Source organism: Bradyrhizobium sp. AT1 (assembly GCF_001590795.1).
Lineage (GTDB): Bacteria > Pseudomonadota > Alphaproteobacteria > Rhizobiales > Xanthobacteraceae > Bradyrhizobium.
The window spans coordinates 4,982,423-5,035,227 of the sequence record NZ_JXDL01000001.1 but is presented as its reverse complement, the minus strand read 5'-3'; the positions used below and the strand labels follow the sequence as shown (position 1 = coordinate 5,035,227).

Here is a 52,805-nt window from a genome sequence, read left to right as displayed (position 1 = left end):
CAGGTGCAAAAATACCGCGCTGCCACGGCCGGCGATCCGTGGCCTCGTATTGTGGTCGATTTCGATGATGAAGTCATAGAGATGGTCGGTGCGCTTCAGCCGGTCACCGCCCTGCCCCTCGCCGAGCCGGATGCCCTGATTGTAGTGGCGGTCTCTGGGATCCTCGCACCAGGCGTCGGCTGCGGTGATGGTCCGGGCCGGCAAGAAGCTCTGCGGCCGGCTGTGGCGGTCGCCCCGCCACCACAACCGTCTGGGATGGAAGCTGCCCCTGGGGGTGCCGCCGTCGCCCTCGCGTTTATTGGCCAGGATGCCGCCCCGCCCCAGCGCGACCGGGATGGTCAGCGACCCCGCCGTCAGCCAGCCTCTGCGCGGATTCCCGGCCGCAGGCTTAACGCGGATCGCGGAAAGTGGGCCGGCGCTTCGATTCATGGTGTAACCAACTGAAGCTGCTTTGTTTTTCATGTGAACGTGCAATGTCGAATTCATTACAGGACATTCATCAAAACGCCCTGCTATTCTGAGTTAGAGTGGTTCCGGCTTGTGAATCGGTGACCGCCCACTACTTCAACACGAACAACAATAACAACAGCGACCCCCTAAACTTCCCTCACGGCTGGGTGCAGCATGGATGCGCGCCGAGTCGGACCCCAAAAGGATGACCCCCTATGGCCAATGCCCGCAAGATCCTGATCGTGGATGACGATACCGATCTTCGCGACACGTTGGTGGAGCAATTATCGCTACACGAAGAGTTCGAAGCCTCCGCCGTCGATACCGGCGCCAAGGGTGCGAGCGCCGCCAAGGCCAATGCCCCCGATCTCGTTCTGATGGATGTCGGTCTGCCCGACACCGACGGCCGCGAAGTGGTCCGCTCGTTGCGCAAAGGCGGATTCAAGGCCCCGATCATCATGCTGACCGGGCACGACACCGATTCCGACACGATTTTGGGGCTGGAATCCGGTGCCAACGACTATGTGGCCAAGCCCTTCCGCTTCGCCGTCCTGCTGGCCCGCATCCGCGCCCAGCTCCGCCAGCACGAAGCCAGCGAGGACGCGGTGTTCTCGGTCGGCCCCTATTCCTTCCGGCCCGGCTCCAAGATGCTCACCGCCGCCAATGCGCGCAAGGTGCGGCTCACGGAGAAGGAGACCGCCATCCTCCGCTTCCTCTACCGCGCCGGCCAGATGCCGGTGTCGCGTGAGACCCTGCTCCAGGAGGTCTGGGGCTATAATTCCGGCGTCACCACCCACACGCTGGAAACCCACATCTACCGCCTGCGCCAGAAGATCGAGAAGGACGCCGCCAACCCGGAAATCCTGGTCACGGAAGCCGGTGGCTACAAGCTGGTGCCGTGATACGCTCGAAGGGCGTGCGAATCGTTTTAGATCGCATGCCCTTGAGCCTCGGATCTGAATGTCAATCGACGACGACGTAGCGCTTCTCGAGCGAGTCCCGACACTGCGCCTGTTGGGAGAGGCCTCGTTGCGCATGCTGGCGATCGGCTCCGAGCAGCGCAACTTCGTCCGCGGCGACACCCTGTTCAATCTCGGCGACGAAGCCGATGCCGGCTTCGTGGTCCAGCGCGGTGCCTTCCGGGTCGACGACGGCGCCGGCGCCGAGATGATCGCTGGTCCCGGCGCGTTGATCGGCGAGCTCGCGCTGGTCGTGCCGATGAAGCGGCCGTCGAGCGCGATCGCGCTGGAGCACTCCTCCGTCATTCGCGTTGCGCGCAGCCTGTTCCAGCGCGTGCTCGAAAGCGATCCTGCCGCGGCGGTGCGACTGCGCGATGAATTCGCGGTGCGGTCGAGCCAGATTGCCAGCGATATCTTGATGGCCGGCGCGAAGCTGACGTCGTAGGTCTCTCGTCATTCCGGGGCGCGCGCAGCGCGAGCCCGGAATCCATTCATCCACCAACTCTGCTGTTCAATGGATTCCGGGCTCGCGACTTCGTCGCGCCCCGGAATAACGACGGAGGCCTACACCTCCAGCGTCACCGTCACCGGCACGTGGTCCGACGGCCGTTCCCAGCTTCGCGCGTCGCGCAGAATCTTGAAATCGCTGACCGCATCCTTCAGCGCGCGCGAGACCCAGATGTGATCGAGCCGGCGGCCGCGGTCGCCGACGGTCCAGTCGGCGGAGCGATAGCTCCACCAGGTGTAGACCTTCTCCGACATCGGAATGCGGTCGCGTGCGACATCGACCCATTCGCCGGCTTCGAGCGCGGCCTTGAGCTTCTCGGTCTCGACAGGCGTATGCGAGACCACCTTCAGGAGCTGCTTGTGCGACCACACGTCGTTCTCGTGCGGGGCGACATTGAGATCGCCGACCAGGATGTGGCGGTCCTCCCCGCGGGGATGCAGCGGCTCGCACGCTTTCATCTCGTCGAGGAAGCGAAGCTTGTGATCGAACTTCTCGTTCAGCGCGGGATCGGGAATGTCGCCGCCGGCGGGGACATAGAAATTATGCAGCACCAGCGGCTTTGCGATATTGGCCTTCTCGCCGAACGACACCGAGATGTGCCGCGAATCCACCTTGTCGCAGAAGGTGCGGATGTCTTTCGATTCGAACGGAATCTTCGAGACGATGGCGACGCCGTGATAGCCCTTCTGCCCGTTCAGCGCGACGTGCTCATAGCCGAGCCGCTTGAAGCGCTTCAGCGGAAAGGCATCGTCGATGCACTTGGTTTCCTGCAGGCACAGCACGTCGGGGCGCGCGCTCTTGAGGAATTTCGCGACCAGGTCGATGCGCAGGCGCACCGAGTTGATGTTCCAGGTTGTCAGGGAAAAACGCATGAGGGATGCGTCTTAGCAAGCTCCCGTAGGGTGAGCAAAGGCGCAAAGCGCCGTGCCCACCGTCTTTTGGCTGGAAATCCTGGGCAAAGTCTCGTGCCCCGGGCGCAGCGCAGCACGAAGTGATGCGCTGCTGAACCGGGGCCCATCGTGCGGCATCCTGGGTCCCGGCTCTGCGCCGCACCGCTACGCGCTGCGTCGCGTCCGGGACACGAGACCGTCTATCCCGGCGCGGGCCCGTAATTGGTGAAGTCGATCTTGAACATGCTGGGGTCGAGCTTCTTGCTCGAATCCAGATTGTAGACCGCGATGGTGGTGTCGTAGCCCTGCGGGTCGGTGACGGTCCACTGCTTGAGCTGGCCGTCCTTGGCGCCGAACATGAGCAAGAGGCGGCTGGTGCCGACGAGGGCCTGCTTCTCCTCGATGGTGACGCTGACGAAGACGTCGTCGGCGGAGACGCCAACGACATTGGTGTCCTTCATCAGGTCGATGCGGTCGGACAAAAGAAAGCGCAGCGGCGTCTGCGACAACGGGTAGACGTCCTGCGTCGCGAGCTTGCGGTCGCGCACCACCAGCGAGGATCCGTCAGCGACGATGTCGATCGGGCTCGGCGCGTCATATTCGAAGCGCACCTTGCCCGGCTTCTGGATGTAGAAATCGCCCTGGGTCTTGCTGCCGTCGGGCCCAACCTGGACGAAATTTCCGACCAGCGTCGACAGCGACGACAGATAGGCGCTGACCTTGGCCGCCTGTGCCTTCTGGTTGGCATCGAAGGTCTGGAAGATGCTGCTCGGCACGTTGCGGCGCGGATCCGGGATCACCGGATTCGGCGGCGTCTGCGTCGCCCCGGTGACGGCGGGTCCACCGCCGCCGGATTGAGCACCGTCACGGCCCTTCGGCGCGGGCTTCGGAACCGGCACGGTCTGCGCGAGCGACGTCGCGGTCACCATCGCGGCAGTGACGAGCAGCACGCCGGCCATGCGCGCGCTCCGCGCGGCGATGGTGGCAGCGAATCGAATGTCCGGATGTCTGATCAACGCGTCGTCCTGTATGGCTGGGCGCCTTTTTAGCGTGATTTCGGGCAAAAGCAGATAACGATTTCGCGTGAAATGATGTGTCGAGGCGGCTGCCTCACATATGGCTGTCTTCTTCCTCGACCAGGATCTCGCGCTTGCCGGCGTGGTTGGCGGGTCCGACGATGCCTTCCAGTTCCATCCGCTCCATCAGCGAGGCCGCGCGGTTGTAACCGATCTGGAGCCGGCGCTGGATGTAGCTGGTCGAGGCCTTGCGGTCGCGTTTGACGATGGCGACGGCTTGTTGGAAAAGATCGCCGCCGCCGTCCGCGCCCATGCCGCTGGCGTCGAACACGGCGCCGCCGTCCTCGTCCTCGGTCGGCTCCTCGGCAGTCACGGCCTCGAGATATTCCGGTTGTCCCTGCGTCTTGAGGTGACGCACCACCTTCTCGACCTCGTCGTCGGAGGCAAAGGGTCCGTGCACGCGACTGATGCGGCCGCCGCCGGCCATGTAGAGCATGTCGCCCTGGCCGAGCAGCTGCTCGGCGCCCATCTCGCCCAGAATGGTGCGGCTGTCGATCTTCGACGTCACCTGGAAGGCGATGCGGGTCGGGAAGTTGGCCTTGATGGTGCCGGTGATGACGTCGACCGACGGACGCTGCGTCGCCAGGATCACGTGCAGGCCGGCGGCGCGCGCCATCTGGGCGAGACGCTGCACCGCGCCTTCGATGTCCTTGCCGGCGACCATCATCAGGTCGGCCATTTCGTCGACGATGATGACGATGTAGGGCAGCGGGTCGAGCGAGAGTTTTTCTTCCTCGTAGATCGCCTTGCCGGTCTCCTTGTCGAAGCCGGTATGCACCGTGCGCGTCGGCTCCTCGCCCTTGGCCTTCAGCTCGAGCAGGCGCGTGTTGTAGCCGTCGATGTTGCGCACACCGAGCTTGGCCATGTTCTTGTAGCGCTCTTCCATCTCGCGCACCGCCCATTTCAGCGCGACCACCGCCTTCTTCGGGTCGGTCACGACGGGCGTGAGCAGATGGGGAATGCCGTCATAGACGGAGAGTTCGAGCATCTTCGGATCGACCATGATCAGCCGGCACTGGTCCGGACGCAGCCGGTACACCAGGCTGAGGATCATGGTGTTGATCGCGACCGATTTGCCGGAGCCGGTGGTGCCGGCGATCAGCATGTGCGGCGTGCGCGCGAGATCGATGATGACGGGATCGCCGCCGATGGTCTTGCCGAGGCAGAGCGGCAGCTTCGCAACCGTCTCGGTCGCCTCCTTTGCGATCAGCAGTTCGCGCAGATAGACCTTTTCGCGATGCGCATTGGGCAGCTCGATGCCGATGGCATTGCGGCCGGGCACGACGGCGACACGTGCCGACAGCGCGCTCATCGAGCGGGCAATGTCGTCGGAAAGCCCGATCACGCGCGACGACTTGATGCCCGGCGCCGGCTCCAGCTCGTACAGCGTGACCACGGGCCCGGGGTTGGCCTTCACGATCTCGCCGCGCACGCCGAAATCCTGCAGCACGCCTTCGAGCGAACGCGAATTCGCTTCCAACTCGGCCTTGCTGAGCGGCTGGCGATCGCCGGCCTTGGGCGCGGCCAGCACGGACACCGACGGAAGCTCGAATTTGTCGGAGGATTTCTTGGCGGGGGCCTTCGGCGAAGCCTTCTTGCGCGGCGCGCGCGCGACGGGCTCCTCCTCTTCCTCCTCCTCGTCTTCCTCTTCCGCGTGCTGATCCTCGTCGTCCTCGTCTTCGGACTGCGGCGAGATCGAGGGCGCGGCGCGGCCGCCACCGAGATTCGGCTCCTGGCGGCTGAACGCCACAGCCTTGGTCTTCGGTCCGCTCGACACCAGCGAACGGTAGGCAGCACCACACAGCCAGATCAGCCGCGCCTTGGTGCTCATCAGCGCATGGAATAGCCAGCCCAGCGACACCGAACCGCGATCGCTCTCATCGTCCTCGTCGAGCGGCTTGTCGTCATCCTCGATCTCCGCGAGCTCGTCGTCATGCTCGCGGGCGCCAACACCGCAGGCGATCAGGAAGGTCGCGGCCATCGCGGCGAACAGGATCGTGCCAAGCACGATGCGATAGATCGTGCCGGGCGGCCCGAAAATCACCGCGGGCGCGCGCACCAGCGCATCGCCGACCACGCCGCCAAGACCGGTCGGCAGCGGCCATGCGCCGCCATGCGGCCAGCAGCTGACGAAGCCTGCCGCGATCACCGTGCAGAGAATCCAGGAGCCGAGCCGCAGCGCCTCACGGTCGAACGGGCGATGGGTCATCATGCGCCAGCCCCAGACCGCGACGGTCAGGACCAGCATGATCGCGCCGAGTCCGAGGATTTGCATCGCAAGATCGGCGCCGATCGCGCCGGCGTAACCGAGGATGTTGCGGATCGGCCTCGAGGTCGCGTGGCTCAGGCTGGGATCCTGCACCGACCAGGTCATCAGCGCCGCTGTGGCGACGCCGGACAGTGCGATCAGGCCGAGGCCGGTGAGCTCGCGCATGCGGCGCGCGAGGCCCTCTCGGATCGATGGCGGCAGATGGCCGACCAGTGGAATGACACGTTCGATTGCCGACATGCTCATGGGCCCCGCCTAACCCAGAGTCTCGACCAGGCGATGCAGCGCCTGCGCCGTGGTCTCGCCGTCCTGCACCAGCGCAAGGCGAATGTAGCCCGCGCCGGGATTGGATCCGTCAGGCTGCTGCCGCGCCAGGAAGCTGCCGGGCACCACGCGCACGCCGGCTTCCCTGAAGAGTTTCAGACACACCGACACGTCGTCGCCGATCGCGGACGTGTTGAGCCAGACGCAGAAGCCGGCGGCGGGCCGGCGATAACCGTAGCGATTGCCGATGATCTGGTCGGCGAGATCGAACTTGATTCGGTAGAGCCTGCGGTTCTCCTCGACATGCGCTTCGTCGCCATAGGCAAAGGTTGCGACGTGCTGCAGCGGCACCGGCACCTGCGGAGCAGCGATGTTGCGCAGCTCCAGGAACATGCCGATGAATCTCTTGTCGCCGGCGGCGAAGCCGACGCGCAGGCCGGGCAGGTTCGAGCGCTTCGACAGCGACTGGAACGCGGCCACGCGGGTGAAATCCGCGCCCGCGCATTCAAGCGCGCTGCCCGGAGCTTCGCGGGTGTAGATCTCCGAATAGCATTCGTCGCTGAGGATCATGAAGCCGTAGCGATCGGCGAGGCCCTTCAGGCGCGCGAAGTAGTCGCGCGAGGCGACCGAGCCCTGCGGATTGGCGGGCGAAGCCAGATAGAACGCCACGGTGCGCGCCAGCGTCGCCTCGTCGATGGCGTCGAGATCGGGCAGGAAGCCGTTTTCGACGGTGGTCGGCAGATGGACTGGCTCGCAGGCGGCAGCCAAGGCGCCGGCGCCATAGACCGGATAGAACGGGTTCGGCATCAGGATGGCGGGCGTGCCGGGACGCGGGCCGACATAGCGCTTTGCCGCGATGGCGGCGAGGAACAGGCCCTCGCGGCTGCCATTGAGGACGAGAATCTCGCTTTTGGGGTCGAGCGGCCGCGGCAGCCTGAATCGCGACGACAGCCAGGTGCTTGCGGCCTGACGGAACGGGTCGGTGCCCTGGTTCATCGGGTAGCGGCCGAAATCGGCGATATGCTTGGCCAGCACCGGGCCGACGAAATCGGGCACGGGATGCTGCGGTTCGCCGACGGCGAGCGAAATCAAGGGCTTGCCGGGCTGATGCGGCGCCAGCAGCTCGTTCAGCCGGACGAAGGGCGAGCGTTCGGTATCGGAGCTTCCACCGGCCTGCGGCGCGCGGGATGAAGCGGTCATGACCATTCTGGGCGCCAGTACTCTTGGAACAGCCGGTCGCAGCACGGCGCCGGCGGGAAGCGGTTCAGTTCACCATAGATAGGGCGAGGTTAAGACGCGATTAACCATCGGTCGGCAGGTGCGTCCAGAGCTGGAATATTGAGGCCGGATAACAACGGGATGCGGGCGTGTTCGGGGGCTGCGTCATGGCCGGGCTTGTCCCGGCCATCCACGCCTTTCGGGCAGCACTCAAGAACGTGGATGCCCGGGACAAGCCCGGGCATGACGAGCTTGGCGAGGCTCCCGGCCTCAGTGTCCCGGGAGCTTCTCGAACGTCTTCATGCCCGCCGGGATCGCGTGGAACTCCTGGCTGTCGCAAGTGTAGATCGCCATTTGCGGATGGAACTGCGTGGGATCGTCCAGCGTGCCGACCTTCAGGATCGCAGCGGGCAGGCCCGGGACCTTGGTCACCAGATGGGTGCCGCACTCGGCGCAGAATTCGCGCGTGACGGCGCGTTCGAGGTCCTTGCGGGTAAACTGCTTGGGCTGACCCTTGGTGTAGCTGAAGCCGGCCGCCGGCATCGCGATGAAGGTGTTGGGCGCGCCGCCCGAGATGTACTGGCACTCGCGGCAGTGACACTGGGCCTGCATCATCGGGTCGCCCTCGGCCACGTAGCGCACTTCGCCGCAATAGCATCCGCCTTCCAAACGCATGACGACCTCCCGATTATCGTTTCTTGTGGTCGATATTTCTGCGCCGGCGGTGCGGAATGGCAATCCCTTTCTTCACGTGCCGATCAAAAGAAAGGGGCTCCAGCTTGCGCTGGAGCCCCTCAACGGTCAGGGCATTGCCGGGTATGTGCCCGAACCGTAGTTGTGGACGCGGTCTCCGGGGAGACCGCGGCCGGGAGGAGTTACATGTTGTAGGCGCGCTCGGTGTGCTCGGTGATGTCGAGGCCTTCACGCTCGCTCTCGACATTGGTGCGCAGACCGACGATCACGTCGACGACCTTGTAGAGGATCGCCGAGCCGACGCCCGACCACACCAGCGTGGTGCCGACGCCCCAGATCTGGGACATCATCTGCGCCGCGAAGTCGTAGTCGGCGACCTTCGGCGGGATCGCGGTGTAGTCGATGATGCCGGCGCCGCCGAGGGCGGGGTTGACGAGAATGCCGGTGCCGAGGGCGCCGACAATGCCGCCGACGCAGTGCACGCCGAACACATCGAGAGAGTCGTCATAGCCGAGCGCGTTCTTCACGACGGTGCAGAAGAACAGGCAGACGACGCCGACGATGAGGCCGAGGACGATCGCGCCCATCACGCCGGAGAAGCCGGCGGCGGGGGTGACAGCCACGAGACCCGCGACAGCGCCGGAGATGACGCCGAGCACCGAGGGATGACCCTTGATGATCCACTCCGCGAACATCCACGACAGCGCGGCGGCCGCGGTGGCGACGAAGGAGTTGGTCATGGCGAGCGCAGCGCCGCCATTGGCTTCGAGGTTGGAGCCGGCGTTGAAGCCGAACCAGCCGACCCAGAGCAGCGAGGCGCCGATCATCGACATGGTCAGCGAGTGCGGAGCCATCAGCTCCTTGCCGTAACCGACGCGCTTGCCGATCAGGAGAGCGCCGACGAGGCCCGCGATGCCGGCGTTGATGTGCACCACGGTGCCGCCAGCGAAGTCGATCGCGCCCTTCTTGAAGATCCAGCCGGCGTCGGCGTTGATCTCGTCGAGCTTGGCCTGGGCGGCGGTCTTGGCCGCCGCGTCAGTGGCCGCGGCAAGCGCCTTGGCAGCGTCCTGGATCATGTCCGGGCCCGGCCAGTACCAGACCATGTGCGCGATCGGGAAGTAGATCAGCGTGACCCAGAGCGGGATGAACAGTGCGATCGCCGAGAACTTCATGCGCTCGGCGAAGGCGCCGACGATGAGGGCGGGCGTGATCGCCGCGAAGGTCATCTGGAAGCACATGTAGATGAGCTCCGAGATGTTGGCGTCGACCGAGAAGGTCGCGGCCTTCGAGTCGGTGGTGACGCCCATCATGAAGGCCTTGGAGAAGCCGCCGATGAAGTCGGAGCCGCCGGTGAAGGCGAGGCTGTAGCCGTACACGGCCCAGATCACGGTGACGATGCAGACGGTGTAGAACACCTGCATCAGCACCGAGAGCATGTTCTTGGAACGGACGAGGCCGCCGTAGAACAGCGCGAGGCCGGGGATCGTCATCAACAGCACCAGCACTGTCGATGTCAGCATCCAGGCGTTGTCTCCCTTGTTGACCGTTGGCTCGGCATAGGCTGCGGTCGCAGCGAACAGGCCGACTGCGAGAGCCGCCAATCCCGCGCCATAGGGACGCTTGAACGTCATATTATTTACTCCTGATTGGATAAGGTTGAGCGCGAAATCAAAGGGCCGCGGCATCGGCCTCGCCGGTGCGGATGCGCACCGCGTGGTCGAGGTTGATGACGAAGATCTTGCCGTCGCCGATCTGTCCGGTCTTGGCGGCGGACGTGATGGCGTCGATGGTCTTGTCGACCTGGTCGGAGGCGACAGCGACCTCGATCTTGATCTTGGGCAGAAAGCTCACGGCATATTCGGCGCCGCGATAGATTTCCGTATGGCCCTTTTGGCGGCCATACCCCTTGACTTCCGTCACCGTGAGACCGTGAACGCCGATGGCGGTCAGGGCGTCACGGACTTCTTCCAGCTTGAATGGCTTGATAATCGCCATAACAATTTTCATGGGTCCTATCCCCGCTTGGGCCCGGTCCGGACATGGCCGGGCGTTCTCGACTGGTTCGCCACGAGGGAGAAGTTCACTACGCGGGCACAGCCAGGACCCTTAGAATCAAATGCCGTGCCAGATCAGGCGCGTTGCCTAACGGACTATGAAGACGGGGGTTTTCGCGTTTGGCGGGTATTGCGGTGCGGTGCGCTATTCCGTCGCGCCCAAAACGTGGTCATACCTGCTCAAAATGCGAGCAAGACAGGCTGCCGACACAATGTTGCTCATGTGTCGAGCAGCCGGAAGGTAATTACGTAGCGTTGAAGCTTATTGCAGCGCTTCGCCGTGCTGCGAAATATCCAGCCCCTCGAGCTCGTGCTCACGGGATACGCGCAGGGGCACGAACAGGCCGACCAGCTTGAGCAGGATGAAGCTCACGCCCGCTGACCAGACGAAGGTGACGGCAACGCCATAGAACTGGATCAGCAGCTGCTGTGGGTGGCCCTCGACCAGGCCGGCAGTGCCGCCGATGGCGCTGGTCGCGAACACGCCGGCGAGCAGGGTCCCGGTCAGCCCGCCGATGCCGTGGACGCCGAACACGTCGAGCGAATCGTCATAGTCGAAGCGGTGCTTCAGCCAGGTGCAGGCCCAATAGCAAACCGCGCCGGCGGTGATGCCGATGACGATGCCGTGCCAGGGCGCCACGAAGCCGGAGGCCGGCGTGATGGTGCCGAGCCCCGCCACCGCGCCGGAGATCATGCCGAGTACGGAGGGCTTGCGCCGCGTCGACCATTCGATCGCGCCCCAGGTCAAAGCGCCTGAGCAGGCCGCAAGATGCGTGGCGATGATCGCCATCACCGCGCGTGAATTGGCCGCGCCGGCCGAGCCGCCGTTGAAGCCGAACCAGCCGACCCACAACAGGCCGGTGCCCATCACCGCGAGCGACAGGTCGAACGGCGAGAGATTTTCGGTGCCGTAGCCATGGCGGCGTCCCATCACCTTCGCCGCAACGAGACCGCCTGTGCCGGCCGACAGATGCACCACGAGACCGCCGGCGAAATCCAGCACGCCCATGCTGTTGAGGAAGCCGCCGCCCCACACCCAATGCGCCAGCGGAATGTAGACGAAGATGAACCAGGCGACGGAGAACAGGAGGTAGGCGGAAAACCGCATCCGGTCGGCGACCGAGCCCGCCACCAGCGCCACGGTGATGATGGCAAACGTCATCTGGTACAGCATGAACAGCGCTTCGGGGATGGTCTTCGCCGCCGGGTTGACGCTGTCCATGGTCATGCCCGCGAGAAACCAGCGATCGAGCGTGCCGATCCAGGGGCCGTCGCCGACGAAGCACAGCGAATAGCCGAATGCGACCCAGAGGATGGAGATCATGGTCACGGCGGCCAGGCTCTGCGCCATGGTGGCGAGCACGTTCTTCTTGCGCACCATGCCGGAGTAGAACAGCGCGAGGCCCGGGATCGTCATCATCAACACCAGGGCGGTGGCGACGATCATCCAGGCGGTGTCGGCGGTGCTGATCTCGGAAGTGGCGGCGCGCGCCGGCGACATGACGATGGACATAAGTCCGATTGGCGCAGCCATGGTAGCTGCGCGGCGCAACAATCCCGCCATATCGTTTCCCCCGGCATCAATTGGCGTCGCACACTCGGCGTCGTTGCCCGGTGCGATCGTTAGATCAGTATTGTTAGAGCGCGTCGCTGTCGGTTTCGCCGGTGCGGATGCGCAGCGCGTGGTCGATCGGCGTGACGAAGATCTTGCCGTCGCCGATCTGCCCGGTGCGCGCGGAGGCGGTGATCACCCCGACGGCCTTGTCGGCGATGTCGGAGGCGACCGCGATCTCGATGCGCAGCTTGGGCAGGAAGTTCACGACATATTCGGCGCCGCGATAGATTTCGGTATGGCCCTTCTGGCGGCCGTAACCCTTCACTTCAGTCACGGTCATGCCGTGGACGCCGATCGCCGTCAGGGCCTGGCGGACCTCGTCGAGCTTGAAGGGTTTGATGATCGCGACGACGAGTTTCATGGTCAGGCCTATTCCCCGGGATGCGCCGCGCCGTATGTCCCCGGCGCTGCGTCAATCTGGCATCTTTCCGGGCAAATGGCATAAAAAAGTTGCAGATTGAAGCGGAAAAACGTTTGGCCAAGGGCGGTCATGTGAACGGCCGCCTCTGTACAGGGCAACCGTTCATCCTTCACAATGCATTTTTGGCATGGATGCGGTGAACCCGGGCCTGCCAAGCGGTACATAAGTATTTTGAGGGGACGCTTCATGGCGAGTTGGTTCTACGCATCCGAGGGCAAGCAGCAGGGGCCCTTTCCGGAAGGGCAATTCCGCGACCTCGTCGCCCAGGGCGTCGTGCGCCCGGATACGCTGGTGTGGACCGAAGGCATGACCGGCTGGCAGAAGGCTGGCGAAATCCCCGGCCTGGTCGGAGGCGGCGGCGCGCCGCCGATGATTCCGGCGGGCGGACCGCCGATGATGGGCTCCGGCGGCTATGCCGGCGGCGGCGGCGCCGCGGGATCGCTGGCGGTCGATTTCGGCATCCTCGAGTTCACTTGGCGCACGCTCGTGCTCGTGATCGGCTCGTGCTTCGTGATCCCCGTGCCGTGGCTGTTCGTCTGGTACATGAACTGGATCGTGCCCTGCGTGAAGGTCCCCGGCCGGCCCAATCTCAGCTTCACCGGCAGCGCGATGACGCTGGTGCCGTGGTTCTTCGGCTTCATCGTTCTCGCCATCGCGATCGGCTTCGTCGGTAGCCAGATTCTGAGCAATCTGCTGTTCATCGTCCAGATCGTGCTCTACTGGCTCCTGATCAAATGGATGATCGCAAACCTCGCTTCCAACGGGCAGCCGCTGGGCCTCAGCTTCACCGGTACGGTGTGGGCCTATGTCGGCTGGAATCTGCTGTTCGCGATTTCCATCATCACCATCATCGGCTGGGCCTGGGTCGCCGCAGCCCAGATGCGTTGGTTCTGCCGCAGCATCGAGGGCACGCGGCGCGAGATCGTGTTCAAGGGCTCTGGTCTCGACATTCTCTGGCGCGGCATCGTCGCTGCCATCCTGTGCAGCCTGATCATTCCCATTCCGTGGGTCTATCGCTGGATCATGAACTGGTTCGCGTCGCAGACCGTTCTCGCGCCGCGCGGGTCGCAGGCGGCCATGTGACGGCTGGCGGCTTTCGGTAGCGAGCAGACGAGATGTCGAATCGAATCTGGTTTCACGCCGCCGAGGGCCAGCAGAAGGGGCCGTTTCCGGAGGCCCAGTTTCGCGATCTGATCGCACAGGGAATCGTGCGGTCAGACACGCTGGTCTGGAGCGAAGGGATGGCCGGCTGGCAAAAGGCCGGCGCCGTTCCCGGTCTCCTGCCCGGTCTCCTGCCCGGCGCCTCACCGGCGCTGGCTTCGGGCGGCGACGTGCGAAGCCCGCTGTCGGTGGACTTGCCGCTGTGGTCGTTCCTGGGATGGTGCATCCTGCTGGTGGTCGGCAACGCTCTCGTTGTTCCGGCGCCCTGGACCGCCACCGGCTACTACCGCTGGCTGTTCCCGCGCATCCACGTTCCGCAGCGACCGAATATCAGCTTCACGGGCCAGGTCGGCGATATCTGGTACGTCTTCATCGCCCTGGCGCTCGCGGGCTATGCAGGTCTCGTCGACGACCTGCTTCAGCTTGCCTCGATTCCGCTCCAGGCCTTCCTGTCCTGGATGGTCATGCGCTGGGTTGTCGCCAATGTCAGCTCGAACGGTCAGCCGATTCCGATGACATTCAACGGCAGCCCCTGGGCCTTCATCGGCTGGCAGCTCCTGATGTTTGTCGCCATGTTCACGATCATCGGCTGGGCCTGGGTCATGGCCGCATGGATGCGCTGGATTTGCCGCAACATCGAGGGAACACGGCGCGAGATGATCTTCGTCGGCACCGGCCTGCAACTGCTCTGGCGAACCCTGGCATTCGCTTTCGGGTGCCTTCTGATCATCCCGATTCCGTGGCTGCTGCGCTGGTACTTCACCTGGACCATGACGCAATTCGAGCTCGTCGAGCGGCCGGCAACGACCTAAGATTTGCGCTCGCGCACGGAGCCTTCCTGCGCGACGGAGGCGATCAGCGTGCCGTCGGGCTTGAAGATGGAGCCGCGCGTGAGGCCGCGGCCGCCGCGCGCGCTCGGCGAATCCTGGACGTAGAGCAGCCATTCGTCGGCGCGGAACGGGCGGTGAAACCACATCGCGTGGTCGAGGCTTGCGGGCATCATGCGCTTGTCGAACAGCGTGCGGCCATAGCGCGCCATGATCGCATCCAGCAGCGAGAAGTCCGAGGCATAGGCGAGCGCGCACATGTGCAGCGCCGGGTCATCCGGCAGCGTGGCCGCGGTCTTGATCCAGACATGGATGCGGCCGTCGTCGATCTTCTGGCCGAAATAGCGGCCGAGCTCGACGGGACGCAGCTCGATCGGCCGGTCGGATTCGTAGTAGCGGCGGATGAACTCCGGCATCTCCTTGAACATCGGCTGCTTCGCCACCTCCTCCGCCGTGAGCTTCTCCGGCGGCGGCACATCGGGCATCGTGTCCTGGTGATCGAACGCGCTTTCTTCCTCGGTGTGGAACGAAACCATGATGGAGAAGATCGCATTGCCGTGCTGGATCGCGGTGACGCGGCGGGTCGAATAGCTCTTGCCGTCGCGCAGGCGCTCGACCTGGTAGATAATCGGGATCTGCGGATCGCCCGGCAGAATGAAATAGCAATGCAGGGAATGCGGCAGCCGGCCCTCGACGGTGCGGCAGGCCGCGACCATCGCCTGCCCGATCACCTGGCCGCCGAACACGCGCTGCCAGCTCGTCTTCGGGCTGTTGCCGCGGAACAGGTTCACCTCGAGCTGTTCGAGGTCGAGGATCGCAATGAGGTCGATCAGGCCCTTGGACATGATGGTACTTTCGATTGTCTGGTCATTCCGGGGCATCGCACCAGCGATGAACCCGGAATGGCGGGAACGAGGCCGTTCCGCCCTTGTTTCACCGCACTGTTTCGCCCAGCTCAAGTCTGCTAGCAAGACCAGGATTTGACCGGGAATTTGGGTATGTCGGTACAGGGTAGCATTGTCATCGGCGGCGGCGCGTTTGCCGGCCTCGCACTGGCCTTGGCGTTACGCCAGGGGCTAGGCCCCGAGATTCCCGTCATCGTCGCCGATCCCGCGCTGAGCACGCGGCCGAGCCGGGACCCCCGCGCCACCGCGATCGTGGCGGCCTGCCGCCGCCTGTTCGAGGCGATCGGCGCCTGGGACGACGTCAGGGCCGAGGCGCAGCCGATCCTCGACATGGTCGTCACCGATTCCAAGCTGGAGGACGCCACCCGCCCGGTGTTCCTCAACTTCGCCGGCGATGTCGCGCCGGGCGAGCCGTTTGCGCATATGGTCGAGAACCGCCGCCTGATCGACGCGCTGACGGCGCGCGCCGAGGCGGAAGGCATCGATCTGCGCGCCACCACCGTGGCGTCCTATGACGCGCGCGCCGAGGGTATCGATGTGACGCTCGGCGACGGCAGCGTGATCGCCGCCAGTCTCCTGGTCGCCGCGGACGGCGCGCGGTCGAAATTGCGCGAGCGTGCGGGCATTCCGACCCATGGCTGGGAGTATGACCAAGCCGGCATCGTCGTCACCGTCGGCCATGAGCGCGATCACGAGGGCCGCGCCGAAGAGCACTTCCTGCCGGCAGGTCCCTTCGCGATCCTGCCCCTCTCGGGCAAGCGCTCCTCGTTGGTGTGGACGGAGCGCAGGGCCGAAGCCGCGCGCATCGTTGCGCTCAGCGATGAGGAATTTCACGCCGAGCTCGAACAGCGTTTTGGCCTGCATCTCGGCGAGGTCAAGGCGCTCGACAAGCCGCGCGCCTTCCCGCTGTCCTATTTCGTCGCGCGCTCCTTCATCGCCACCCGCCTCGCGCTGGTCGGCGATGCCGCCCATGTCATCCACCCCATCGCGGGCCAGGGCCTCAACATGGGCCTGAAGGATGTCGCCGCGCTGGCCGAAGTCGTCGTCGATGCCGCACGGCTCGGCATGGATCTCGGCGGTGCCGACGTGCTCGAGCGCTACCAGCGCTGGCGCCGCTTCGACACCATGGCGATGGGCGTTGCCACCAACTCGCTGAACTTCCTGTTCTCGAACCAGTCGACGCTGCTGCGCACCGTCCGCGACATCGGCCTCGGCCTCGTCGACCGCGCTCCCCCGCTGAAGAACCTCTTCATCCGCCAGGCCGCCGGGCTCACCGGCGAGGTGCCAAGGTTGCTGAAGGGCGAGGCGTTGTAGGACGGGCGCCGGCGCGACACCCTCCGCTGTCGTCCCGGACAAGCGCGCCTTAAGCGCGCGCCGATCCGGGACCCATACGCCGCAGCAAGAGTTTGGCGACGACTCGGAGTTACCAGCTCGGCCTACAACCACTTGCTGTGGTTATGGATCCCCGCGTTCGCAGGGACGACACTGAGCTTGTAGAGCGACCATCGCGCTCCATCCTCAATCGATCTTGCGCGCTTCTTCCGGCAGCATGATCGGGATGCCGTCGCGGATCGGATAGGCGAGCTTGGCGCTGCGCGAAATCAGCTCCTGCTTTGCGGCATCGAATTCCAGCGGCCCCTTGGTCAGCGGACAGACCAGAATTTCCAGCAGCTTGGGATCGACGGTGTTTTCGGGGCGTTCGGTTGGCGTGTTCATCGGGGTCTCCGGCGGTCGGCTGCCTCTAGCACAGAAATTCGTGTCCGCCCATTGCGGGCTCACGCGGAGACCATCGCGAAGATCTCGTCGAGCAGCGCCTGCAGCCGCGCTGCGGGCACCGGAGCGCCCGACAGGGCGAAGCCGAGGAATGTCCAGTACAGGATCTGGGCTCGCGCCTGTGCGGTCGCCGGCGCGAGCCCGCGCTTTCCCAGCAGCCCTTCGATATAGTCGAGCCTGCGGCGGTCGATGGCGCGCACGGCCGCTTGCGCCGCCGCGTCGAAGGCCGCCCAGTTACGCACCGCGCGTTCGAGATCGAGCCGCGCGCCGAACGACCGGCGCAGCAGCGCCTTCAACGGCTCGTCGCCGGCGGCCTCGACGTCGGCGATGATCTGCTCCGCCGCGATCTCGCGCCAGCGCTTCAGGACGGCGGCCTGGAATGCGCCGAGATCGGCGAAATGCCAGTAGAAGCTGCCGCGCGACACGCCCATGGCCTTTGCCAGCGGGTCGGCCTTGAGCGCGGTGAAGCCGCTTTTGGCAAGCGCCTTCAGGCCTGCCTTGATCCAGTCGTCGGCGGAAAGCTGGTCGGTCATGTCGGGTTCCCGGGATTGGACCATACACTAGTGTATTGACAGCCTCCAAGCCAGCGCCTATCTCTCCATACAGCACTGTATGGATGGAGGAGGCGAGGTCTGCCGATGCGTGATCTGCTGCTGCAATGTGCTGGGGTCGCGGGGATCGTGGTCGCCCTGATCCATGGCGTGCTGGGCGAAACCAAGGTGTTCGCCAGGGCGACCATCACCCCGGAAAGCCTGCGCATGCTGATCCGCCTGGTCTGGCAGGCCGGGACGGTCGCCTGGATCGGCGGCGGCGTGCTGCTGCTTGCGGCGCCCATGCTGGGATCGGACAGCGCACGGCACTGGATCGTTGCGACCATCGTCGCGGTCTACGGCTTTGCGGCCGTCGCCAACGCGTGGTGGTCGCGCGGACGCGGCTTCGGCTGGAAGGCTCTCGCGGCCGTGGTCGCGCTGGCGGTCGCCGGATATTGAGGCTGCCGGTCCGCGTCAAAGGAGGAGCACGATGACTGATCGCGTCCGTGTGACTGTCGTGGATGATGTGGCCCACGTCCGCCTGAACCGTCCGGACAAGATGAATGCGCTCGATCCCGCGATGTTCGCGGCGCTCATCGAAGCCGGCGCAGACCTGCGCGATAGCCCGGAGATTCGGGCCGTCGTGCTCTCCGGCGAGGGACGCGCATTCAGCGCGGGCCTCGACCTGGAGCGCCTTGTCGCCACGACGCGCGGCGAGCCGCTGCTTCCGCCCGTGGACCTGACGCAGCGAACCCACGGCGTCGCGAATTATGCCCAGCACCTCGTCTGGCTCTGGCGCGAGCTGCCGGTGCCCGTGATCGCAGCGGTGCACGGCATTGCCTTCGGCGGAGGCTTCCAGCTCGCGCTCGGCGCCGACCTGCGCTACCTCGCGCCCGATACGAAGCTCGCGGTGATCGAGACGAAATGGGGTCTGGTGCCGGATATGTGCGGCACGCAATTGATGCGCCATCTCGCGCGCGAGGATATCGTGCGTGAGCTGACCTATACGGGTCGCGTTTTCTCGGCCGACGAAGCGGTTACCTACGGCTTTGCAACGCGGCTCGTCGATGATCCCGTGGCCGCGGCACTGGCAACGGCGCGTGAGATTGCTGGCCGCAGCCCTGATGCGATCCGTGCCGCCAAGCGGCTGCTCAACCTGTCCGCAACTTGCCAGGTGGCAACCGGTCTCGTCGTGGAGACTGCCCAACAGGCGGCGCTGCTCGGCTCCGCCAATCATGTCGAGGCGGTCAGGAGCAACCTCGAAGGCCGCACCCCACGATGGAGCCGCGCATGAGCGTGCCGCACGGATTCGACCTCCCAGCGCTCGAGGCGGTCAACGCGTCCGCGGCGTTCAACCGCGCCGCGGGCTTCGACGTTGTTGCGGCCGGCAAGGGCGAGGCGACCATTCGCATGAATTGGCGCGACGAGCTCACCCAGTATTCCGGGCATCTCCACGCCGGCCTGATCGCGGCCCTGCTCGACACGGCCTGCGGGTTCGCCGCAGCAACGCTCGTGGGCGCGGTCACCGCATCGCATTTCTCGATGAGCTGCCTGAGGCCGGCCATCGGTCGCTCCTTCCTCGCCAAGGGAACGACGCTCCGCGCAGGGCGCAGGCAGGTGTTCGCCCGCGCCGAACTGTTCGCGGCCGATGAGCAAGATGCGTTGACCCTCGTCGCGACAGGCGAGACCGTGCTCGTCCCCACTGGCGAGCCGTCGCGCAAAATCGACGGGAGTTGAATCATGGCGCTGACGCTCGTCACCGGAGGTACAGGGCACCTCGGTCGGGATATCGTCGATCGCCTGGTTCGCGACGGACGTCGCGTTCGGGTGTTTGCACGATCGCCCGGCCTACGGACGGACGTCGAATGGGCCACAGGCGATCTCGCCACCGGCGTGGGGTTGCGGCACGCCCTGCATGGCGTCGATACGGTGATCAATGCGGCGACCTATTCGCCGATCGCACGGCGCGGCGGCGTTCGTCCGATCGATTTCTTCAGATCGCCCTCCGCCGTGGACGTCGAGGGAACGGAGCGGCTGCTGTCGCTCCGCGGGCAAACCGAGGTGCAACACGTCCTGCATGTTTCGATCGTCGGGCTCGAGCAGGCAACCCTGCCCTACGCACGGATCAAGCTCGCTGGCGAACGACTGGTGCGTGCCTCGGCTTTGTCCTGGTCCATCGTTCGCGCGATGCCGTTCTATTACCTGCTCGACAAATTGCTCTCGAGCCTCGCTTGGCTCCCGGTATGGCCGGTGCCGACCACGCTGTTCAATCCCGTCGATACATCGGATGTCGCCGATCACGTCATGACCTGCGCGTTCGATGGGAAGCGCGGCGTGCGTGCGGAGATCGGTGGCCCCGAAGCTCTCGATCTCGTTGCCTTTGCCAGCCAATACCGGGATGCAAGGCAACTGCGCCGGAAGATCCTGCCAATCGGCCTGTCCGAGGCGAAGGCGCGCGACATGGGCTTCGTCGTCAGCCAGGGTGTGCGCGGACGTCTCCGTTGGACGGACTGGCTGCAGCACAACTATCCGGCAATGCGAGGCGCGGCGTAACGCGGCTGGTGAGGCCGGCCGTTTATCCGGACCGTGAGGCGTAAGGCCGCACTGGTCGGCCGAACCCGCATTCTCCGCAGAGAGCGCTCGCGTTTTCGCTCTTGTTAGAACCACTCTAAACACAACAATAGAACTTATCTAAAGCAGACCACGCCCGTCACCGATTGACTTCACCACCCTCTTTGCTTCCTTCAGTTCCGCTTCGCACCTCGCGTAGCGCGCACGACAGAGGAGGAGACGTTCGTGAAGGTCATTCGTGTTGTTGCCATTGCATTGACGGTCGGGATCGGCATGGGGTCGGCGGCCATGGCCGACGGTTTCAAGGACTGCACCAAGCTCGACAAGGCGTCGTGGAAGCCGGCCAGCGAGGCCGAAGCCAAGGCCAAGGCGCTCGGTTATGAAGTGCGGCGCTCCAAGATCGAAGGCTCCTGCTACGAGGTCTACGGCGTCAAGGAAGGCAAGCTCTACGAGCTGTTCTACAGCCCCGAAGATCTCAGCCTGAAGCACACGATCGCCAAGTAAATCGCCAAGTAAATCGTCAGGTAAATCGTCAGGTAGCGCGACCGCGCAAAGCCGGACTCGAGGATGGTCTTTGCTTGATTGAAGAAGCGATGCCAGAACCGCGCGGGGTGTCCGGCAGGACCCCCGCGGACCGACCCGCTTCGCGGACGGTCGCCGTCTGGGACCTCCCGCTGCGCCTCTGGCACTGGGCTCTCGCGGCCTGCGTTCTGGCCGCGTGGTTCACGCCCACCGTCTATGATCGGCTTCACCGCATCGTCGGCTATGCGGTGCTCGGACTTCTGGCCTTCCGGCTCGTCTGGGGCTTTTGGGGAAGCCGCTATTCGCGCTTCCGCATGATCAGGGTCAGGCTCCGGGCCGCGCCAGGCTATCTCTGGAATCTGCGCCGCGGCATCACCGGCCGCTATATCGGACTCAATCCCGCGGGCACGTTGATGCTGGTGGCGCTGCTGGTCTCGCTCGCAGTCTCGACGATCACGGGGGCGATGTCGGTCACCGTCACCTTCTTCGGTGTCTGGTGGGTCGAAGACACCCACCATTATTCGTCGGATGCGGTCATCGTCCTGGTCGTGCTGCACGTGGTCGGCGTGCTGCTGATGGGGATTCTCCAGCGCGAGAATCTGATCCGCGCAATGCTCACCGGCCGCAAGCACATTCGCAACCGCCCCTAGATGTTCGCCGCCGATCACCGCTGAGGCGCTTTGCGGCGCGGCACCGTCATGCGCGGACGGCTGCGACATTTCAAATTGAGACGATGAGCTTAATGCGTCGATAAGCATCCAATCAGCCACGGCACAAAATCAACGCGATTGGCCCGTTCTTAAATCGGCAACGTTGCCGATGGAGCAGCCTGGAATGTTTCGCGTCTTGTCTTGCCTTACCGTCGAGCATGATTTTCGGCTCGTCGTGCTCGCTTGTGTGGTCTGCTTCGTCGCGAGCATTGTCGCGGTCAGCATTTTCCATCGAGCGATCGCGGCGCGCGCAAGAACGCGCCTGATCTGGATCGCGATAGCCGGCGCTGCGATCGGATACGGCATCTGGGCGACGCATTTCGTCGCCATGCTCGCCTACGAGCCGGGCGTTGCGACCGGCTACGGCCTCGTGCTGACATCGCTTTCGCTGGCGACCGCAATGCTGCTGACGTCGGTGGGCTTCGGCGTCGCGGCCGGCGATTCCGGCCGATGGCGCGCGGGGACAGGCGGCGTCATCGTCGGCGGCGGCATTGCCAGCATGCACTATCTCGGCATGTGGGCCCTCGAAGTGCCGGGCCGCGTCGCATGGTCGCCGGACCTCGTCCTGGTCTCGATCATTCTGGGCATGTGCTTCGGCTATGCCGCCCTGGCTGTCGCGATCAAGTACCGGAACTACCGGGGAACGCTCGCGGCGGCAGTCCTGCTGACGCTTGCCATCATATCGCATCATTTCACGGCGATGGGTGCCGTGCACATCACGCCGGATCCCACGCGCCCGACCGACGCGCTGTCGCTGTCTCCGGGCGTGCTCGCGCTTGCGATTGCCGGTGTCGCACTGTCCGTGCTGGGCATGAGCCTGATCGGCGTGCTGGCCGACCGTCGCCTGGCAAGCAGAACCGCCAGGTTCGAGGAGATCATCAGCCAGCTTTCGGACGCCCGGCAGCAGCTCGAAGATTCGCAGCACGAATTGCGGGAGCAGACGCTGCGGCTTGATACGGCGATCAACCATATGGTCGAGGGCCTCTGCATGTTCGATGCGGAGAAGCGGCTCGTGATCTGCAACGAGCGTTACGCCAATCTGTACCGTCTGCCGCCGCAGCTGCTGCGCGCAGGCACGCCGCATGGCGACATCATCAGGCATCGCATCATCAGCGGCAGGCTCAAGGGCGATGCCAGCGACGTCGCCGCCGAGCAGCTGATCTCGAAGCTCGATGCCCTGCCCGTCAATGCGGTTTCGATCCGGATCGACGAGTTCTCCGATGGCCGGTTGATCTGCGTGACGCGGCAGCCGATGGCCGGCGGCGGCTGGGTGGCGACCCATCTCGATGTCACGGAGCAACGCCGGTCCGAAGCCAAGATCGCCTATATGGCGCAGCATGACGCGCTGACCGGGTTGCCAAATCGCGTGCTGCTGAGGGCGCGTCTGGATCAGGCCTTTGCCAGCACGCGCGATGGAGACCTCCATCTGGTGGTCCTCATGCTCGATCTCGACCGCTTCAAGGAGGTCAACGACACGCTTGGGCATCCGGCGGGCGATTCGCTGTTGCGTGCGGTCGCAACGCGCTTGCGTCAGTGCAGCAGGGAAACGACGTTGATTGCCCGGCTGGGCGGCGATGAGTTCGCCGTCGTGGACTATGTGACGAATCCCGGCGCGGAGGCGGCCGCTCTCGCCGAGACGATCAAGACCGCGCTGTGCGAGCCCTTCGACCTCGGCGACCATCAGGTCACGGTGGGAGCCAGCATCGGCATAGCCGTTGCGCCCCGCGACGGCGCCGATTCCGATGTCATTCTCAAGAGTGCCGATCTCGCCCTCTACGCGGCGAAGGGCGGCGGACGCGGCGCATTCCGTTTCTTCGAGCCGGAGCTGGACCAGCTGATGCATGTCCGGCGCAACCTGGAAAAGGATATGCGAGAGGCGCTGGCGCTGGGCGAATTCGAGCTCCATTACCAGCCGTTCGTGAGTGTGGAGAGCGGACGAACATGCGGCTATGAGGCGCTGCTGCGGTGGCACCACCCCGAGCGAGGCCTGGTCCTGCCCGGCGAGTTCATTCCGCTCGCGGAGGAAACCGGCCTGATCCTGCCCATTGGCGAATGGGTGTTGCGGGCGGCGTGCGCGGAGGCTGCCAACTGGCCTTCCGACCTGACGATCGCGATCAACCTGTCGCCTGCGCAGTTCAGAAGCAAGGAGCTCGTCTCCATCATCATCGGCGCCCTCGCGGCCTCGGGGATCGATCCGCAAAGGCTCGAGCTCGAGGTCACCGAGACGGTCATCATGCATGACAGCGAGGCGGTGTTCGCGGCTCTCGGACAGCTGCGCGAGCTCGGCGTGCGAATTGCCCTCGACGATTTCGGCACGGGCTATTCGTCACTGAGCTTCTTGCAGAAATTTCCATTCGACAAGGTCAAGATCGACCGCAGCTTCGTCAACGAGCTCGCCAGCGAGAGGAAAGAGGCGCACCGGATCGCCCGCGCCGTGGTCGCATTCGCGGTCAGCCTCGGCAAGACGACGACCGCCGAAGGCGTCGAAACCGCCGAGCAGCTGGCCGTTCTGCGCGAAGAGGGATGCGCGGAGGCGCAGGGCTACTATTTCAGCCGACCCATGCAGCCCTCCAGGATCGGGCAATCCGCGCAGCGCAAGGCCGAGGCGGCCATCTGCGCCGCCTGACTGGAATAGACCCTCACTGCAGCGGTGGATCGCCGCTGGTGCGCTTCTTGGCGAGGTCCATCTCGGTGACGGCGATCAGGATCTCGGCGCGGGTCTTCAGGTCCGGCGCCTCCAGCATGGCCTGCTTCTCCGCGGGGCCATAGGGCGACATCATCGCCAGCGCGTTGACCAGGGCTTCATTGGGCGCGCTTTCGACGCCTTCCCAGTCGACCTTGAGATTGTTGGCCTTCAGAAAGTCCGCCAGCACGGCCAGCAGCGCCTCGCGGTCGACCTGGTCCTCGCCCATGCGCGCGGTGAAGTCATCGACGTAGGCGAAGAAGTCCACCTTGCATTGCCGGTAGGCGGTGAGCACCTCGAGCTCTTCGATCACCCTGAAGCGCGAGACGCCGGTGAGCTCGAGGATGTAGCGGCCGTCGCCGGATTCGGCGAGCTGGGTGATGCGGCCGACGCAACCGACGCGGAACAGCGTCGGCTTGTCGGAATTCTTCGGCGAGTGCGTGACGTCAGGCTGGATCATGCCGATCAGGCGATGGCCGTCTCGAAAGGAATCGTCGACCATCGCGAGGTAGCGCGGCTCGAAGATGTTGAGCGGCATCTGGCCGCGGGGCAGCAGCAATGCGCCCGGCAGCGGAAACACCGGAATGATCTCCGGGAGATCGGCGGGCCCGCGATATTCGATGTTGATCGGCATCTGGTCCCCGCTGACTCAGCCAGCCTGTGTCTTACGAAAACAGGATCGTCGACAAACGCTTGCGTCCCTCGACCGTTGCATCATCCGTGCCGCCCCAGGCCTCGAAGAACTGCACCAGCTGCTTGCGGGCGCCGTCGTCGTTCCATTTGCGGTCACGCTTGACGATCTCAAGCAGCTGCGCGGTCGCAGCGGCGCGGTCGCCTTTCGCGTTGAGCGCGGTCGCCAGGTCGAATCGGGCCTGATGATCGAGCGGGTTTGCGGCGACTTTCTGTTCCAGCTCTGCGACCGGCCCGAGCGATTGGGCCTGCTCGGCGAGATCGATCGCGGTCTGCACGGCCTTCACCGCGGGGTCGTTGCGCTTGGATTCCGGCACCATGGCCAGCGTCTGTTTGGCCTGCTCCATCGCGCCGGAGACGGTGTAGCATTTTGCCAGACCCGCGAGCGCGGCGATGTTGGTCGAATCGTACTGAAGCACTTCGGCATAGATCTGCGCGGCAGCCGCGGCGTCGCCCTCGGCGAGCACGGCCTCGGCCTCCTGCAGGATCTCGGCGATGTTCGGCTCACCCGGCGCGGTCACGCCCTTGGTCAGCTTCTCGATGAAGGCATTGAGCTGGCTCTCGGGCACCGCGCCCATGAAGCCGTCGGCCGGCTGGCCGTTGACGAAGGCGATCACGGCCGGGATCGACTGGATGCCCATCTGGCCGGGAATCGCCGGGTGCTGGTCGATGTTCATCTTGACCAGCTTGACCTTGCCCTTGGCGGCCTTGACCGCCTTTTCCAGGATGGGGGTGAGCTGTTTGCAGGGGCCGCACCACTCCGCCCAGAAGTCGATCAGCACCGGCTGGCGCTTCGATTCCTCGATGACGTCCTTCACGAAGGTCTGGGTGGTGGTGTCCTTGATCAGATCGGCCGCAGCCGGGTTTGCGGCTCCGTTACCCTGGTCGATGATCGTCACGGGATCCCCTCGTCTGATGTCCGGAATGGCGGCTCTTAGCATGCCGCCATTTCATATGCTTGTTGTCGGCTCCTAAATTGGGCCGATTGGGCCGAATTTCAATCCACCGCGGCCGATTCGGCAGTTCCGGGGCCTTTTCGGGCGGTTTGGCCGCATCCGGGGTCCAAATAGCGTCCCCGAATGCCAATCTATGCCGCCCGTAGCTGTTGCATTCCCCTCCCGCTTTTGGCATACGACAGCCGTTGCCGGCGCGTCACGCGACCGACACAGGATGCGGGTGTAGCTCAGTGGTAGAGCACGACCTTGCCAAGGTCGGGGTCGAGGGTTCGAGCCCCTTCGCCCGCTCCAATTTTCTCCCAAGCGTCCAGCCACGTTCTGGCCATCCGTCGATGGGGTCATGGTCGGGGGCCATGCCGTGACCTCTGCAAGCATATGATGGACCTGTCTAGTTCGAAAACTAGACGAGGAAGCCGCCGATGCTCAGTTTGTCCTTGAATGCCAAATGACCTTCCAACTCAATCTCGACGAGGTAAGTCCCGTTTGGAAATGCTCCGGGTGTCTTCCAGCGAAGCGCCGCGCTGGGCGGCGCAGGTCGCGCAGAGAGCGACGAGTTGGAAAAGTTTACAATCTGCTTTTGGCTGCGATCCCAAGCTTTGACCGTGACGCTTACGTTTTGGGAATCGTATCGGGGGCTGAGCTTAAACACCACTCCATCGGAAGCCAAAGAAACTTCCTCTACGAAAACATACTTTCGTTCGAAAACGAGTAAATCGTTGGAGATCAAAATCTTCTGAGCCCAATGCTTCCCCTTGTCTCCCATTAGGTGAAGCAAGGTCTGCTTTTCCGCGTCGGTTCGACAGTAAATCCACTGAAGGTGGTCTGCTAGAGGGAGCGGTGAAGTGGCTAGTACCTCTGCGCAGCGATGTTCAATGATCGAGTGATCGCCACCAGTCCCCCCTTCGTGAAATACCTTGTCGAATGGAATCTTGCTGAAATAGTCTTCGCTGTCGCCCGGATCGGCACTACCGATCTGCATATTGCGATCGCAGAACTTTATGTTCTGTAATGACAGCACCGTCTGCGCACTAAAGACCATCATCACCAGAATTGGTGCGTGAGCCCCCTCCCACTTGCACTCGCCTTGCTTGCGAATGCCCTCAATGTGCCATTGGGTTGGTGTTCGCGGACGGAAATACAGTCGCGCGAAGCTATGCGCCGCGCCTCTTGTGGCGATGACGTCCGGCGCAGCCACGTCTAGTTCTTTCGCGTTCGCGGGATCATCGCGCGACCGCAGATTTCCGTCTAAGAGGATTTTTACTGCGTTTTGAATCGGAGCGTGATGAAATAGACGACCGGGCCACTTGGCGCGATACGGGTAGAAGGGCTTGGCTAGTGCCAGCTCCCACTTAGCAATGTGTGCATTAATAAAATCAAGCGTTAGCGCCATGCGAGTTCAAGTTGAGGTTTGGACGCGGGTGTAACAGCGCTGCTGCGCCCACGACGATATTCGAGAGCGACCTCAGGGGACGAATGATTGATCGGTTGAATCTGGACGGGGCGAACTTGCGGTAGAACGCTCAAGATAGATAACAGCGTATCACCGGCCCCTTCTTTCGACCACGCGGCTTTTTCTCGGGTCAGCAAGCCGCGTTGTAGGCCTACCCAAGCTCCCATAAGATCTTCAGATTCGAAGCTCCAGGTCATTTCATCTGTCTTTACCGTCAACACGTCGTCTTCAGTAACCGAGGCCTTAAGGGGCGCATTCGTCTCGATGTTGACAAGCTTGTCGACTCCGACTTCGACAACTTTCCTGATCGCACCAAGGAAATCGTCGAAGGAGTTATGCCCCACGTGCTCATTCTTTAGCTGATCGGCGATCTCCTCCATGTGTTCTGGTAGCCCGATCGGTACCGTAAAGTCGTGAATATAGACTTGGATTGGCAACTTATGGAGATGTGCCTCCATCAACGGTCGAACCGTTTCCCAATCGAGGCCACCGTTGCCGCATCCGAGGCGAGGGAAAGAAATCTCGGTTATGCCAAGCTTCTGGTAGTTCTGGACAAACTTCTTCAGGCCGGCATCAATCCATTCAAGCTTCGACGGATTGCGCCAATGCTGTTTCGTCGGAAAGTTTAGGACCCACTGACTCGATTCCCGCCAGAGCCATAGTTTACCTGGCGCCAACAGCTGCTTATCGCAAATCCGTTTGTAGGCCGCGAACATCTCTGGCTCGCGGTCCTTGAAGTCCTTTGCAATTCCTTTGCCCATGACACCGACGCAGTTGACGGTGTTGACGAGCGTCTGGGCCGTGGACTCGAGGAGACTCGTGCGGCGATAAATGAGCATAGGCTTCCCGGTGAAATCGCAAGTGGCGGCGGATTGTGGAGTAACAGCGACCATCGGACGAATCGATACAATCAACCAGAATTTCACGGCTTTGTAAAGAACAAAGTTAGAACAGCGTGCTGCACTGCAAAATCAGGCCTTAACCAGCTCGCGTTTCCGGCTATCTACCCGCTTAGTTCTATCGCAGCTACTACGTCCGCGGTTACTCTGAAATTTATAGATGTAACATGACAATCCTAGTCACCGGCAGCGCGGGTCATCTTGGCGAGGCCATTCTCCGGACGCTCCGCGATCGCGGCTCCGCCGCGCGCGGGATCGACCTGAAGCCATCGCCCTTCACCGATGCCGTCGGCTCGATCGTCGATCCCAATTTCGTGCGCGGCCAGATGGCCGGCGTCACTGCCGTGATCCACACCGCGACGCTGCACAAGCCGCATGTGGCGACCCACACCAGGCAGGACTTCGTCGACACCAACGTCACTGGCACGCTCAATCTGCTCGAGGCGTCCGCTTCGGCTGGTGTGACGAGCTTCGTCTTTACCAGCACCACCAGCGCGTTCGGCTCGCAGCTTCGGCCCGGGGCCGGACAGGCAGCGGTGTGGGTCACCGAGGACCTGCCGCCTATCCCGAAGAACATCTACGGCACGACCAAGCTGATGGCGGAGACGCTATGCGAGCTGTTCTTCCGCGAGCGCGGACTGCCGGTGGTGGTGTTGCGGACCTCGCGTTTCTTTCCGGAGGACGACGACGATCCCGCGATGCGGTCGGCTTACGGACTGGAGAACGCGCAGGCCAACGAGCTGCTCTATCGCCGGCTGGATATTGCCGATGCGGTGAGTGCCCATCTGCTTGCCGTCGAGCGCGCGCCAAGGATCGGTTTTGGCTGTTACATCATTTCCGCCACCAGCCCGTTCGAAGCGCGACATCTCGAAGCGCTCGCGCGCGATGCGGCCGGCGTCGTGCGCGAGCTCTATCCGGAGTGCGCGCAACTCTATGCGGCGCGCGGCTGGCGGCTCTTCCGCGAGATCGACCGCGTCTATGTCAACGAGCGCGCGCGGCGTGAGCTCGGCTGGCGGCCTGAATTCGACTTCGCGCATGCGCTGAGAGCCTTGCGCGACGGCTGCGATTTTCGCAGCGTGCTGGCCCGCGAGATCGGCGCCAAGGGCTATCATGACACGGTGTTCGACGACGGACCCTACCCGGTCGCCAGTTGAGCACCGCGATGATGTTTTGCTCGACGGGTCAAGTGCCTGTCTGGTCGATCCCGGGCAGCGCAACCTGCGCCGTTCTACTGTGCATGGGGTTGTTTTCGCATTTTTTGTTTGAGGCCCTTTGACTGGCTTTATTCCGCGTTGCAGCGAGAACGCTGCCGTCGCCGCGTTTCCCTCGTTGACATTCCGTCTCAATTTTTATTGAGCGCAACCGCAGCGTACGCGACGCCCTTCTCAGCGCTCGCAGATGTGCTAGCCTTTTTGCGTCTGCTTCTCGGCAGACCCCAAACTTCGCCTCTCGACTAGCAAAATAAAATAACGCGCAGCCCTGACGGCTGCCTTAGGGGAGTGACGCGATGAAATTCCATCGATCCGTCTTTCAATCCGTTCTGGCGCTTGCAGCGGTTGCCCTTCTTGCGGGAACCAGTGTTGGCCATGCGCAGCAGGACAAGAACAAGCCGCTGAAGAAATACGAATCCGGCACCAAGGAGTTCTGGACCCATCCGCCGGATGATTGGTTCCTGGGCGACGAGACCGAGGCGCAGAAGGGCCTCGCGCCGCCCTCGGGCCCGCCGACCGGCGCCTCCGATGCCGAGCTCGCCAACATCATCAAGAAGATCAAGCTGCCGCCAGGCTTCAAGATCGAGGTCTATGCCTCGGGCGTGCTGGCCGCGCGGCAGATGGCCTGGGGTGACAAGGGCACGCTGTTCGTCGGCTCGTTCGGCCTCGGCAACGTCTATGCCATCAAGGACAACAACGGAAAGAAGGAGGTCAAGACCGTCCTCAAGGGCCTCAACATGCCCACCGGTCTCGCCTTCAGGGATGGCGCGCTCTACGTCATCGCCGTCGACAAGCTGATCCGCTACGACAATGCGGAGGCCAATCTCGACAAGCTCGGCGACGGCAAGGTCGTCTATGACGACATGCCGTCCTATGCCGCGCATGGCTGGAAGTACATCGCGGTCGACAAGGAAGGCTGGTTCTACATTCCGTTCGGACCGCCCTTCAACATCGGCATCCCGCCGACCAGCGTCTCGCAGATCCGGCGCGTCGATCCCAAGACCGGCAACGCCGAAATCTACGCGCTCGGTGTTCGCAACTCGGTCGGCGGCGACGTCGATCCGCGCACCGGCAAATACTGGTTCACCGAGAATGCCCGCGACTGGATCAGCGACGATCTGCCCTCAGACAAGCTGAACATGATCAACAAGATCGGCGAGCATTTCGGCTATCCCTACTGTCACCAGGGCAATCTGCCCGACGACAAGTTCGCGATGGGCCACAAATGCTCCGAGTTCACGCCGCCCGTGCTGAACCTCGGCGCCCATGTCGCTCCGCTCGGCATGAAGTTCTACACCGGCGACCAATTCCCCGCCGAGTACAAGAACAACATCCTGATTGCCGAGCACGGCTCCTGGAATCGCCACAAATACCAGGGCGGCCGTATCATGCGCGTGATCGTCGGACCTGATGGCAAGAACCCCAAGCAGGAGGTGTTCGCCTCCGGCTGGATCGAGGGTGACCAGGGCTATCTCGGCCGTCCCGACGACATCATCCTCGCCAAGGACGGCTCGATCCTCGTCGCCGACGACTGGGCCGGCGCGATCTACCGCATCAGCTACAGCAAGAAGTAGCGCGACGTTGCGAAGAGGCTGCGACCGGATGACGGCCGCAGCCTCTTTTATGACAAGGTCTTTCACTGTCGTTCCGGACCGCGCGCCAGCGCAAGCCCGGAACCCATAACCCCGACTGGGGGTTATGGATTCTCGGATGCGCAATCGCGCATCGGAGCTCGTCCTTCGCATGCTCCGGAATGACAGGCTCGATAGATCGGAATCCTCATCATGCGCCGTCAGTTTTTGTCGTACGCCATCGGTGCGCTATTGCTCGCAGCGCCGGCCTTCATCCCGGCCCAGGCCGCCGACAATTCCGCGATCAAGGAGAAGGCTTCCGTCTGCTCCGGATGCCACGGCGAGAACGGCATTTCGCAGACGGAGAACATCCCTTCGCTCGCCGGTCAGCCCGATCAGTTCATCCAGTGGCAGCTCGTGTTCTTCCGCGCCGGCTCGCGCAAGAACGATCAGATGAAGCCGATCGTCGAGGAGATGACCAACGAGGACATCCGCGGTTTCGGCGCCTACTTCTCGCAAATGACGCCGCCGAAGGGCGCGGAAGACGGCGATCCGGACCTGTCGAAGAAAGGTGCGCAAGTTGCCGCCGGGCGCCGCTGCGCCTCATGCCACACCGACAGCTTTGCCGGCACCAAGGGAGTCGCGCGGCTGGCCGGCCAGCGCGAAGAATATCTGGTCAAGGCGCTGCACGACTACAAAGCCGGCCAGCGCGTCGGCGGCGGCGTCGCCGCGATGGCCGATGTCGCCTATCACATGAGCGACGAGGAAATCACGGCCGTCTCGCACTATCTGGCGCATCTCAAATAGCGCGGGGTCGAGCGGTCAACACAGCTCGTCGTCCCGGATCTGCGCTTCGCTTGTCCGGGACGACAGCGGAGTGTGTAGCTGCTGCCTACCCCGCCCGCTGCTTCTCATACGCCTTCAAATGCGTGTAGGCGATGCGCAGCTTCGGCACCGGCACCTTCGCAGCGTCGGCGCGCGCGATGAGGTCGCCGATGACGTGGTCGGCTTCGACCGGCAGGCCAGCCTTGATGTCGCGGAACATCGAAGCGGTCATCGGCGAGCCCTCGGTGGTGAGCAGGCCCTTGACGCGCTCGAAGAACGGCCCGCCCGGCGTATAGCCCGACGCGGCGGCGATCGCACTGGTCTCGTCCAGCATGCCGAGCAGGAAATCGCGGCCACCGGGGGCTGCAAGGATGTTGCCGACAGAGGTGCGCATCAGGCTGGTGGACGCTGCGAGCGAGGAGAGGAACACCCACTTCTCCCACATGTCCTGCATGATGTTCTGGCTGGCGGTGGCCCCGGTGATGCCGCTCTTGAAGGCCTCGTCGATCGCCTTGACGCGATCCGAAAGCTTGCCGTCGCGCTCGCCGTAATTGATCGACTGCATCGGCTGCAGTTGTACCACCTCGCGCTTCTCGTTCAAGGTCGCGGCGATGGCGCAGAGCCCGCCGAGCACGCGTTCCTTGCCGAACCTGGCATCGAGGATGTCGAGATGCTTCATGCCGTTGAGCATCGGGATGATCGCAGTGTTCGGCCCGACAGCCGCGGCAAACGATTTGATGGCGTCGTCGAGGTCGAACGCCTTGCAGCTCAGCAGCACGACGTCGAACTTATCCTTGAGCGCGTCGGCCTGCACGATCGGCGGATTGTTCAAGGTCACATCGCCGTTCGGGCTCTTGATGACGAGCCCGGCGCTGGCGAGCTCGCCGGCCCGGCGCGGCCGGACCAGGAAGGTGACGTCGCGGCCGGCCTGCAACAGCCTGCCACCAAAATAGCCGCCGATGGCGCCGGCGCCGACCACGAGGATACGCATGCGATATTCCTTTTTGTTGCTATTGGCGGACCATCTATAGTCGTCATTGCGAACGAAGCGAAGCAATCCAGATTGCTGCCGCGATCACATTCTGTCGCGACAAGGGGACTACATTCCCAGCACCATCTCCTCGACCTCGCGCAGCTGCTCCTTGCCGAAGAACATCTCGTTGCCGACGAAGAAGGTCGGCGAGCCGAACGCGCCGCGGGCCACGGCCTCCTCGGTGTTCTTGATCAGCTTGCCCTTCACCTCCGCCTCCTGGGCGCGGGCGAACAGCCTTTGCGCATCGAGCCCGGAGGATGCCAGCGCCTTCGCCGCGACTTCAGGGTCGTCCATCTTCTTCGGCTCGCGCCACATGTGGTGGAAAGCGGCTTCGACATATGCCTCGAACACACCTTCGAGCTGCGCGGCGATCGCCGTGCGCATCAGGTTCAGCGTGTTGACGGGGAAATGCGGATTCCAGACATAGGGCTGGACCTTGAAGCGCTTGATGAAGCGCTCGGTCTCGACAGCGTGAAACTCGCGCTTGTTCTTGACGCCGGCGAGCGTCTCGGCCGGCGACTTGTTGTTGGTCGCTTTGAAGATGCCGCCGAGCAGGATCGGGACATATTCGAATTTGACGCCGATGCGCTGCTCGATCGCGGGTATCGCGAGATGGCTGAGATAGGCGTTCGGGCTGCCGAAATCGAACAGGAATTGCGGGGCGGTGCGGGTCAAATTCGATCTCCCTGACGTCTCTTTCGCACATTGTGGCGCAGCATCCGGCACAGGTCCACCGTTTAATGACGGTCATAATATTCTGGGGATCAGACCATCCGCCGGATCGTCCGTTTGCGCCACACCAGGACGTAATAGCCCATCTGCAAAACGAACATGGCGCAGAACACGATGGGATAGGCGGCCCACACGCCCTGAAGGCCGATCGTGCGGCTCAGGATCACCGCAGCAGGCAGCTCGATCGCGACAATCGCGAAGATCGAGAGCAGCATCGGCGTCAACGCGACGCCCGCCGCGCGCATGGCGCCGGAGAACACCGTGGCGAGGCCGAACGGCACCGAGCTCCATAAGGCGATGAAGAGCAGCTGCTTCGCCAGATCGAGCACGGTGCTGTCAGTGATGAAGATGCCGAGCACGGCACGCGGTACGAGATAGATCAGCGCGACCAGCCCGCCGGTCAGGACGAGGTTGAAGGCGAGCCCGGTCCGCACGATGTGATCGAGCCGGGTTCTGTCGCCGCTGCCGACCGCCTGCGCGCCGAGGATCGAGACTGCAATCGAAATCGACATCGCCGTGAACTGCGTGTAGCCCATCACCTGGTTGACAGCGCCGTACGCTGCGGTGGCGTCCGACCCGAAGCCGTTGACGAGGCCGAGCAGCACCAGCTCCGCGATCGCCATCACCACCATGCCGATGGCGCTCGGCAATCCGATGCCGAGAATCTTGCCGAGCATGGCGCCGTCGAGCTGGAGGTGACGCAGCAATGCCGCGTCCGGCGCGAGCGCGTGCGTCTTCCGCCGCAGATAGACGGCCAGCGCAATCAGCGTGAGCGCGTTCGCGATGGCGGCTGCCCATGCCGGACTGGTGATGCCGGCCGCCGGTAATCCGAACGACCCGCGGATCAACATCGGCGTCAGGATCAGGCCGATCGCGGTCGACAACGCCAGCGCCAGCAGCGGCGTGAGCGCGTCGCCGACGCCGCGGATCATCGCCGTCATCAGCAGGAAGACGAAGCCGAGCGGCATGGTGAGCAGCATGATCCGTGCATAGGCGCTGGCCGGCGCGAGGATGTCCGCGGGCGTGGCGAGCGCCGTCATCAGTTCACGGCTGAACAGCCCGCCGATCAGCGCGACCGAAATAGACAGCAACAGGCCGATCGCAAGCGTCGTACCCACGATGCTCTTGATCTTGTCGTGCTCTCGCGCGCCAAAGGCCTGGCCGATCAGCACGGTCGCGCCGGTGCTGAGGCCCATGACGAAGGCGAACAGGAAGAACATCACCGGGAAGAACACCGAGACGGCCGCCAGCGCGTCGACGCCGAGCATCTGGCCGAGATAGACGTTGCTGACGGTGCCGAATAGCGATTGCAACGCGTTGCTCAGCATCAAGGGCGCGAGGAAGCGGAGGAAGCTGGTCCAGAGCGGTTTGGTCGTGGGCATGGATGTGTCTTTCATCAGGGCGTGCGAAGCCGTCGCCGCGCAAGGCGCGCGGCTCGGCCGTCGATGGGGTTGTGAAGAGCGGTGCGCGGGTTACGCGCGGTCGCTGTAGGCGAGCTTGACGATGTGGTCGCGGATGTCGGTCGGCCAGTCCGCAATCAGTCCGGTGAAGCGCCGCCGGTCATCCGCGAACAGCGCCCGCGAAGCTTCCTCGAACTGCGGCAGGTTGCCCGCCATGGTCGACATGAAGTGATAGGCCGCATCGCGTGCCTGCCGCTCGCGGTCCTTGTCGCCGCTCGCGCGCCTTGCCTCGTCGACGAGCTTGCGCAGCGCGACCGAGGCGCCGCCTGCTTGCGCGCCCAGCCACTCCCAGTGCCGCGGCAGCAGCGTCACCTCGCGTGCGACCACGCCGAGCTTCGGCCGGCCGCGGCCGCGCGGCTCGCTCGGCGGCGTGCTCTCCTCGACAGGAGGCGGGACAAGCTTGGTCAGCCGCGCCAGTACCTCGCGATCCCCGCCGCGCAGATCGAAGTCGATCGGCCGGCCGGTGGCATCCTCGAAGATGATGATGGCCTCGTCTGGTCGTGGCGCCACCCGCTTGACGACCAGTGCGACCTCGCCGGCCGACCCGGACACCAGGCGGCGCGGCCCCTGGAAGGCGGTGAAAATCTTCTGCATTGGAATCGTTGCCATATTTGATAGCGTCGGACCATTTAATACCCGGGTAAATTTGGCGCGTCAATATACCCGGGTGAAAATATCCCCCACCGACCGCTCGACATTGCGTTCCCGGGCTGGCACGAACGGCGCGGCCGACCGACCACGCCTCGCCACCACGCCTAGCCCCGGGGACCTCGCTGATGCTGACCGTTCACCACCTCAACAATTCCCGCTCGCAGCGCGTGCTGTGGCTGCTCGAGGAGTTGGGCGTTCCCTACGAGATCGTGCGCTATCAGCGCCAGCCGGACATGCGCGCGCCGAAGGAGCTGCGCGCCATCCACCCGCTCGGCAAATCGCCCGTCATCACCGACAACGGCAACACCATCGCCGAATCGGGCGCGATCATCGAATATCTCGTCGCGACCTACGGCAACGGCCGGCTGATCCCGCCGCCGAACACGCCGGAGCGGCTGCGCTTCACCTATTGGCTACATTATGCCGAGGGGTCGGCGATGCAGCCGCTGCTGCTGAAGCTCCTGTTCACGCTGATGCCGAAGCGCGCGCCCGCGCTGCTGCGTCCGCTGGTGCGCAAGGTCTCGAACCAGGCGCTGACCACGCTGGTCAATCCTCAGCTCAAGCAGCACATGGATTATTGGGAAGGCGAGCTTGCGAAGAGCGAGTGGTTCGCCGGCAACGAATTCACCGCAGCCGACATCCAGATGAGCTTCCCGCTGGAAGCAGCTCAAGCCCGCGGCGGGCTCGAGCAGGGGCATCCCAAGGCGATGGCCTTCCTCGAGCGCATCCACGCGCGGCCGGCCTATGCGCGCGCATTGGAGAAGGGCGGGCCGTATCAGGTGGGGCGGTAGACCACCTGTTGCCCGCAACGACGCGGTTACTGCCCCGCGGCTTCCGCGCCGCGCGTGCGGAGATCGGGGGCACCGAGCGGCCCGTTCGGCGTCACGAGAATCGAATTGGCCGACGTCTGCCCCATCGGCTCGAGGATCGTGTGGCCCATCGCCTTCAGCTCGCGTAACACATCGTCGGGAAAGCCGCGCTCGACGCGCACTTCGTCGGGCAGCCATTGGTGATGCAGCCGTGGCGCCGCGACAGCGGCCGCAACATCCATCTTGTAGTCCAGGACGTTCACGATCACCTGGAGCACCGTCGAGATGATACGGCTGCCGCCGGGCGAGCCCGTCACCAGCACCGGCTTGCCGTTCTTGAGCACGATAGTCGGTGACATCGACGAGAGCGGACGTTTGCCGGGTCCGGGCAGATTGGCCTCGAAGCCGACGAGGCCATAGGCGTTGGACGCGCCAATCGCGGCGGTGAAATCGTCGAGCTCATTGTTGAGCAGCACGCCGGTGCCGTCGGCGACGAGGCCGACGCCATAGCTGAAGTTCAGCGTGTAGGTGTTGCTGACGGCGTTGCCGCGGCTATCGACAAGCGAGAAATGGGTGGTGTTGCTGCCCTCGCGCGGCGAGGGGGCCGCCGAAGCCAGCTCCTTCGACGGCGTGGCGCGATCGGTGGAGATATCCGCGCGCAGCTTGGCGGCGTAATCCTTCGCGGTGAGCGTCTCGATCGGCGCCTTGACGAAGGCGGGATCGCCGAGATAGCGCGCGCGGTCCGCATAGGCGCGCTTCATCGCCTCGATCAAGAGATGCAGCGATGCCGGCGATCCCTGCTTCAGATCGGCGAGCTGAAAGCCCTCGAGGATGTTGAGCGTCTCCACCAGCACGACGCCGCCGGACGAAGGCAACGGCATCGACACGATGTCGTAGCCGCGATAGCTGCCGCGCACCGGGGCGCGGATCACGGGCTGATAGGCTTTCAAGTCGGCCGGCGTCATGATGCCGCCGGCATCGGTCACGGACTTGGCGAGCTTCTCTGCGACCGGTCCTTCATAGAAGCCGCGTGGCCCCTGCGCGGCGACGGCAGACAACGTTTCAGCGAGATCGCCCTGCACCAGCATGTCGCCTTCACTGATCGGTGTGCCATCCGGTCGCGAGAAGATTTTCGTCGACGAAGGCCAGCGTGCCAGCCGCCGGTGCCAGGTCGGCAGCGTATCGGCCATGTCGTCGCTGACGACGAAGCCATCGCGGGCGAGCGCGATCGCAGGTTCGAGCAATTGCGCCAGCGTGAACTGGCCCGAGCCGTATTTTTCCAATGCCAGGGCGAGACCCGCGACGGTGCCGGGCACGCCGATGCCAAGCGCGGAATCCCGCGATTTCGCGACGTCCGGCTTGCCGTCGGGCCCGAGGAAGATCTGCGGCGTGGTCGCCGCCGGCGCGGTCTCGCGGTAATCGATCGTGACGTCTTCATTGCGATCGGCGGAATGGATCACCATGAATCCGCCGCCGCCGATATTGCCGGCGCGCGGATAGGTCACGGCCATCGCAAAGCCGGTCGCGACCGCAGCATCGATCGCATTGCCGCCGCGCCGCAGGATGTCGGCACCGACCTGCGCGGAAATCTTCTCCTGCGCGACGACCATGCCGTGTTCGGCCGCGACGGCGCGCACGGCATCGCGAGCGGGCGGGACATAGCCCTGCCGCGCGTCCTGAGCGGCCGCTGGCGACAAGCCAAACGCCAGCGCGGCTATGAAGGCGAAAAATCTCCGCCGTGTCGAATATGACGACATCATCACACTTCCGCCGTGGCTTCGAACCAGTTCACACGCATCGCTGCAATGCTATACGGTTTGCCCCAAGAGAGGCAAAACTGTTCGTGATGAGGACTTTGGAATGACGACGATCGCCCCCGATGCGCGCATGGCCGGCGCGCACCGGACCTATCCGCCGCGCGCTGCCGTCGTCAGCTGGATCTTCTTCGACTGGGCCGCGCAGCCCTATTTCACGCTGATCACGACCTTCGTGTTTGCGCCCTATTTCGCAACCAGCATCGCGCCGAATCCCGCCACCGGCCAATCGCTGTGGGGATTTGCGATGGCTGCCGCGGGCCTTGCGATCGCGTTGATGTCGCCGGTGCTCGGGGCCATCGCGGATGCCTCGGGCCGCCGGAAACCATGGATCGCGGGGTTCGGCGCGGTGCTGGTGCTGGCCTCCTGCACGCTATGGATCGGCAAGCCCGGCGATCCCTCCATCATTCCGCCGCTGCTCACCGCGGTCGCACTCGCCAGCGTCGGTGCAGAATTCGCCACGCTCTTCAACAACGCGATGATGCCGACGCTGGTGCCGCCGGAGCGGATCGGACGGCTTTCCGGCACCGGTTGGGCGACCGGCTATGTCGGTGGCATCGTCAGCCTGATCATCGTGCTCGGCCTGCTCGCCGCCAATCCCGAGACGGGCCGTACGCTGCTCGGCCTCACACCGCTGTTCGGGCTCGACCCCGTCACGCACCAGGGCGATCGGGCCGCGGGGCCGTTGACCGGATTGTGGTTCATCCTCTTCGTGACGCCGATGTTCCTGTTCACGCCAGACTATCCGGCAAAGCGCCCGGTGCGCGAGGCGCTGCGCGAAGGGCTGGCGGAGTTGAAGCAATCGATCAAGAGCCTGCCGCAGCAGAAGTCGCTCGCCGCGTTCTTGCTCGCCAACATGATCTATACCGACGGGCTGGTGTCGCTGTTCGCGTTCGGCGGCATCTATGCCGCGGGCACCTTCGGCTGGCACACGATCCAGATCGGTACGTTCGGCATCATGCTCGCGATCGCGGGCGCGTTCGGCGCCTGGCTCGGCGGCAAGCTGGATGATCGTCTCGGGCCGAAGCGCGTCATTGCCGGCAGCCTGCTGGTCCTGCTGCTGTCGGTGGCGGCAATCCTGCTGGTCGACAAGGACAGCGTGTTGTTCGTCAAGGTCGCGCCGCCACAAGCAGGGGCGCCGCTGTTCTCGAGCGCGGCTGAACGCGCCTATCTGGTGCTGGGCTGTCTTATCGGCGCGGCCGGTGGTCCGCTTCAAGCCGCCTCTCGCACGCTCTTGATCCGCCTCGCACCAAGAGATCGCATCGCGCAATATTTCGGCCTGTTCGCGCTGACCGGGAAAGTGACGTCCTTCATCGGACCGTTGCTGATCGGCGTACTCACGGCGGCCACGGCGAGCCAGAAGGCCGGCATGGCCGTGCTGGTGGTGTTCTTCGTTGCGGGATTGGGGTTGTTGATGCGGGTTCGGGAGTCTTAGCTCCCGACGCCGCCCGTAGCCCGGATGGAGCGAAGCGCAATCCGGGAACCTGTTGCTGCGGGGGCGCTGACCCGGATTTCGCTGCGCTCCATCCGGGCTACGCTCGTGGTGAGCCTCAATGCCTGAAGTGCCGCGTGCCCGTGAACACCATGGCGATGCCATGCTCGTCGGCGGCCTTGATCACTTCGTCGTCGCGCATCGAGCCGCCGGGCTGCACCACGGCGGTGGCGCCGGCCTCGATGCAGGCGAGCATGCCGTCGGCGAACGGGAAGAACGCATCCGAGGCCACCACGGAGCCCTTGGTCAGGGGCTCGGCGAGCTTCAATTCGTTCGCCGCATCCTGCGCCTTGCGCGCGGCGATACGTGCCGAATCGACTCGGCTCATTTGCCCTGCGCCGATACCAACCGTGGCGAGATCCTTGGCGTAGATGATGGTGTTGGACTTGACGTGCTTTGCGACCCGGAACGCGAACTTCAGGTCGCGCATCTCGGCATCAGTCGGCGCGCGCTTGGTCACGACCTTGAAGATCATGTCGTCGACCACGGCATTGTCGCGGCTCTGCACAAGCAGGCCGCCCGCGACCGTCTTGGCGGTGAGGCCGGGCGCGCGCGGATCGGGCAGGCTGCCGGCGAGCAAGAGGCGTAGATTCTTCTTGCCGCCGATGATGGCAATGGCTTCCTCGGTCGCATCGGGCGCGATGATCACTTCGGTGAAGATCTTGGTGATCTCGCGTGCGGTGTCGGCGTCGAGCGCGCGGTTCATCGCGATGATGCCGCCGAAGGCCGAGGTGGAATCGCAGGCCAGCGCCTTGCGATAGGCCTCGACGAGGTTGGCGCCTTCCGCGACGCCGCAGGGATTGGCATGCTTGACGATGACGCAGGCCGCGGTGCGCTTGGTGTCGAATTCGCCGATGCATTCATAGGCGGCATCGGTGTCGTTGATGTTGTTGTAGGACAGCTCCTTGCCCTGCAGCTGGCGTGCGGTCGAGACGCCCGGGCGCTTGTCCGGCGTCGCGTAGAACGCTGCGGTCTGGTGCGGGTTCTCGCCATAGCGCAGCGACTGGATCAGCCGGCCGCCGAAGGCGCGGAAGTCGGGCGCGTCGATCTCGAGCTGGCGGTTGAACCAGTTCGAGATCGCGGCGTCGTAAGCGGCGGTGCGCGCGTAGGCCTTTGCTGCAAGCCGGCGGCGCAGCTTCAGCGTGGTTGCACCGCTGTTGGCGGCGAGCTCGTCCAGCACGGCCTTGTAGTCCCCGGCCTCGACCACCACCGCGACGTCGTCATGGTTCTTGGCGGCGGCGCGGATCATCGCGGGGCCGCCGATGTCGATATTCTCGATGCAATCCTCGAAGCCGGCGCCTTTGTCGACGGTCGCCTCGAACGGATAGAGATTGACGACGAGAAGATCGATCGGCGCGATGCCGTGCGCCTTCATCGCCTCCGCATGCTCTTTGTTGTCGCGGATCGCGAGCAGGCCGCCATGCACCTTCGGATGCAGCGTCTTGACACGGCCGTCCATCATCTCGGGGAAGCCGGTGAGGTCGGAGACGTCCTTTACCTTGAGGCCGGCCGCGGCGATCGCTTTCGCAGTGCCGCCGGTCGAGACCAGCTCGACATCATGCGCGGCCAGCGCTTTCGCGAACTCGATCAGGCCGGTCTTGTCGGAGACGGAGAGAAGAGCGCGGGTGACGCGGCGGGGATGGTCAGTCATGAGCAAGATCCTCTGTTCAGGGAGTGTCTATGCCCAGGCGCGCGGCAGATGCGTGTCGCGCTTCCCGATGGTGCTCCATCCAAGGTCGCCAGTCGCGCGAACGAGCGCTCGATAGCAGCTTTCGGCCGTTTTCACAACGTTCCGATCGGGCTGAATCGCAGGTTTACAGCGGTAGTTCCGGCTCCCGCCGCGCATTTCGTCGGGCATTGGTGACCGCCGGCGAAGCGGTGGAACGCACAAAACTCCAGCGGATCGAGGGTGCCTGCCGCGCGTCCTGCCGGATCACGATCTGGGCGGTGCGGCGCGGGCCGTCATTGCCGGCCAGGAACACGCTGTCCTCAAGGTCGACCTTGTCGTCCAATGCTTCAAAGGTCCAGACGTCGCGGTTCGGGAGGACCAGCATGACGCCGCGCGCATCCGACAGCCGGCTCGCCTTCACGGCCGGATGCAAATGGAAACGCAGTGCGAAATCGGCATCCGCGCCCTTGAAACGCCCGCCCTGCGGCGGCGACAACGTGTCCTCGCCGTCTATGCGTGCGCCGTCATTGGCGATCATCAGCACGCGGCGGTGGATCGCCCCGAACTTGGCGAGATAGCCGTCATGCGAGGTCGTGAGCAGCGTGCCGTTCTGCACGATCTCGCGGTAGCTCTCGACCTCGACCGGCCCGCTGGTGACCGGCGAGCCGTGCAACAGGCGCTTCATCGCCGACATCTCCACGAACTGGCATGAGGAGGTGTCGTGATAGGTCAGCGTCGAATGCGCCGCTGTGCCGCGTGCGAACGGCCGCCAATTGTCGCGGCCCGTGGTCGGCATGCCGCAATTGGTAACGATGCGGCTGATGCCGGAGGACAGTTCGAACGATAGGCAGCCGGCATGGGCGTCGTGACTGACGCCGGCGGGCGGCGGGGGGCCGGTGTCGATGATCACCGTGGTCTGGCCGGCATCAAGGCGCTGAAAGCCGGTATGCGGCATGTTCGCCATCGGCACGCCGTGGGTGTCGTCATAAGCGAGCAGCGTGGCGAGCAGGTCGGACGATGTCGCGCTCATGCCGTTGAACAGCGCGAAATTTCCGTCGCCATGCCGGAAGAAACGCAGCATCGGCATCATGCGGTCGATCGCGTTCAGCAGTGCCGGCGGTGGTGCGATGTTGCGCGCGGCAAAGGTCTGCCGCAGCGGCAGCAGGTCGATCAAGAGTTCGATCAGCGCGCCCGGATTGCGGGAGATGTGTCCGCCATCGGGCAGGATCTGCCGCTGCAATTCGTCGGACAGCTTCTTCGATGCGCTGCGGATGTGGCTCGCCTGGTTGGCGAGGCACAAGGCCGCGTAGCACAGCGCGATCAGCACCTGCAGCTTCGGCACTCCGTCGGGAATGTTGACCATGGTGTAGCGCAGGAAGCGGATCTCGCGCGCGAGCGCGCGTAAGTATCGGCGGTAGAATTTGTTGTCGGTTTCGTTGAGCACCAGCGGCGCCTGCGACAGCAGCGAGATCACGCGTCTCGCCAGCACGTCGGCGCGGCGCGCGACCGGGCGGCGCTTGTTGGCGGGGTTGGCGATCCAGTCCTCGATCAGCGCGCGGGCATTCGCGCGTGTCAGCGCCGTGTCGGCGGCGCGCAAATGGCGCAGCCAGCCGAAGCCGAGCAGCGCAACCTCCCAATCCTCCGACGGCGGCTCGAGATCGAAGATGGAGCGGCCGTGGCAATTGACGATCTTGCCGGCAAAGACGAAACGGCCGGCATAGATTTCGGCGGCGCGAGTCGCATCCGCGGTGCGCAAATCGTGCGGCGCGATGATCAGCCGATCGGTGCGGCCGGGCCAGACCCGCGACAGCGCAACTGAACCGCCACTCGCGCGCGCGAGCATGTTCCGCGCGAAGCGGTTCATGACCAGCGTCGAGATACGTCTGCGTTGAGCGACCGACACGCTTTGCCTTGAAGGGGGAGAGGATTCCGACGAATCCCTATTAATCCCAAAATCGGCCGCCTGACACCACCTTGAACGTGTGCGAATCAGTGTCGGGGTCGCAAAATCCAGTGCAAAATCAGGATTTAACGAGCCGGGCCGCGAAAAATCCGTCGAGCCCCCCGAGCTTGGGATCGGCGTTCGGCAGATGGCTGGGCAAAGTGCGCAGGTCACCTTCGTCAGTGATGATTTCGTCGAGGCCCGCGACCTCCGACGCCTCGATCGGGACGCGGCGAAGCGCAGGCTCGGCCGCCAGCAGCGTCGCCACGGCCTGCTCGCCTTCCTCAGGTTCCAGCGAGCAGGTACAGTAGACCAGCGTCCCGCCCGGCTTGAGCAAAGACACCGATTTTCGCAGCAGCTTTTGCTGGAGCGCGGTCAGGGCGGCGATGTCCGACTCCTGCCGCAGCCAGGCCACGTCGGGATGACGGCGGATCGTGCCGGTCGAGGTGCAGGGCGCGTCGATCAAGATACCGTCGAAGCCCTCGGCAGGACCGGCCCATTCCACGGCGTCGGCGACGACAGTCGCGGCCTGGAGCGACAGCCGCGCCAGGTTTTCGCGCAGCCGCGCCACCCGGGCCGGCGAACGGTCGATCGCCGTGACATGCGCGCCTGCTAGCGCCAGTTGCGCGGTCTTGCCGCCCGGGGCGGCGCAGAGATCGGCAATGGACTTGCCTTTGACGTCGCCGAACAGCCGGGCCGGCAGCGCGGCGGCGGCGTCCTGCACCCACCATTGTCCTTCGGCGAAGCCGGGAAGCATGGTCACCGCGCCGTGCAGCAGCATGCGCACCGTCCCGGTCGGCAGCGTCTCGCCATGCAGGCGGCTCGCCCATTGCGCGGCATCCGATTTCACGGTGAGATCGAGCGAGGGCTCGTGGCCGAGCGCCACCGCCATCTCTCGTGCGGTCGCCTCGCCATAATGCGCGCTCCAGCGCGCGAGCAGCCATGGCGGCAGGTCCAGCGATTGGGTCGCGACCTCCTCGACCAGCGCCTTGCCTTCGCGGGCGCAGCGCCGCAGCACGGCATTGACGAGCCCGGCATAGCGCGCGGCGCGCCGGTCGGATTGCACCAGGCGAACGGAGAGGTCGACGGCGGCGTGATCCGGCACGTCCATCCAGAGGATCTGCGCCGCGCCGATCAGCAGCGCGCTCTGCGCGCGCGGCGCATCGGAGGGAATGCCCTTGTCGAGCAGGCGGGACAGGACATGGCCGAGCGTGCCGAGCCGGCGCAGCACGGTGGCGACCAGGCGCCGCATCAGCGCGCGGTCGCGGTCGGCCAGCGTCTTCAGTCCGGGATGGGCGCCGCCGCCGTCGAGCTGGTCGTCAAGCGTGCGGTGCTTGTGCAGCACGCCATCGACGATGTCGGCGGCAATCCGTCGTGCCGCGAGACCGGGCACTTCGGACGGAGGGGCGAAACGTTGAGATGGCATGCGGAAGCAAGGTTCTGAGCGAGCGGCAGTTCCGCCGCAATGGGCGCATGCCTTGAGAACCCAATCTCTGGCACGCGAATATGCCAAATGTAAGAATCGCTGCCGGCTTTTTCAGCCCTTTGGGCCCGATTTCAGGGATGCGTTATTGGGCGTCGCGTTGCGGGCCGTCCTGGGCTAGAAAGCCCGGCGATGAGTGACCAGCCTCCCGTTCCCGACCGCAAGCCGTTATCGCCGGCCGCCCAGCGCGCGCTGGCCGAAGCCGAGGCGCGCCGGCAGGCTGCCGCCGCCCAGGCCAAGGATGAGGCCAAGGCAAGGGAGCTGCAGGGACCGAAGGGCCCGGAGCCCACCCGCTACGGCGACTGGGAGCGCAAGGGCATCGCGTCCGACTTCTAAGGTCTCCGACGGCCCGGCGGATCGTGCCTGTCGCGGCGGCTACAGATAGTGATTGTCCCTGAGATAGCGGATGATGCGTTCGCAAGCCGCGTCGGTCGACAGCTCCGAGCTGTCGATGGTGATCTCCGGCGCTTGCGGTGCCTCATAGGGATGGTCGATGCCGGTGAACGCCGGCAATGCGCCTGACCGTGCCTTGCGATAGAGTCCCTTGGGATCGCGGCGCTCGCATTCGGCGAGCGGGGTTGCGACATGGATCTCGATGAACTCGCCGGCTTGGACCCGCTGACGCGCCAGCTCGCGCTCGTTGCGGAACGGCGAGATCAGCGCGACCAGCGCGATCATGCCGGCGTCGACGAACAGCGCGGCGATCTCGGCAGTGCGCCGGACGTTCTCCGCCCTATCCGCGTTGGAGAAGCCGAGGTCGCGGTTGATGCCATGGCGGAGATTGTCACCGTCGAGCAGCGCGGCATGGCGTCCGAGCTCGGCAAGCCTGCGGTCGACGAGATCGGCGATCGTCGATTTGCCGGCACCGCTCAATCCCGTGAACCAGAGCACGCAGGGCCGTTGCTGCTTCAGCCGCGCCCGCACGGATTTGTCGACGGCAAGCCGCTGCCAATGAATGTCGGTGGCGCGGCGGAGCGAAAGGTCGATCATTCCTGCCGCCGCCGTGCGATGGCTGATCGGATCGACGAGAATGAAGCTGCCCATGTCGCGGTTGTCGCGATAGGCCTCGAACACCAGCGGCCGGTCGAGGCTGAGATGGGCGTAACCGATCTGGTTGGCGTCGAGCGTGGCGGCGTCTTCATGCGCCATGGTGTCGATCGCGATGCGGTGCTCGAGCGTCGTGATCACCGCGCCGGTCGAGGCCGTGCCGCATTTGAGCAGATAGCGCCGGCCCGCGACCATGGCCTCGTCATCGAACCAGACGAGATGGGCCGCCAATTGATCCGAGACCTGCGGCGCGGGACCCGCTGTCAGCACGTCACCGCGGCTGACGTCGATTTCGTCGGTCAATGTGAGCGTGACCGATTCACCCGCCGCAGCGCGATCGCGCTCGCCGCCGGGCGTGAGAATGCGCGCGATGCGTGTCTGGCGGCCCGAGGGCCGCACGGCGATGCTGTCGCCGGCGGCAATCGTTCCGCTGGCGATCCGCCCGCAGAAGCCGCGAAACTCTGCGTTCGGCCGGTTGACCCATTGCACCGGCAGCCGGAACGGCCGCTGCGAGACATCACCGGAAACGTCGACGGATTCCAGATAGGCCGTGACGGTGGGCCCGGTGTACCAGGGCATCCGCGTGCTGGCCGCGACGATGTTGTCGCCGCCGGGCGCCACGACCGGGATGCACTGGACCTGCGAGATTCCGAGCTGCCCGGCCATGGTGAGGTATTCGGCCGTGATGGAAGCAAAGCGATCCCCGTCGAATCCGATCAGGTCCATCTTGTTGACGGCGAGCACGACGTGGTGAATGCCGAGCAGCGACAGGATGTGGCTGTGGCGCCGCGTCTGCGTGATCACGCCCTTGCGGGCGTCGACCAGCACCACGGCGAGATCGGCATTGGAGGCGCCGGTCGCCATGTTGCGGGTATATTGCGCATGTCCCGGCGTGTCGGCGACGATGAAGCGGCGCAGCTTGGTGGCGAAGAAGCGATAGGCGACGTCGATCGTGATACCCTGCTCGCGCTCCGCCTGCAGGCCGTCGACCAGCAGCGCGAAATCGAGATCGCCGCCGGTGGTGCCGACGGTCCGGCTCTCGGATGCCAGCGCGTCGAGCTGATCGTCGAGCAGCGTCTTGGAATCGTAGAGCAGGCGGCCGACCAGGGTGCTCTTGCCGTCGTCGACACTGCCGCAGGTGACGAAACGCAGCGTCGGACGATCATCCTGATCCAGCCGCGGCGCATCGGAGGCGGCGATCGTGGGGGCCTCGTGATAGGACATCAGAAGTAGCCTTCCGCTTTCTTGCGCTCCATCGATGCCGGGCTGTCCCGGTCGATCATGCGTCCCTGCCGCTCGGAGGTGCGCGAGGCCATCATCTCCCGCACGATCTCGGGCAGCGTTGCCGCCGTCGACACCGTGGCGCCGCTGAGCGGATAGCAGCCCAAGGTGCGAAACCTGACCGAACGCCAGCGCGGCTGTTCGCCGGCAAGTAGCGGCATCCGTTCGTCGTCCACCATGATCAGCGCGCCGTCGCGCTCGACCACCGGGCGTGAAGCCGCGAGATAAAGCGGAACGATCGGGATGTCCTCGAGCAGGATGTAGTCCCAGACGTCGAGCTCGGTCCAGTTCGAGAGCGGAAACACCCGCATGCTCTCGCCGGGCGCGAGCATCGTGTTGTACAGGCTCCACAGCTCGGGGCGCTGGTTCTTCGGATCCCAGCGATGCGCCGCGCTCCGGTGCGAGAAGATGCGCTCCTTGGCGCGCGACTTCTCCTCGTCGCGCCGCGCGCCGCCGATCGCGGCGTCAAAGCCGTGAAGGTCGAGCGCCTGCCGCAATGCCTGCGTCTTCATGACGTCGGTGTAGCGCGCCGAGCCGTGGGTAAAGGGGTCGATGCCCTGGCTCAATCCGTCATTGTTGGTATGGACGATCAGATCGACGCCGAGCTCGCGCGCGCGGCGGTCGCGAAACGCGATCATCTCGCGGAATTTCCAGGTGGTGTCGACGTGCAGCAGGGGAAACGGTGGCTTGCCGGGATGAAACGCTTTCATCGCCAGATGCAACAGCACCGAAGAGTCCTTGCCGATCGAGTAGAGCATGACCGGCCTGCGGAACTCGGCCGCGGTCTCCCGCAGGATATGGATGCTCTCCGCCTCCAGACGTCGAAGATGGCTGGCAGCGTGAAACTTCTCGCCCTCCGCTCTTTCGGCGAGGGCGGGCGGGGTGGTCGTGGGACACTCCAGCATGCTGATCACGCGGCCTCGGCGACCCAGTCGCCGAACAGGTGCGCCGACGTCGCCGCGTTCAGGTCGAGATCGCGAACGCACGCCGCGACCGAGGCTCGATAGGCGTCATTGACACCGCAGCGCTCCAGAATCTCCAGCTGAGTGTCGCTCACCGAGGCCGTGGCGCGGCGCTGGTAGCGGTAGGCGCTATCGGACGTATGCAGGTTGGGGACCTTGTAGATCGTCGCTTCGCTCGGGAAGATGACGCGCGCGTTGTTGGCTTGCTCGCCCCCCGGCTCCCGCCATGACGTCACGGCGTTCTCGGTGAAGCTGCCGGAAAGGCCGAGACGGTCGAACAGGTCGCGCACCGACGACAGAGCCTCCTTGCTCACCTCGTAGACGTAGTGCGTGACGGGAACGCCCTGCTGCCGGGCGTAATCTGCGACGCGGGCCGCGCTGAGTGCGGCGACGACATAGTGCCGCAGCAATGTATCTTCAGGCGCACGCGAGATCAGCTTCTCGAGCCAGGACGCCAGCGAACTCGCCGGCTCGCGATCGAGCATGATGAGATGCAGGCGGTGGCGCGGATAACCCGCGTCGATCAGGAGCTGCAGTGGATTGAACAAGCTCTCGGCGAGCACGTAGGGCCCGATCGTTTCCTTGCTGAAGATGTGCGGCTGGTCGGTCGCCGAAGGGATGACCCAGGGCGTCAGCGGGCGGCCGACGAGCGCTTCGCGCAAGATCGCCTTCAGCGGCTGATAATATGACGGCATGCCGGTCATGCCGAACAGATTGCTGAGGGCGGTCGATCCGACCCTGGCTTTGCCGCATGCGAAATAGAGCATCGGGAAGTCTTGCGCGGGACGATGCAGGAAATCCTCTGCGAGGCAGTCCGTCACTTCGCGCATCAACGTCGCGAGGGGAGCGGCTCTGGTCTGGAATTCGCCCATTGGCGACAGCAGCATGGTGTCGAGGGAACTGTGCTGCTGCCGAACGAGATCCGCCAGTCGTTCGAGCGAAGCGGCCGAGGTAGCGTCGATGTTCATGTCGGGGGACCCATGGCTGGGAGTTCCACGAGCGATTGCTCATGGCGTCTCATCCAACCTACAGTTGTCGGCGGTGTTGAACAATTCCGGGAAATCCCGGAGGCGCTATCCATGTGCAGCAAGCGTCGGAGATATGTTGCTGCTTTTGCAAATTCATGCTGCGCGCACGGTCTTGAGGAACTTCTCGACTTCCGTCTTCAGGAGGCTGCTTTCGCTTGACAGCGAGCGCGCCGATGACAACACCTGTCCCGATGCAGCGCCGGTGGCGCTCGCGCCATGACTGACCTGGGCGATCTTGTCCGCGACTTCGACGGTTCCCTTGGCGGCTTCGCTGACGTTTCGCGCGATCTCGGCGGTCGCTGCACCCTGCTCTTCGATCGTCGCAGCAATGGTTGTCGAAATGTCCGAGATGCGGGCGATGGTCGCGCCGATTTCCTTGATCGCTCCGACGGAGTCCTCGGTCGCTGATTGCATGCCGGCAATCTGCGTGCTGATTTCCTCGGTCGCTCGCGCGGTTTGCGCCGCGAGGGCTTTGACCTCGCTAGCCACGACGGCAAAGCCGCGGCCGGATTCGCCGGCGCGCGCAGCTTCGATCGTCGCGTTCAGCGCCAGGAGATTGGTCTGCTCGGCAATCGCGGTGATCAATTTGACGACGTCGCCAATTCGCCCTGCCGCCTTGAGCAGTTCGTTGATCCGGACGTCGGTGCGTTCGGCCTGCTTGACCGCTTCGCCGGCGATGCGGCTGGAATCGTGGACCTGGCGGCCGATCTCGACGACCGACGTGCTCATCTCTTCCGCGGCAGACGCCACGGCGCCGACATTGGTCGATGCCTCCTCCGAGGCCGCCGCGACCATGCCGGAGAGCTGCTGAGTCTCCTCCGCGGTTCCCGACAGCGTGCCGGCGGCAGCCTCGAGCTGTTGGGAAGCTGCCGACACGGAGTCGATGATGCCACCGACCGCGGCTTCGAACACGCCGGCGAGCTTGGTCATCTCCTCCTTGCGTCGAGCGGCCGCAGCGGCTTCCTGATTCTTCTGCTCGGCTTCCATCAGCTCGATGCGGATCAGGTTTTCCTTGAAGGTCTGAGCCGCGCGGGCGTTGTCGCCGACTTCATCGCCACGGCGCGTATAGGGGATCTCGACCGCCTTGTTGCCGCCGGCGAGCTGGAGAAGCACGTCGCCGATGCGCCGGATCGGGCGGGCGATGTTCAACACGGAGAAGACGGCGGAGCCGATCAATGTCAGGACGACGAACACGCCGACGATCAATGCGAAGTTGGCGACGCGATCCAGTTCAGTGAGCATCTCACCCTTGCGGCGCGCGGCGAATTCGTTGGCAACGCCGACCAGATCGTCGATGCGCTTGCTGACTTCCAGCGCGGCCGGACGCATGCGCTCTGCGAGAATGCCTGCTTTCGCCGCTTCGGCCGCGGTCCTGGCGCTGCCGGACGCGGCGCCGATGACGGTCTTCTGCGCCCCGGCCAGTTCAATGCCACTGGCCAGATACGCATCGACAAATTTCTTGGTCTCGCGATAGGCGTCCTGGGTGACCTTCCGAGTCGCCCGGTCCGTGGCGGCATCGATTTCCACACCGGCTTCGCTCGCCCGCGTGCGAAGCATCTCGAGGAACTTGTCAACTTCTCCGGCGGTTGAAGCGGAACCGATCTCGAGCGCTGCGAGCTGCGCCCGCGCCATCGCCGTTTGCGCCGCCTGCGCATTACCCTTGTTGAGATAGTTGATTGTGACCAAGCGATTGGATTCGGCAATCGACCGGTTGCCGAGCATCTGGTTGGTCAGCATGCCGCACACCAATACAATGCTCACGCCCGTCACGATGCCGAGCTTTGTTCCAATGCGAAACCTGAATGACCCCACCGCAATCTCCCTCGCGTTGCCGTATAACAGGTATGCGCAACCAATGATTGAGAATTGGGAAAGATTCGCGGATCTCCAGTAGAACTACGGCCGACGTAGTGGTGTTCGGAACTTTCTTCCACAGGTTGTTCCGGGTTCCGGCCCGCTGTGGCCACGCTTGTGAGTTCCCCGACTCAGTCTTAGCGTAAGTTGATGCGGTTCCGGGATCGACCCAAAACCTACCAGCCACAGTTCGGCGGTTCGCCGTTCGGTCGGCACTTCTCCGGATTGTTGCCCTGGATGTTCGTGGTGGGCATCGTGTTGGCCGTCGTCCTCACCTTCCGCCATGGAATGGGCTGGCTTGTTCCGCAGACCGATGGCGAGCGCACCGGGGATGCTGAGATCGTTCTCCAGCAGGCAGGCCATCCAGGTGCGCGCGAGCCGGTGGATGTCATTCGTACCATCGACGGCGACACTTTCCTTGCGCGCGTTCGTCAGCGCGAGGGTCGCGATCGCGTCGTACGCGTTCGGCTGCGCGGCATCGATGCGCCCGAACTAAAGGCATCGTGCCAGGAGGAGCTGGACAAGGCGGAAGCCGCGGCGCGCGCATTGCGCGATCTGCTCGGCCAGGGCGGCGTGATCATCACCAATCTCGGCCCCGACAAATACGGCCGCGTGCTCGCAGACGTCGCGACCCGGCGGACCGAGAACGTTTCGGCGGCGTTGCTCGCGGGCGGTTTTGCGCGGAGCTACAATGGCGGCCATCGCGACGGCTGGTGCACACGCGGCTGGCGCTTCTGGTAACAAAAAAGCCGCGTCCCAAGACGCGGCTTTTTCTTGTCGCGGCTGATCTCTGCGATCAGCGCGTCACGACCACCGTCGTGCCGACGGAGACGCGGCCATAGAGATCGGTGATGTCGTCGTTGAGCATGCGGATGCAGCCATAGGAGACGAAGCCGCCGATCGAACCCGGCACGTTGGTGCCGTGGATGGCGTATTCGCCGCCGGCGAGCGTCATCGCCGCAACGCCCATCGGGTTGCGCGGTGAGCCGCCCGGGATCATGTCGGGAATGCTCGGCTTGTCACGCTTGACCTCGGCCGGCGGTGCCCAGGCCGGGTTGCGATACTTCCCGTCGATGCGCGTGGTGCCGGCCCATTGCTTGCCGGACTTGCCGACACCGACCGGATAGCGCACGGCGTGGCCGTTATCGAGGATGAGATAGAGCCGCCGCTCGCTGGTTTTGACCACGATGGTGCCCGGCGAATAATCGGCCAGATGTGCCCCCACCATCTCCGGCCGCGCCTCTGCCGCCGTCGACACCAAGACCCCCGCCCCGATGGTGGCAGCCAGCGCCACCGCAATCCTCATCGACATCGATCTTCCCCTTGCCCCAAAACACATCGTCCAAAATGACGCAGAACCCGGCAATCGCCGCAGCGCCCCAATCCTTGTTAGGGACATCCTAACCGCGCCCGTTAACCGGATGGTTTCCACGCGCGGCCACCGAGGGCCAGCCAGCAGGGGGAACAAAGGAAATGTTCGAAATAAAGTAAATGACCTGAAAACAACACTCGGCGGGAAAGATGCAGCCGTGCGCGCCCGCGCCCTGACAAGGGCGTGAACTGTCTGGGGACGCCGCGATCCGGGTAATTCAGAACTCCGGAAATGGCCTGACGAACTGGCTGTTCGAATATTTGAACCAGGAGTCCCCGACGCCGCCCTTGCCCGCGTCCTGCCAACTGGCGGAACCGGTCAGCCCTCGAGCGAGGATGCAGGAAGTCTTCTGGCCGGAATCCGTCCGCTGGACGGTCGCACAAGCGTTCTCGGTCTGAAAGCAACGAACCAGGAATTTCCCCGGGGCCGCAGGGCTGTCCTTGCGTTGGAAACAATAGGCTTGATCAGGGGGCCG

At 64.4% G+C, this 52,805-nt stretch carries 50 protein-coding genes, 1 tRNA gene and 1 riboswitch (1 of these 52 cut by a window edge); of the genes, 20 read left to right on the top strand and 31 right to left on the bottom strand.

Annotated features, from left to right (window positions below):
• Nucleotides 1-429: L,D-transpeptidase family protein (locus SE92_RS23385; protein WP_502686798.1), on the bottom strand; the 429-nt coding region annotated here is incomplete at its 3' end.
• Between the two features lie 236 nt (nucleotides 430-665).
• On the opposite strand from SE92_RS23385, the gene SE92_RS23380 reads away from it, so the two are divergent.
• Nucleotides 666-1,352: a response regulator transcription factor gene (locus SE92_RS23380; RefSeq protein WP_007598630.1), complete on the top strand. Its 687-nt coding sequence runs from the start codon at nucleotides 666-668 to the stop codon at nucleotides 1,350-1,352.
• A 58-nt stretch (nucleotides 1,353-1,410) separates the two neighbouring features.
• Entirely contained in the window at nucleotides 1,411-1,854 is a 444-nt protein-coding gene (locus tag SE92_RS23375; RefSeq protein ID WP_063198713.1) for a cyclic nucleotide-binding domain-containing protein, read from the top strand.
• Nucleotides 1,855-1,973: 119 nt separating this feature from the next.
• Here SE92_RS23375 and xth read toward each other — a convergent pair whose 3' ends face one another.
• The 9 genes from xth to SE92_RS23330 form a co-directional block, all read right to left on the bottom strand.
• Nucleotides 1,974-2,789 carry an exodeoxyribonuclease III gene (gene xth / locus SE92_RS23370; protein ID WP_063198711.1) on the bottom strand — a complete coding sequence of 272 codons (816 nt, stop codon included), beginning with the start codon at nucleotides 2,787-2,789 and terminating at the stop codon, nucleotides 1,974-1,976.
• A 218-nt stretch (nucleotides 2,790-3,007) separates the two neighbouring features.
• Nucleotides 3,008-3,766, bottom strand: coding sequence for an outer membrane lipoprotein carrier protein LolA (locus SE92_RS23365; protein ID WP_063198710.1), 759 nt, complete (start codon nucleotides 3,764-3,766; stop codon nucleotides 3,008-3,010).
• Between the two features lie 151 nt (nucleotides 3,767-3,917).
• On the bottom strand, nucleotides 3,918-6,398 hold the full coding sequence (locus SE92_RS23360) for a DNA translocase FtsK (RefSeq protein ID WP_063198708.1): 2,481 nt from the start codon (nucleotides 6,396-6,398) through the stop codon (nucleotides 3,918-3,920).
• Nucleotides 6,399-6,407: 9 nt separating this feature from the next.
• Nucleotides 6,408-7,622 carry an aminotransferase class I/II-fold pyridoxal phosphate-dependent enzyme gene (locus SE92_RS23355; protein WP_063198706.1) on the bottom strand — a complete coding sequence of 405 codons (1,215 nt, stop codon included), beginning with the start codon at nucleotides 7,620-7,622 and terminating at the stop codon, nucleotides 6,408-6,410.
• A gap of 282 nt (nucleotides 7,623-7,904) precedes the next feature.
• Nucleotides 7,905-8,309 carry a GFA family protein gene (locus SE92_RS23350; protein WP_063198705.1) on the bottom strand — a complete coding sequence of 135 codons (405 nt, stop codon included), beginning with the start codon at nucleotides 8,307-8,309 and terminating at the stop codon, nucleotides 7,905-7,907.
• A gap of 200 nt (nucleotides 8,310-8,509) precedes the next feature.
• Nucleotides 8,510-9,958: an ammonium transporter gene (locus SE92_RS23345; protein WP_063198703.1), complete on the bottom strand. Its 1,449-nt coding sequence runs from the start codon at nucleotides 9,956-9,958 to the stop codon at nucleotides 8,510-8,512.
• A gap of 37 nt (nucleotides 9,959-9,995) precedes the next feature.
• Nucleotides 9,996-10,334 (bottom strand): P-II family nitrogen regulator, encoded by a 339-nt coding sequence (locus tag SE92_RS23340; protein WP_008142813.1) that lies wholly within the window; start codon nucleotides 10,332-10,334, stop codon nucleotides 9,996-9,998.
• A gap of 309 nt (nucleotides 10,335-10,643) precedes the next feature.
• Entirely contained in the window at nucleotides 10,644-11,945 is a 1,302-nt protein-coding gene (locus SE92_RS23335; RefSeq protein ID WP_063198702.1) for an ammonium transporter, read from the bottom strand.
• Nucleotides 11,946-12,018: 73 nt separating this feature from the next.
• Nucleotides 12,019-12,357, bottom strand: a complete 339-nt coding sequence (locus SE92_RS23330) for a P-II family nitrogen regulator (protein WP_027535359.1) — start codon at nucleotides 12,355-12,357, stop codon at nucleotides 12,019-12,021.
• Nucleotides 12,358-12,603: 246 nt separating this feature from the next.
• Between SE92_RS23330 and SE92_RS23325 the strand changes: the two genes are divergently transcribed.
• On the top strand, nucleotides 12,604-13,500 hold the full coding sequence (locus SE92_RS23325; RefSeq protein ID WP_063198700.1) for a DUF4339 domain-containing protein: 897 nt from the start codon (nucleotides 12,604-12,606) through the stop codon (nucleotides 13,498-13,500).
• Nucleotides 13,501-13,532: 32 nt separating this feature from the next.
• Nucleotides 13,533-14,390 carry a DUF4339 domain-containing protein gene (locus SE92_RS23320; protein ID WP_063198699.1) on the top strand — a complete coding sequence of 286 codons (858 nt, stop codon included), beginning with the start codon at nucleotides 13,533-13,535 and terminating at the stop codon, nucleotides 14,388-14,390.
• Here the strand turns inward: SE92_RS23320 and tesB are convergent.
• Entirely contained in the window at nucleotides 14,387-15,250 is an 864-nt protein-coding gene (gene tesB / locus SE92_RS23315; RefSeq protein ID WP_063203714.1) for an acyl-CoA thioesterase II, read from the bottom strand. The two genes, SE92_RS23320 and tesB, sit on opposite strands and share 4 nt — an antisense overlap.
• A 153-nt stretch (nucleotides 15,251-15,403) precedes the next feature.
• On the opposite strand from tesB, the gene SE92_RS23310 reads away from it, so the two are divergent.
• Nucleotides 15,404-16,624 (top strand): ubiquinone biosynthesis hydroxylase, encoded by a 1,221-nt coding sequence (locus SE92_RS23310; RefSeq protein WP_063198697.1) that lies wholly within the window; start codon nucleotides 15,404-15,406, stop codon nucleotides 16,622-16,624.
• Between the two features lie 204 nt (nucleotides 16,625-16,828).
• Here the strand turns inward: SE92_RS23310 and SE92_RS23305 are convergent, their stop codons facing one another.
• Nucleotides 16,829-17,026, bottom strand: coding sequence for a Trm112 family protein (locus SE92_RS23305; protein WP_063198695.1), 198 nt, complete (start codon nucleotides 17,024-17,026; stop codon nucleotides 16,829-16,831).
• A gap of 59 nt (nucleotides 17,027-17,085) precedes the next feature.
• The gene (locus SE92_RS23300) at nucleotides 17,086-17,616 is read right to left on the bottom strand and encodes a TetR/AcrR family transcriptional regulator (RefSeq protein WP_063198693.1); all 531 of its coding nucleotides are present in this window, start codon (nucleotides 17,614-17,616) and stop codon (nucleotides 17,086-17,088) included.
• A 105-nt stretch (nucleotides 17,617-17,721) separates the two neighbouring features.
• On the opposite strand from SE92_RS23300, the gene SE92_RS23295 reads away from it, so the two are divergent.
• The 7 genes from SE92_RS23295 to SE92_RS23265 all read left to right on the top strand — a co-directional run bounded on the left by SE92_RS23295 (nucleotide 17,722) and on the right by SE92_RS23265 (nucleotide 24,042).
• Nucleotides 17,722-18,072: a hypothetical protein gene (locus SE92_RS23295; RefSeq protein WP_063198691.1), complete on the top strand. Its 351-nt coding sequence runs from the start codon at nucleotides 17,722-17,724 to the stop codon at nucleotides 18,070-18,072.
• Between the two features lie 31 nt (nucleotides 18,073-18,103).
• Nucleotides 18,104-18,907, top strand: coding sequence for a crotonase/enoyl-CoA hydratase family protein (locus tag SE92_RS23290; protein ID WP_063198689.1), 804 nt, complete (start codon nucleotides 18,104-18,106; stop codon nucleotides 18,905-18,907).
• A complete protein-coding gene (locus SE92_RS23285; RefSeq protein WP_063203713.1) occupies nucleotides 18,904-19,350 on the top strand; it encodes a PaaI family thioesterase in 447 nt (148 codons plus the stop codon). Before SE92_RS23290 ends, SE92_RS23285 begins: the two co-directional genes overlap by 4 nt.
• A gap of 3 nt (nucleotides 19,351-19,353) precedes the next feature.
• Entirely contained in the window at nucleotides 19,354-20,166 is an 813-nt protein-coding gene (locus tag SE92_RS23280) for an SDR family oxidoreductase (RefSeq protein ID WP_063198688.1), read from the top strand.
• Between the two features lie 243 nt (nucleotides 20,167-20,409).
• Entirely contained in the window at nucleotides 20,410-20,688 is a 279-nt protein-coding gene (locus tag SE92_RS23275; RefSeq protein WP_063198686.1) for a PepSY domain-containing protein, read from the top strand.
• 89 nt (nucleotides 20,689-20,777) lie between these two features.
• Nucleotides 20,778-21,356 carry a cytochrome b/b6 domain-containing protein gene (locus SE92_RS23270; protein WP_063198684.1) on the top strand — a complete coding sequence of 193 codons (579 nt, stop codon included), beginning with the start codon at nucleotides 20,778-20,780 and terminating at the stop codon, nucleotides 21,354-21,356.
• Nucleotides 21,357-21,540: 184 nt separating this feature from the next.
• Nucleotides 21,541-24,042, top strand: coding sequence for an EAL domain-containing protein (locus SE92_RS23265; protein ID WP_063198683.1), 2,502 nt, complete (start codon nucleotides 21,541-21,543; stop codon nucleotides 24,040-24,042).
• A gap of 13 nt (nucleotides 24,043-24,055) precedes the next feature.
• Here SE92_RS23265 and SE92_RS23260 read toward each other — a convergent pair whose 3' ends face one another.
• Nucleotides 24,056-24,733, bottom strand: a complete 678-nt coding sequence (locus SE92_RS23260; protein ID WP_063198681.1) for an LON peptidase substrate-binding domain-containing protein — start codon at nucleotides 24,731-24,733, stop codon at nucleotides 24,056-24,058.
• Nucleotides 24,734-24,764: 31 nt separating this feature from the next.
• Nucleotides 24,765-25,688 carry a thioredoxin gene (gene trxA / locus SE92_RS23255; RefSeq protein WP_063198680.1) on the bottom strand — a complete coding sequence of 308 codons (924 nt, stop codon included), beginning with the start codon at nucleotides 25,686-25,688 and terminating at the stop codon, nucleotides 24,765-24,767.
• A gap of 273 nt (nucleotides 25,689-25,961) precedes the next feature.
• On the opposite strand from trxA, the gene SE92_RS23250 reads away from it, so the two are divergent.
• Nucleotides 25,962-26,036 (top strand) — tRNA-Gly (locus SE92_RS23250).
• A 109-nt stretch (nucleotides 26,037-26,145) separates the two neighbouring features.
• On the opposite strand, the gene SE92_RS35130 is transcribed toward SE92_RS23250, so the two are convergent.
• Entirely contained in the window at nucleotides 26,146-27,135 is a 990-nt protein-coding gene (locus tag SE92_RS35130) for a DarT ssDNA thymidine ADP-ribosyltransferase family protein (protein ID WP_084251880.1), read from the bottom strand.
• Entirely contained in the window at nucleotides 27,126-28,121 is a 996-nt protein-coding gene (locus SE92_RS23240) for a macro domain-containing protein (protein ID WP_245324674.1), read from the bottom strand. The genes SE92_RS35130 and SE92_RS23240 overlap by 10 nt, the downstream gene beginning before the upstream one ends.
• Nucleotides 28,122-28,261: 140 nt before the next feature.
• Between SE92_RS23240 and SE92_RS23235 the strand changes: the two genes are divergently transcribed.
• The 3 genes from SE92_RS23235 to SE92_RS23225 all read left to right on the top strand — a co-directional run bounded on the left by SE92_RS23235 (nucleotide 28,262) and on the right by SE92_RS23225 (nucleotide 31,683).
• Nucleotides 28,262-29,248, top strand: a complete 987-nt coding sequence (locus tag SE92_RS23235) for an NAD-dependent epimerase/dehydratase family protein (RefSeq protein WP_063198675.1) — start codon at nucleotides 28,262-28,264, stop codon at nucleotides 29,246-29,248.
• Between the two features lie 353 nt (nucleotides 29,249-29,601).
• A complete protein-coding gene (locus SE92_RS23230) occupies nucleotides 29,602-30,879 on the top strand; it encodes a PQQ-dependent sugar dehydrogenase (RefSeq protein ID WP_063198673.1) in 1,278 nt (425 codons plus the stop codon).
• Between the two features lie 210 nt (nucleotides 30,880-31,089).
• Complete coding sequence (locus tag SE92_RS23225) at nucleotides 31,090-31,683, top strand: c-type cytochrome (RefSeq protein WP_063198671.1); 594 nt, start codon at nucleotides 31,090-31,092, stop codon at nucleotides 31,681-31,683.
• 85 nt (nucleotides 31,684-31,768) lie between these two features.
• On the opposite strand, the gene panE is transcribed toward SE92_RS23225, so the two are convergent.
• The 4 genes from panE to SE92_RS23205 all read right to left on the bottom strand — a co-directional run bounded on the left by panE (nucleotide 31,769) and on the right by SE92_RS23205 (nucleotide 35,535).
• Nucleotides 31,769-32,692, bottom strand: a complete 924-nt coding sequence (gene panE, locus SE92_RS23220) for a 2-dehydropantoate 2-reductase (protein WP_063203712.1) — start codon at nucleotides 32,690-32,692, stop codon at nucleotides 31,769-31,771.
• A 108-nt stretch (nucleotides 32,693-32,800) separates the two neighbouring features.
• Complete coding sequence (locus tag SE92_RS23215) at nucleotides 32,801-33,409, bottom strand: 2-hydroxychromene-2-carboxylate isomerase (protein WP_063198670.1); 609 nt, start codon at nucleotides 33,407-33,409, stop codon at nucleotides 32,801-32,803.
• A gap of 89 nt (nucleotides 33,410-33,498) precedes the next feature.
• Nucleotides 33,499-34,848, bottom strand: coding sequence for an MATE family efflux transporter (locus SE92_RS23210; RefSeq protein ID WP_198172762.1), 1,350 nt, complete (start codon nucleotides 34,846-34,848; stop codon nucleotides 33,499-33,501).
• Nucleotides 34,849-34,938: 90 nt separating this feature from the next.
• The gene (locus SE92_RS23205; RefSeq protein WP_157095631.1) at nucleotides 34,939-35,535 is read right to left on the bottom strand and encodes a DUF2239 family protein; all 597 of its coding nucleotides are present in this window, start codon (nucleotides 35,533-35,535) and stop codon (nucleotides 34,939-34,941) included.
• A gap of 167 nt (nucleotides 35,536-35,702) precedes the next feature.
• Between SE92_RS23205 and SE92_RS23200 the strand changes: the two genes are divergently transcribed.
• Nucleotides 35,703-36,368 (top strand): glutathione S-transferase family protein, encoded by a 666-nt coding sequence (locus tag SE92_RS23200; protein ID WP_063198664.1) that lies wholly within the window; start codon nucleotides 35,703-35,705, stop codon nucleotides 36,366-36,368.
• Between the two features lie 26 nt (nucleotides 36,369-36,394).
• Here the strand turns inward: SE92_RS23200 and ggt are convergent, their stop codons facing one another.
• A complete protein-coding gene (gene ggt, locus SE92_RS23195; protein WP_063198663.1) occupies nucleotides 36,395-38,146 on the bottom strand; it encodes a gamma-glutamyltransferase in 1,752 nt (583 codons plus the stop codon).
• A gap of 100 nt (nucleotides 38,147-38,246) precedes the next feature.
• On the opposite strand from ggt, the gene SE92_RS23190 reads away from it, so the two are divergent.
• Entirely contained in the window at nucleotides 38,247-39,635 is a 1,389-nt protein-coding gene (locus SE92_RS23190) for an MFS transporter (protein WP_063198661.1), read from the top strand.
• 115 nt (nucleotides 39,636-39,750) lie between these two features.
• On the opposite strand, the gene purH is transcribed toward SE92_RS23190, so the two are convergent.
• From purH to SE92_RS23175, 3 genes are all read right to left on the bottom strand, one after another.
• Nucleotides 39,751-41,343, bottom strand: coding sequence for a bifunctional phosphoribosylaminoimidazolecarboxamide formyltransferase/IMP cyclohydrolase (gene purH, locus SE92_RS23185; RefSeq protein WP_063198659.1), 1,593 nt, complete (start codon nucleotides 41,341-41,343; stop codon nucleotides 39,751-39,753).
• Nucleotides 41,344-41,367: 24 nt separating this feature from the next.
• Nucleotides 41,368-41,449, bottom strand: a riboswitch (ZMP/ZTP riboswitch).
• A 57-nt stretch (nucleotides 41,450-41,506) separates the two neighbouring features.
• Entirely contained in the window at nucleotides 41,507-43,225 is a 1,719-nt protein-coding gene (locus SE92_RS23180) for a heparinase II/III family protein (RefSeq protein WP_063198658.1), read from the bottom strand.
• 157 nt (nucleotides 43,226-43,382) lie between these two features.
• A complete protein-coding gene (locus SE92_RS23175) occupies nucleotides 43,383-44,729 on the bottom strand; it encodes an RsmB/NOP family class I SAM-dependent RNA methyltransferase (RefSeq protein ID WP_063198656.1) in 1,347 nt (448 codons plus the stop codon).
• Between the two features lie 189 nt (nucleotides 44,730-44,918).
• On the opposite strand from SE92_RS23175, the gene SE92_RS23170 reads away from it, so the two are divergent.
• Nucleotides 44,919-45,122, top strand: coding sequence for a DUF1674 domain-containing protein (locus SE92_RS23170; RefSeq protein ID WP_063198654.1), 204 nt, complete (start codon nucleotides 44,919-44,921; stop codon nucleotides 45,120-45,122).
• Nucleotides 45,123-45,161: 39 nt separating this feature from the next.
• Here the strand turns inward: SE92_RS23170 and cysN are convergent, their stop codons facing one another.
• From cysN to SE92_RS23150, 4 genes are all read right to left on the bottom strand, one after another.
• Nucleotides 45,162-47,057: a sulfate adenylyltransferase subunit CysN gene (gene cysN / locus SE92_RS23165; RefSeq protein WP_063198653.1), complete on the bottom strand. Its 1,896-nt coding sequence runs from the start codon at nucleotides 47,055-47,057 to the stop codon at nucleotides 45,162-45,164.
• Nucleotides 47,057-48,019 carry a sulfate adenylyltransferase subunit CysD gene (cysD, locus tag SE92_RS23160; RefSeq protein WP_063198651.1) on the bottom strand — a complete coding sequence of 321 codons (963 nt, stop codon included), beginning with the start codon at nucleotides 48,017-48,019 and terminating at the stop codon, nucleotides 47,057-47,059. The genes cysN and cysD overlap by 1 nt, the downstream gene beginning before the upstream one ends.
• 5 nt (nucleotides 48,020-48,024) lie before the next feature.
• On the bottom strand, nucleotides 48,025-49,044 hold the full coding sequence (locus SE92_RS23155; protein WP_063198649.1) for a sulfotransferase family protein: 1,020 nt from the start codon (nucleotides 49,042-49,044) through the stop codon (nucleotides 48,025-48,027).
• A 153-nt stretch (nucleotides 49,045-49,197) separates the two neighbouring features.
• The gene (locus SE92_RS23150; protein WP_063198648.1) at nucleotides 49,198-50,916 is read right to left on the bottom strand and encodes a methyl-accepting chemotaxis protein; all 1,719 of its coding nucleotides are present in this window, start codon (nucleotides 50,914-50,916) and stop codon (nucleotides 49,198-49,200) included.
• Nucleotides 50,917-51,108: 192 nt separating this feature from the next.
• Between SE92_RS23150 and SE92_RS23145 the strand changes: the two genes are divergently transcribed.
• Entirely contained in the window at nucleotides 51,109-51,699 is a 591-nt protein-coding gene (locus tag SE92_RS23145) for a thermonuclease family protein (protein ID WP_063198646.1), read from the top strand.
• Nucleotides 51,700-51,754: 55 nt separating this feature from the next.
• Here SE92_RS23145 and SE92_RS23140 read toward each other — a convergent pair whose 3' ends face one another.
• Both SE92_RS23140 and SE92_RS23135 read right to left on the bottom strand, forming a co-directional pair.
• Entirely contained in the window at nucleotides 51,755-52,270 is a 516-nt protein-coding gene (locus SE92_RS23140) for a L,D-transpeptidase (RefSeq protein ID WP_063198644.1), read from the bottom strand.
• Nucleotides 52,271-52,547: 277 nt separating this feature from the next.
• On the bottom strand, nucleotides 52,548-52,805 hold the end of the coding sequence (locus SE92_RS23135; protein ID WP_063198643.1) for a hypothetical protein. 387 nt of this gene lie beyond the right edge of the window; 258 of the gene's 645 nt are visible here — the last part of the coding sequence; its start codon lies beyond the right edge, outside the window; it ends in the stop codon at nucleotides 52,548-52,550.

What these genes read in the sequence shown, in the direction of transcription:
- SE92_RS23320 (WP_063198699.1), top strand. Translation starts at nt 13,533, where the DNA reads ATGTCGAATCGAATCTGGTTTCACGCCGCCGAGGGCCAGCAGAAGGGG.
- SE92_RS23330 (WP_027535359.1), bottom strand. Translation starts at nt 12,357, where the DNA reads ATGAAACTCGTCGTCGCGATCATCAAACCCTTCAAGCTCGACGAGGTC.
- SE92_RS23270 (WP_063198684.1), top strand. Translation starts at nt 20,778, where the DNA reads ATGCCAGAACCGCGCGGGGTGTCCGGCAGGACCCCCGCGGACCGACCC.
- SE92_RS23170 (WP_063198654.1), top strand. Translation starts at nt 44,919, where the DNA reads ATGAGTGACCAGCCTCCCGTTCCCGACCGCAAGCCGTTATCGCCGGCC.
- SE92_RS35130 (WP_084251880.1), bottom strand. Translation starts at nt 27,135, where the DNA reads ATGGCGCTAACGCTTGATTTTATTAATGCACACATTGCTAAGTGGGAG.
- cysN (WP_063198653.1), bottom strand. Translation starts at nt 47,057, where the DNA reads ATGTCCTATCACGAGGCCCCCACGATCGCCGCCTCCGATGCGCCGCGG.
- SE92_RS23365 (WP_063198710.1), bottom strand. Translation starts at nt 3,766, where the DNA reads ATGGCCGGCGTGCTGCTCGTCACTGCCGCGATGGTGACCGCGACGTCG.
- SE92_RS23375 (WP_063198713.1), top strand. Translation starts at nt 1,411, where the DNA reads ATGTCAATCGACGACGACGTAGCGCTTCTCGAGCGAGTCCCGACACTG.
- SE92_RS23340 (WP_008142813.1), bottom strand. Translation starts at nt 10,334, where the DNA reads ATGAAAATTGTTATGGCGATTATCAAGCCATTCAAGCTGGAAGAAGTC.
- SE92_RS23155 (WP_063198649.1), bottom strand. Translation starts at nt 49,044, where the DNA reads ATGAACATCGACGCTACCTCGGCCGCTTCGCTCGAACGACTGGCGGAT.
- SE92_RS23290 (WP_063198689.1), top strand. Translation starts at nt 18,104, where the DNA reads ATGACTGATCGCGTCCGTGTGACTGTCGTGGATGATGTGGCCCACGTC.
- panE (WP_063203712.1), bottom strand. Translation starts at nt 32,692, where the DNA reads ATGCGTATCCTCGTGGTCGGCGCCGGCGCCATCGGCGGCTATTTTGGT.
- purH (WP_063198659.1), bottom strand. Translation starts at nt 41,343, where the DNA reads ATGACTGACCATCCCCGCCGCGTCACCCGCGCTCTTCTCTCCGTCTCC.
- SE92_RS23175 (WP_063198656.1), bottom strand. Translation starts at nt 44,729, where the DNA reads ATGCCATCTCAACGTTTCGCCCCTCCGTCCGAAGTGCCCGGTCTCGCG.
- SE92_RS23360 (WP_063198708.1), bottom strand. Translation starts at nt 6,398, where the DNA reads ATGAGCATGTCGGCAATCGAACGTGTCATTCCACTGGTCGGCCATCTG.
- SE92_RS23210 (WP_198172762.1), bottom strand. Translation starts at nt 34,848, where the DNA reads ATGCCCACGACCAAACCGCTCTGGACCAGCTTCCTCCGCTTCCTCGCG.
- SE92_RS23145 (WP_063198646.1), top strand. Translation starts at nt 51,109, where the DNA reads ATGCGGTTCCGGGATCGACCCAAAACCTACCAGCCACAGTTCGGCGGT.
- SE92_RS23295 (WP_063198691.1), top strand. Translation starts at nt 17,722, where the DNA reads ATGCGTGATCTGCTGCTGCAATGTGCTGGGGTCGCGGGGATCGTGGTC.
- SE92_RS23345 (WP_063198703.1), bottom strand. Translation starts at nt 9,958, where the DNA reads ATGACGTTCAAGCGTCCCTATGGCGCGGGATTGGCGGCTCTCGCAGTC.
- SE92_RS23300 (WP_063198693.1), bottom strand. Translation starts at nt 17,616, where the DNA reads ATGACCGACCAGCTTTCCGCCGACGACTGGATCAAGGCAGGCCTGAAG.
- SE92_RS23305 (WP_063198695.1), bottom strand. Translation starts at nt 17,026, where the DNA reads ATGAACACGCCAACCGAACGCCCCGAAAACACCGTCGATCCCAAGCTG.
- SE92_RS23205 (WP_157095631.1), bottom strand. Translation starts at nt 35,535, where the DNA reads ATGGCAACGATTCCAATGCAGAAGATTTTCACCGCCTTCCAGGGGCCG.
- SE92_RS23310 (WP_063198697.1), top strand. Translation starts at nt 15,404, where the DNA reads ATGTCGGTACAGGGTAGCATTGTCATCGGCGGCGGCGCGTTTGCCGGC.
- SE92_RS23350 (WP_063198705.1), bottom strand. Translation starts at nt 8,309, where the DNA reads ATGCGTTTGGAAGGCGGATGCTATTGCGGCGAAGTGCGCTACGTGGCC.
- SE92_RS23260 (WP_063198681.1), bottom strand. Translation starts at nt 24,733, where the DNA reads ATGCCGATCAACATCGAATATCGCGGGCCCGCCGATCTCCCGGAGATC.
- ggt (WP_063198663.1), bottom strand. Translation starts at nt 38,146, where the DNA reads ATGATGTCGTCATATTCGACACGGCGGAGATTTTTCGCCTTCATAGCC.
- SE92_RS23225 (WP_063198671.1), top strand. Translation starts at nt 31,090, where the DNA reads ATGCGCCGTCAGTTTTTGTCGTACGCCATCGGTGCGCTATTGCTCGCA.
- SE92_RS23230 (WP_063198673.1), top strand. Translation starts at nt 29,602, where the DNA reads ATGAAATTCCATCGATCCGTCTTTCAATCCGTTCTGGCGCTTGCAGCG.
- cysD (WP_063198651.1), bottom strand. Translation starts at nt 48,019, where the DNA reads ATGCTGGAGTGTCCCACGACCACCCCGCCCGCCCTCGCCGAAAGAGCG.
- SE92_RS23235 (WP_063198675.1), top strand. Translation starts at nt 28,262, where the DNA reads ATGACAATCCTAGTCACCGGCAGCGCGGGTCATCTTGGCGAGGCCATT.
- SE92_RS23335 (WP_063198702.1), bottom strand. Translation starts at nt 11,945, where the DNA reads ATGGCGGGATTGTTGCGCCGCGCAGCTACCATGGCTGCGCCAATCGGA.
- SE92_RS23190 (WP_063198661.1), top strand. Translation starts at nt 38,247, where the DNA reads ATGACGACGATCGCCCCCGATGCGCGCATGGCCGGCGCGCACCGGACC.
- SE92_RS23285 (WP_063203713.1), top strand. Translation starts at nt 18,904, where the DNA reads ATGAGCGTGCCGCACGGATTCGACCTCCCAGCGCTCGAGGCGGTCAAC.
- SE92_RS23380 (WP_007598630.1), top strand. Translation starts at nt 666, where the DNA reads ATGGCCAATGCCCGCAAGATCCTGATCGTGGATGACGATACCGATCTT.
- SE92_RS23280 (WP_063198688.1), top strand. Translation starts at nt 19,354, where the DNA reads ATGGCGCTGACGCTCGTCACCGGAGGTACAGGGCACCTCGGTCGGGAT.
- SE92_RS23325 (WP_063198700.1), top strand. Translation starts at nt 12,604, where the DNA reads ATGGCGAGTTGGTTCTACGCATCCGAGGGCAAGCAGCAGGGGCCCTTT.
- SE92_RS23140 (WP_063198644.1), bottom strand. Translation starts at nt 52,270, where the DNA reads ATGTCGATGAGGATTGCGGTGGCGCTGGCTGCCACCATCGGGGCGGGG.
- SE92_RS23180 (WP_063198658.1), bottom strand. Translation starts at nt 43,225, where the DNA reads ATGAACCGCTTCGCGCGGAACATGCTCGCGCGCGCGAGTGGCGGTTCA.
- tesB (WP_063203714.1), bottom strand. Translation starts at nt 15,250, where the DNA reads ATGTCCAAGGGCCTGATCGACCTCATTGCGATCCTCGACCTCGAACAG.
- SE92_RS23200 (WP_063198664.1), top strand. Translation starts at nt 35,703, where the DNA reads ATGCTGACCGTTCACCACCTCAACAATTCCCGCTCGCAGCGCGTGCTG.
- xth (WP_063198711.1), bottom strand. Translation starts at nt 2,789, where the DNA reads ATGCGTTTTTCCCTGACAACCTGGAACATCAACTCGGTGCGCCTGCGC.
- SE92_RS23355 (WP_063198706.1), bottom strand. Translation starts at nt 7,622, where the DNA reads ATGGTCATGACCGCTTCATCCCGCGCGCCGCAGGCCGGTGGAAGCTCC.
- SE92_RS23265 (WP_063198683.1), top strand. Translation starts at nt 21,541, where the DNA reads ATGTTTCGCGTCTTGTCTTGCCTTACCGTCGAGCATGATTTTCGGCTC.